46 protein-coding genes (1 of these 46 running past the window's edge) are annotated in these 57671 nt (G+C 63.8%); 22 read left to right on the top strand and 24 right to left on the bottom strand.

Annotated features, from left to right (window positions below; all coding sequences use genetic code 11):
• A protein-coding gene (locus tag CAF70_RS13300) for a CAP domain-containing protein (RefSeq protein WP_085625227.1) crosses the window boundary here: on the bottom strand, positions 1-260 show its beginning. Its footprint begins 601 nt before the window's first position; only the first 260 of its 861 coding nucleotides appear in the window; it begins with the start codon at positions 258-260; its stop codon lies off the left edge, out of view.
• Between the two features lie 143 nt (positions 261-403).
• Between CAF70_RS13300 and CAF70_RS13295 the strand changes: the two genes are divergently transcribed.
• Positions 404-700, top strand: a complete 297-nt coding sequence (locus CAF70_RS13295) for a DUF3144 domain-containing protein (protein ID WP_085625226.1) — start codon at positions 404-406, stop codon at positions 698-700.
• A 150-nt stretch (positions 701-850) separates the two neighbouring features.
• Here the strand turns inward: CAF70_RS13295 and soxR are convergent, their stop codons facing one another.
• Positions 851-1306 carry a redox-sensitive transcriptional activator SoxR gene (soxR, locus tag CAF70_RS13290; RefSeq protein ID WP_085625225.1) on the bottom strand — a complete coding sequence of 152 codons (456 nt, stop codon included), beginning with the start codon at positions 1304-1306 and terminating at the stop codon, positions 851-853.
• Positions 1307-1391: 85 nt separating this feature from the next.
• On the opposite strand from soxR, the gene CAF70_RS13285 reads away from it, so the two are divergent.
• Entirely contained in the window at positions 1392-2489 is a 1098-nt protein-coding gene (locus CAF70_RS13285) for an efflux RND transporter periplasmic adaptor subunit (protein ID WP_085625224.1), read from the top strand.
• The gene (locus CAF70_RS13280; protein ID WP_085625223.1) at positions 2486-5566 is read left to right on the top strand and encodes a MexW/MexI family multidrug efflux RND transporter permease subunit; all 3081 of its coding nucleotides are present in this window, start codon (positions 2486-2488) and stop codon (positions 5564-5566) included. The genes CAF70_RS13285 and CAF70_RS13280 overlap by 4 nt, the downstream gene beginning before the upstream one ends.
• Positions 5567-5758: 192 nt before the next feature.
• On the opposite strand, the gene CAF70_RS13275 is transcribed toward CAF70_RS13280, so the two are convergent.
• The 3 genes from CAF70_RS13275 to lysA all read right to left on the bottom strand — a co-directional run bounded on the left by CAF70_RS13275 (position 5759) and on the right by lysA (position 8471).
• Entirely contained in the window at positions 5759-6496 is a 738-nt protein-coding gene (locus CAF70_RS13275) for a GntR family transcriptional regulator (RefSeq protein ID WP_085625222.1), read from the bottom strand.
• Positions 6497-6554: 58 nt separating this feature from the next.
• A complete protein-coding gene (locus CAF70_RS13270; protein ID WP_085625221.1) occupies positions 6555-6998 on the bottom strand; it encodes an acetyltransferase in 444 nt (147 codons plus the stop codon).
• Between the two features lie 240 nt (positions 6999-7238).
• On the bottom strand, positions 7239-8471 hold the full coding sequence (gene lysA, locus CAF70_RS13265) for a diaminopimelate decarboxylase (protein ID WP_085625220.1): 1233 nt from the start codon (positions 8469-8471) through the stop codon (positions 7239-7241).
• A 125-nt stretch (positions 8472-8596) separates the two neighbouring features.
• Here lysA and CAF70_RS13260 point away from each other — a divergent pair, with 125 nt between their 5' ends.
• Positions 8597-9502, top strand: coding sequence for a LysR family transcriptional regulator (locus CAF70_RS13260; RefSeq protein ID WP_085625219.1), 906 nt, complete (start codon positions 8597-8599; stop codon positions 9500-9502).
• 185 nt (positions 9503-9687) lie between these two features.
• On the opposite strand, the gene CAF70_RS13255 is transcribed toward CAF70_RS13260, so the two are convergent.
• Complete coding sequence (locus CAF70_RS13255) at positions 9688-10041, bottom strand: hypothetical protein (protein ID WP_085625218.1); 354 nt, start codon at positions 10039-10041, stop codon at positions 9688-9690.
• A gap of 274 nt (positions 10042-10315) precedes the next feature.
• On the opposite strand from CAF70_RS13255, the gene CAF70_RS13250 reads away from it, so the two are divergent.
• Positions 10316-15181: an NAD-glutamate dehydrogenase gene (locus CAF70_RS13250; RefSeq protein ID WP_085625217.1), complete on the top strand. Its 4866-nt coding sequence runs from the start codon at positions 10316-10318 to the stop codon at positions 15179-15181.
• A gap of 166 nt (positions 15182-15347) precedes the next feature.
• Here the strand turns inward: CAF70_RS13250 and CAF70_RS13245 are convergent, their stop codons facing one another.
• Positions 15348-16166, bottom strand: a complete 819-nt coding sequence (locus CAF70_RS13245) for a pyruvate, water dikinase regulatory protein (RefSeq protein ID WP_024086557.1) — start codon at positions 16164-16166, stop codon at positions 15348-15350.
• A gap of 177 nt (positions 16167-16343) precedes the next feature.
• Here CAF70_RS13245 and ppsA point away from each other — a divergent pair, with 177 nt between their 5' ends.
• From ppsA to CAF70_RS13205, 8 genes are all read left to right on the top strand, one after another.
• The gene (ppsA, locus tag CAF70_RS13240; protein ID WP_085625216.1) at positions 16344-18719 is read left to right on the top strand and encodes a phosphoenolpyruvate synthase; all 2376 of its coding nucleotides are present in this window, start codon (positions 16344-16346) and stop codon (positions 18717-18719) included.
• Between the two features lie 102 nt (positions 18720-18821).
• Positions 18822-19814 (top strand): alpha/beta fold hydrolase, encoded by a 993-nt coding sequence (locus CAF70_RS13235; protein ID WP_256573289.1) that lies wholly within the window; start codon positions 18822-18824, stop codon positions 19812-19814.
• Positions 19815-20033: 219 nt separating this feature from the next.
• The gene (gene rraA, locus CAF70_RS13230) at positions 20034-20525 is read left to right on the top strand and encodes a ribonuclease E activity regulator RraA (protein WP_085625214.1); all 492 of its coding nucleotides are present in this window, start codon (positions 20034-20036) and stop codon (positions 20523-20525) included.
• A gap of 27 nt (positions 20526-20552) precedes the next feature.
• Complete coding sequence (locus tag CAF70_RS13225) at positions 20553-21548, top strand: zinc transporter ZntB (RefSeq protein ID WP_085625213.1); 996 nt, start codon at positions 20553-20555, stop codon at positions 21546-21548.
• 204 nt (positions 21549-21752) lie between these two features.
• Positions 21753-22025 carry a hypothetical protein gene (locus CAF70_RS13220; RefSeq protein WP_004376140.1) on the top strand — a complete coding sequence of 91 codons (273 nt, stop codon included), beginning with the start codon at positions 21753-21755 and terminating at the stop codon, positions 22023-22025.
• A gap of 2 nt (positions 22026-22027) precedes the next feature.
• Complete coding sequence (locus tag CAF70_RS13215) at positions 22028-22852, top strand: mechanosensitive ion channel domain-containing protein (RefSeq protein ID WP_085625212.1); 825 nt, start codon at positions 22028-22030, stop codon at positions 22850-22852.
• A 112-nt stretch (positions 22853-22964) separates the two neighbouring features.
• Entirely contained in the window at positions 22965-23531 is a 567-nt protein-coding gene (gene sigX / locus CAF70_RS13210; protein WP_085625211.1) for an RNA polymerase sigma factor SigX, read from the top strand.
• A 111-nt stretch (positions 23532-23642) separates the two neighbouring features.
• On the top strand, positions 23643-24680 hold the full coding sequence (locus tag CAF70_RS13205) for an OmpA family protein (protein ID WP_046616285.1): 1038 nt from the start codon (positions 23643-23645) through the stop codon (positions 24678-24680).
• Between the two features lie 182 nt (positions 24681-24862).
• Here the strand turns inward: CAF70_RS13205 and cobA are convergent, their stop codons facing one another.
• From cobA to CAF70_RS13180, 5 genes are all read right to left on the bottom strand, one after another.
• The gene (cobA, locus tag CAF70_RS13200; protein WP_085625210.1) at positions 24863-25603 is read right to left on the bottom strand and encodes a uroporphyrinogen-III C-methyltransferase; all 741 of its coding nucleotides are present in this window, start codon (positions 25601-25603) and stop codon (positions 24863-24865) included.
• A 27-nt stretch (positions 25604-25630) separates the two neighbouring features.
• The gene (locus tag CAF70_RS13195) at positions 25631-27301 is read right to left on the bottom strand and encodes a bifunctional protein-serine/threonine kinase/phosphatase (protein ID WP_085625209.1); all 1671 of its coding nucleotides are present in this window, start codon (positions 27299-27301) and stop codon (positions 25631-25633) included.
• Positions 27302-27310: 9 nt separating this feature from the next.
• Entirely contained in the window at positions 27311-28522 is a 1212-nt protein-coding gene (locus tag CAF70_RS13190) for a NarK/NasA family nitrate transporter (RefSeq protein WP_085625208.1), read from the bottom strand.
• A gap of 216 nt (positions 28523-28738) precedes the next feature.
• Entirely contained in the window at positions 28739-29314 is a 576-nt protein-coding gene (locus tag CAF70_RS13185) for an ANTAR domain-containing response regulator (RefSeq protein WP_013971673.1), read from the bottom strand.
• A 12-nt stretch (positions 29315-29326) separates the two neighbouring features.
• On the bottom strand, positions 29327-30541 hold the full coding sequence (locus tag CAF70_RS13180; RefSeq protein ID WP_085625207.1) for a CmpA/NrtA family ABC transporter substrate-binding protein: 1215 nt from the start codon (positions 30539-30541) through the stop codon (positions 29327-29329).
• 279 nt (positions 30542-30820) lie between these two features.
• Here CAF70_RS13180 and CAF70_RS13175 point away from each other — a divergent pair, with 279 nt between their 5' ends.
• Positions 30821-31843, top strand: a complete 1023-nt coding sequence (locus CAF70_RS13175; protein ID WP_085625206.1) for a quinone-dependent dihydroorotate dehydrogenase — start codon at positions 30821-30823, stop codon at positions 31841-31843.
• A 212-nt stretch (positions 31844-32055) separates the two neighbouring features.
• Here CAF70_RS13175 and rmf read toward each other — a convergent pair whose 3' ends face one another.
• Positions 32056-32271, bottom strand: coding sequence for a ribosome modulation factor (gene rmf / locus CAF70_RS13170; protein WP_003248687.1), 216 nt, complete (start codon positions 32269-32271; stop codon positions 32056-32058).
• Between the two features lie 561 nt (positions 32272-32832).
• Here rmf and rlmKL point away from each other — a divergent pair.
• Entirely contained in the window at positions 32833-35025 is a 2193-nt protein-coding gene (rlmKL, locus tag CAF70_RS13165; protein ID WP_085625205.1) for a bifunctional 23S rRNA (guanine(2069)-N(7))-methyltransferase RlmK/23S rRNA (guanine(2445)-N(2))-methyltransferase RlmL, read from the top strand.
• Positions 35026-35119: 94 nt separating this feature from the next.
• Complete coding sequence (locus CAF70_RS13160; protein ID WP_085625204.1) at positions 35120-37504, top strand: diguanylate cyclase; 2385 nt, start codon at positions 35120-35122, stop codon at positions 37502-37504.
• Between the two features lie 136 nt (positions 37505-37640).
• On the opposite strand, the gene dacB is transcribed toward CAF70_RS13160, so the two are convergent.
• The 8 genes from dacB to CAF70_RS13120 all read right to left on the bottom strand — a co-directional run bounded on the left by dacB (position 37641) and on the right by CAF70_RS13120 (position 46837).
• Positions 37641-39098, bottom strand: a complete 1458-nt coding sequence (gene dacB / locus CAF70_RS13155) for a D-alanyl-D-alanine carboxypeptidase/D-alanyl-D-alanine-endopeptidase (protein WP_085625203.1) — start codon at positions 39096-39098, stop codon at positions 37641-37643.
• Between the two features lie 184 nt (positions 39099-39282).
• A complete protein-coding gene (locus CAF70_RS13150; RefSeq protein ID WP_004376110.1) occupies positions 39283-39627 on the bottom strand; it encodes a YggL family protein in 345 nt (114 codons plus the stop codon).
• Between the two features lie 41 nt (positions 39628-39668).
• The gene (locus CAF70_RS13145; protein ID WP_085625202.1) at positions 39669-43301 is read right to left on the bottom strand and encodes an ATP-binding protein; all 3633 of its coding nucleotides are present in this window, start codon (positions 43299-43301) and stop codon (positions 39669-39671) included.
• A gap of 8 nt (positions 43302-43309) precedes the next feature.
• A complete protein-coding gene (locus CAF70_RS13140) occupies positions 43310-43927 on the bottom strand; it encodes a response regulator transcription factor (RefSeq protein ID WP_085625201.1) in 618 nt (205 codons plus the stop codon).
• Between the two features lie 283 nt (positions 43928-44210).
• Positions 44211-45542: a deoxyguanosinetriphosphate triphosphohydrolase gene (locus CAF70_RS13135; protein WP_085625200.1), complete on the bottom strand. Its 1332-nt coding sequence runs from the start codon at positions 45540-45542 to the stop codon at positions 44211-44213.
• Positions 45543-45812: 270 nt separating this feature from the next.
• Complete coding sequence (locus CAF70_RS13130) at positions 45813-46142, bottom strand: hypothetical protein (protein ID WP_085625199.1); 330 nt, start codon at positions 46140-46142, stop codon at positions 45813-45815.
• Positions 46139-46513, bottom strand: a complete 375-nt coding sequence (locus CAF70_RS13125) for a phage holin family protein (RefSeq protein WP_013971683.1) — start codon at positions 46511-46513, stop codon at positions 46139-46141. Before CAF70_RS13125 ends, CAF70_RS13130 begins: the two co-directional genes overlap by 4 nt.
• Before the next feature lie 9 nt (positions 46514-46522).
• Positions 46523-46837, bottom strand: a complete 315-nt coding sequence (locus CAF70_RS13120) for a YqjD family protein (RefSeq protein WP_085625198.1) — start codon at positions 46835-46837, stop codon at positions 46523-46525.
• Between the two features lie 313 nt (positions 46838-47150).
• Between CAF70_RS13120 and CAF70_RS13115 the strand changes: the two genes are divergently transcribed.
• From CAF70_RS13115 to CAF70_RS13095, 5 genes are all read left to right on the top strand, one after another.
• Positions 47151-48359 (top strand): ammonium transporter, encoded by a 1209-nt coding sequence (locus CAF70_RS13115; RefSeq protein ID WP_085625197.1) that lies wholly within the window; start codon positions 47151-47153, stop codon positions 48357-48359.
• Between the two features lie 71 nt (positions 48360-48430).
• Positions 48431-48670 (top strand): glutaredoxin family protein, encoded by a 240-nt coding sequence (locus tag CAF70_RS13110; protein ID WP_085625196.1) that lies wholly within the window; start codon positions 48431-48433, stop codon positions 48668-48670.
• A gap of 87 nt (positions 48671-48757) precedes the next feature.
• Positions 48758-49189 (top strand): D-Ala-D-Ala carboxypeptidase family metallohydrolase, encoded by a 432-nt coding sequence (locus tag CAF70_RS13105; RefSeq protein ID WP_085625195.1) that lies wholly within the window; start codon positions 48758-48760, stop codon positions 49187-49189.
• Positions 49190-49254: 65 nt separating this feature from the next.
• The gene (locus tag CAF70_RS13100; RefSeq protein WP_085625194.1) at positions 49255-49563 is read left to right on the top strand and encodes a transcriptional regulator; all 309 of its coding nucleotides are present in this window, start codon (positions 49255-49257) and stop codon (positions 49561-49563) included.
• A gap of 51 nt (positions 49564-49614) precedes the next feature.
• Entirely contained in the window at positions 49615-50499 is an 885-nt protein-coding gene (locus CAF70_RS13095) for a pseudouridine synthase (protein WP_085625193.1), read from the top strand.
• Positions 50500-50692: 193 nt separating this feature from the next.
• Here the strand turns inward: CAF70_RS13095 and CAF70_RS13090 are convergent, their stop codons facing one another.
• The 3 genes from CAF70_RS13090 to acnA all read right to left on the bottom strand — a co-directional run bounded on the left by CAF70_RS13090 (position 50693) and on the right by acnA (position 56133).
• Entirely contained in the window at positions 50693-52258 is a 1566-nt protein-coding gene (locus CAF70_RS13090) for a PAS domain-containing methyl-accepting chemotaxis protein (RefSeq protein WP_085625192.1), read from the bottom strand.
• A gap of 198 nt (positions 52259-52456) precedes the next feature.
• Positions 52457-53233 (bottom strand): CPBP family intramembrane glutamic endopeptidase, encoded by a 777-nt coding sequence (locus CAF70_RS13085; protein WP_085625191.1) that lies wholly within the window; start codon positions 53231-53233, stop codon positions 52457-52459.
• Positions 53234-53391: 158 nt separating this feature from the next.
• On the bottom strand, positions 53392-56133 hold the full coding sequence (gene acnA / locus CAF70_RS13080) for an aconitate hydratase AcnA (RefSeq protein WP_085625190.1): 2742 nt from the start codon (positions 56131-56133) through the stop codon (positions 53392-53394).
• Between the two features lie 216 nt (positions 56134-56349).
• Here acnA and rlmM point away from each other — a divergent pair, with 216 nt between their 5' ends.
• Positions 56350-57414 (top strand): 23S rRNA (cytidine(2498)-2'-O)-methyltransferase RlmM, encoded by a 1065-nt coding sequence (gene rlmM, locus CAF70_RS13075; protein ID WP_085625189.1) that lies wholly within the window; start codon positions 56350-56352, stop codon positions 57412-57414.
• Positions 57415-57671: the final 257 nt, after the last annotated feature.

The raw sequence follows: 57671 nt of genomic DNA, 5'->3' as shown, positions 1-57671 counted from the left end.
ACCGCCTGATAACCCGCAGCCTTCAATCCTTCCCGCAACCCCCCGCCGTAGCCGACCGGCAACGCCAGTTTCGGCTTCAGCACCAGCGGCGTCGAGCCGGGGATAATGCGCCGCTCGCAGCGCTGTGGCTGGGCGCGATAGTCGTTGATGGCTGCCACCAGTTGCCTTTCCCCGCTGGCTTGGGCGGGGTTGGCGAACAGGTGGAAAAAAGGAATGAGGCAGAGCGAGACGAAGGGGGAGCGACGGACTGCGTGGCGCATGGGGTGAATGGCTCTGGTGGATAAAGACGGCAAGGCCGATTTGAGGGCTCGCCTAAGACTGTGCGGCTCAATACAGGTTCACGTGTACGGGGTACAATTTTTCGCGGGTACTCAACTTGAATGCAGCAACAAGGTAAACCGCAATGCCCCAAACTACCGATCAGGCTTTTTATGACCGCGCGGATGCGCATATCGAACTGGCGAACCAGCAGATCGAGAAAATCGAAGACCTGGGCAAGGTCAGCGCCTCACTGACCTTCGGCGCCTCGCGCTTCAATGCCTGGATGAGCGCCCGCAGTTTCAAGTCTGGTGCGGAACTGGCTGCCGCGCGGGAGGAGCTGTTGAAGTATTTCTGCGAGCAGTACCGGATGATGCTCGAGGACAACCTGGACGAGCATATCGAGCATTTTGACCGGTATGTGCTGGGCAAAGGCGACTGACGACGGCTCGTGCGCGGTCTCTGTAGGAGCGGCCTTGTGTCGCGATGGGCTGCGAAGCAGCCCCAGCAATTTGTTCATTGTTGCTGAAATCCTGGGGCCGCTTCGCAGCCCATCGCGACACAAGGCCGCTCCTACAGGACCGTGCATGGCTTATCTGGCCTTCTTCTCCAGGATCCGCGGCCCGGTACCTTCCTTGCCCAGCACATCCTCGGGGTTGCGCAGCGGGCAGTCCTCCAGCGACAGGCAGCCGCAGCCAATGCAGTTGTCCAGGCTGTCGCGCAACGCTTCCAGGGTGCGAATGCGGGCGTTCAGGTTTTCGCGCCAGGCGGTCGACATTTCGCCCCACTGCGCTGCCGTGAGCTTGCTGTTGGGCGCATAGCGGCTGAAGGCCTGCCTGATCTCCTCAAGCGGAATACCCGTGCGCTGCGCCACTTTGATGATGGCCAGCGTGCGCAGCACCAGTGAAGGATAGCGGCGCTGGTTACCCGCCGTACGGACACTGGCGATCAGCCCCTTGGTCTCGTAGAAGTGCAGCGCAGACACCGCCACGCCGCTGCGTTTGGCCACTTCCCCTACCGTCAGCATCCGTGTGTTGTCCGCTGCCATGCCTGTTGACCTCAAGTTAAGTCGAGCTCTTATAGTCCTGTCCGGTCTTCCCCGCAACCGCTTTCCCTGATGATCGGAGCACTGCATGAACAAAAGGATGTTACTGGCCTGTGCTGGCGCTGTTGCAGGTGCGCTGGCCGCTGCCTATGCATTGGTCGGCAGCGGTTCGGCGCCGCCGGCTGCGGCGGCATGGCCGGCGACCAAGGTGGCCCTGGCCACGGCCGAGCAGGTGCAGCTGGCACGGCAGAATTTTGCCTCGGGAGAGCTGGAGGCGGTCAACCAGGTGCAGGTGGCGGCCGAGACGGCGGGGCGCATCACCCGCATCGCCTTCGAGTCGGGGCAATTGGTGAGTGCAGGGCAGTTGCTGGTTCAACTGAACGACGCCCCGGAGCAGGCCCAGCGTGTGCAGTTGCGGGCCAGGCTGCGCAATGCCGAAGTGGTGCTGCAGCGCAGCCGCAAGCTGCGCGCGGTTAACGCCGTGTCACAGGAGCTGCTCGACAATGCCGCCACCGCCGTTGATGTAGCCAGCGGCGAGCTGCAGCATGTCGAGGCGTTGATCGCGCAGAAGGCGATACGCGCACCGTTTGCCGGCAGGCTCGGCATCCGTCGGGTGCATCGGGGCCAGTACCTGAGCGCCGGTGAGACCATCGCCAGCCTGGCCGACAGCAGCCAGCTGCACGTCAATTTTTCCCTGGGCGAACAAGCGGCCCCCGAAGTGCACGTGGGGCAACTGCTGGCGCTGACGGTGGATGCGGTGCGCGGGCAGGACTTCCAGGCCCGGGTGGTCGCGGTGGACCCGGTGGTCAGCAAGGCGCGTCTGGTGCAGGTGCAGGCGGCCTTGCCGAACCCGGACGGGCAGTTGCAGCCGGGCATGTACGCCGGCGTGCGCCTGGACGCCGCCCAGCCGTCAAGCGTGCTGGCCGTGCCGGAAACCGCGATCACCTATACCGCCTACGGGCAGACGGTGTTCGTCGCTACCCGGGACCCGCAACAGGGTACCCGGGTCAGCCGGGTGCGGGTGACCACCGGTGAGCGCTGGCAGGGGCGGGTGGAAATCACTTCCGGCCTGGCGCCCGGTGACCAGGTGGTGGTTTCTGGCCAGTTGAAACTGAGCGACGGCATGCCGGTCGAGCCCGTGGCGCAGGACAGCCTGCAGGCCAGCCAGGGAGGGCGGCAATCGTGACGTTTACCGACCTCTTTGTCCGCCGCCCGGTACTGGCGCTGGTGGTCAGCAGCCTGATCATCCTGCTGGGGCTGTTTGCCCTGGGCAAGCTGCCGATCCGCCAGTACCCGCTGCTGGAAACCTCCACCATCAGCATCAGCACCGAGTACCCCGGTGCCTCCGCCGAGCTGATGCAAGGCTTCGTGACCCAGCCGATCACCCAGGCGGTGTCGTCGGTCGAGGGCATCGACTACCTGTCCTCGTCGTCGCAGCAGGGGCGCAGCCTGATCACCTTGCGCATGGTGCTCAACCGCGACTCGACCCAGGCACTTGCCGAGACCATGGCCAAGGTCAACCAGGTGCGCTATCGCCTGCCGGAAAAGGCCTACGACCCGGTAGTGGAGCTATCGGCAGGTGACTCCACCGCGGTAGCCTACGTAGGCTTTGCCAGCGAAACCTTGTCGATACCCGAGCTGAGCGATTACCTGTCGCGGGTGGTGGAGCCGCAGTTCTCCGGCATCGATGGTGTGGCCAAGGTGCAGTCGTTCGGCGGCCAGCGCCTGGCCATGCGCCTGTGGCTGGACAGCGAGCAGATGGCCGGGCGTGGGGTAACAGCCGCCGACGTGGCACAGGCGGTGCGTGCCAACAACTACCAGGCAACGCCGGGACAGGTGCGCGGGCAGTACGTGCTGGCCGACATCCAGGTGGACACTGACCTGACCCGGGTCGAGGACTTCCGCGAGCTGATCATCCGCAACGATGGCACCGACCTGGTGCGCCTGCGCGATGTCGGCACCGTCGAGCTGAGCGCGGCGGCCACCCAGACCAGCGCCACCATGGACGGCAAGCCCGCCGTGCACCTGGGGCTGTTCCCCACCCCTACCGGCAACCCGCTGGTGATCGTCGAGGGTATTCGCCAGCTGCTGCCGCAGATCCGCCAGACCCTGCCACCCGGGGTGGAGGTGGCGCTGGCCTACGAGACCGCCCGCTTCATCGACGCCTCGATCGACGAGGTGCTGCACACCCTGGTGGAGGCCATGCTGATCGTGGTGCTGGTCATCTGGCTGTGCCTGGGTTCGCTGCGCAGCGTGGTGATCGCGGTGGTGGCCATTCCGCTGTCGATGTTGGGGGCTGCGGGCCTGATGCTGCTGTTCGGCTTCAGCCTGAACCTGCTGACCTTGCTGGCGATGGTGCTGGCCATCGGCCTGGTGGTGGACGATGCCATCGTGGTGGTGGAGAACGTGCACCGCCATATCGAAGAGGGCAAGTCGCCGGTTGCCGCGGCGCTGGCCGGGGCGCGGGAAATCGCCGGGCCGGTGATCGCCATGACCCTGACCCTGGCCGCCGTGTACGCGCCGATCGGCTTGATGGGCGGGCTGACCGGCACGCTGTTCCGTGAGTTTGCCCTGACCCTGGCGGGGGCGGTGATCGTGTCCGGCATCGTCGCGCTCACCCTGTCGCCGGTAATGAGCTCGCTGTTGTTGCAACCCGGCCAGCAGCATGGTGCCATGGCCAACATGGCGGACCGCTTGTTCGGTATGCTGACCGGGACCTATGGGCGAATACTCGCCTACACCCTGTCGCATCGCTGGATCAGTGGTGGTGTGGCGCTTGTGGTGTGCCTGAGCCTGCCGTGGCTGTACCTGCTGCCGCAGCGCGAGCTGGCCCCGCCCGAGGACCAGGCGGCGGTGCTGACGGCCATCAAGTCCCCGCAGCATGCCAGCCTGGATTATGTGGAGCGCTTTGCCCTGAAGCTGGACCAGGTGATGAAGTCCCTCGCCGAAACCACCGACACCTGGATCATCAACGGCACCGACGGCCCGGCCGCCAGTTTCGGCGGCATCAACCTCAGCGCCTGGCAGGCCCGCGAGCGTTCCGCCGCGCAGGTGCAGGCGCAGTTGCAGCAGGCCGTGGCGGACATCGAGGGCAGTAGCATCTTCGCCTTCCAGGTAGCCTCGCTGCCGGGCTCCAGCGGTGGCTTGCCGGTGCAGATGGTATTGCGCAGCGCACAGGGCTACCCCGAGCTGTACCAGACCATGGAGATGATCAAGCAGCGCGCCCGCGACAGCGGCCTGTTCAGCGTGGTGGACAGCGACCTCGACTACAACAACCCGGTGGTCAAGGTGCGCATCGATCGCGCCAAGGCGGCCAGCCTGGGCATCAGCATGCAGGCCATCGGCGAGTCGCTGGGCGTGCTGGTGGGCGAGCAGTACCTCAACCGTTTCGCCCTGTTCGGGCGCTCCTACGACGTGATCCCGCAAAGCATCCAGGACCAGCGCCTGACGCCAGCGGCGCTGAACCGCCAGTACGTGCGCGCCGAAAACGGCAGCCTGGTGCCGCTGGCCACAGTGGTGCAGCTGGACATCGAAGTGGCGCCCAACCGCTTGCTGCAGTTCGACCAGCAGAACGCCAGTACTCTGCAGGCGATCCCGGCGCCCGGTGTGTCGATGGGCAATGCCGTGGCATTTCTCGAACAGCTTGCCGCTGAACTGCCACCTGGCTTCAGCCATGACTGGCTATCGGAATCGCGTCAGTACGTACAGGAGGGCTATGCCCTGATGTGGGCGTTTCTCGCCGCCCTGGTGGTGATCTACCTGGTGCTGGCCGCGCAGTACGAAAGCCTGCTGGACCCGCTGATCATCCTGGTGACCGTGCCGCTTTCGATCTGTGGTGCACTGCTGCCGCTGGCGCTGGGCTGGGCCACGCTGAATATCTATACGCAGATAGGCCTGGTGACCCTGATCGGCCTGATCAGCAAGCACGGCATCCTGATGGTGGAGTTTGCCAACGAGATCCAGGTGCGTGACAACCTTGACCGCGCCGCCGCCATTGTTCGCGCCGCGCAGATACGCCTGCGGCCGGTGCTGATGACCACCGCGGCGATGACTTTCGGCGTGCTGCCGCTGCTGTTCGCCAGTGGCGCCGGGGCCAACAGCCGCTTTGGCCTGGGCGTGGTGATCGTGTGCGGGATGCTGGTGGGGACCTTGTTTACCCTGTTTGTGCTGCCGACGATCTATGCCTGGCTGGCGCGCGACCATCGGGTTACCAAGGTGCGAGGGCAGCAGTTGGCGGAGGCTGAGCGGGTGTTGGGCGTGTGAGGGGGCGCCGGGCCATTGGGGCTGCTGCGCAGCCCATCGCCGGCAAGCCAGCTCCCACCTCGACTGCATTGACCTCAAGCCTTGTGCAGTACTTCTGGGAGCAACTGTCTTGCTCAATTTCTAAAAGCTGGCGCGATCCTTGTGGGAGCTGGCTTGCCGGCGATGGGCCGCACAGCGGCCCCGATTGCCCGATCAGGACGGCGACCGATCCCGACGTATCTGGGTAACCAGGGTAAAGCGATCATCCGGGTGCACCGTCTCGGCAACCGCCATCAGGTCGCCGTTTTCCTCGCGGTAATGGCGAGTGATCTTCAGCCCCGGCGCGCCTGCCTCGGCCTTCAGCGCCCGGGCCATTTCCGTGCTCAGCAACACTGCCCGCACCTGCTGGTCGACCACCGCGATCGACCGGCCATAGCGCTGCTCGATCAGCCCGGCAATCAGCTGGTCGGGGTGCTCGCGGGCCAACTCGATGACTTCGGCATAATCGCGCTGCGCATACACAGCGCTCCAGCACAGCGGTGCAGCGTTGTGCGCGCGGTCGACGCGGATGCTGGACACGCAGAAGTAATGCTCGCCCGGTACCAGCCCCAGCCGCGCCGCCTGGTTCAGGTCAGCGACGAAGTGGCGAACGTCCTGGATTTCCCGTTGCTGGGTTTGCGCCAGGTGCGCCAGCTCCGCCACGCTGGCCAATGACTGCGAGTAGCCACCGCGCGGGGTGCTGGCCTCGACCCGGGTGCCCACGCGCTTGCGCCGCGATACAAGCCCTTGGTCGAGCAACTGGTTGATCGCCGCGCGCACCGTGTGCCGGCTCACATCGTACAGCTCGCACAGTTCGAACTCGGTTGGCAGCAGGCTGCCCACCGGGTAGCGGCCGCTGGCGATGCCTTCCATCAGGTCCTTTGCCACGATGGAATAGCGCGTCGGGTTCATACCTTTGGTCTGTCTCGCAAATGTGTAACAGCGGCAGGGCGCAAAGCGGCCCCGGAAATCAAGCCTGTGCGGGCAAGCTCATATGCAGCAAGGGGAACGGTCGCCCCTCGCCATCCAGCGGTGAGCGGCCAGTCTGGATGAAGCCGTAATGCCGATAGAAGCCCACTGCCTGCGGGTTCTGCTCGTTGACATCGACGCTCATCGTGCTGCGCGACTGGCGGCCGAAATCCAGCAGCGCGCGGCCTATGCCGTGGCCGTGGCGCTCAGGGTCGACGAAGAGCATTTCCACGTGGTCGCCATTGAAGCCGATAAAGCCCAGCGGGCGGTCTTCGGTGTCAACTGCAACCCAGAGTTCGACGGCCTGAAAATAGACGTCGCGCAATTGCGGCAGCAGCGCGTCGATGTCGGAGGCTTGCAGAAAGTGATGTGTGGCGCGTACGGCGCGCAGCCAGATATCGAGCAGTTGCGGGTGGTCTGCAGCGATGCTTTGGCGAATGATCATGGGGTCATGCCTGAGCGGTGGATGGCCGGGAAGGCCGGGAGGAAGAAAAAGGGTACCCGGATTGTATGGGGTGGGGCAATGGACGGTGCGTAGCGCATCAGTTGATGCGTTGCCTGGGCTGGCCCTTTCGCGGGTAAACCCGCTCCCACAGGTACGGCGCCGGCCTGGAGGGCAGAGTCGTACCTGTGGGGGCGGGTTTACCCGCGAACACGGGCGAAGCCCGTGCCGGGTGGATCGTGCTTAGAGGCCAGCCTCCAGGCTCAGCAGGTCCTGCACCGTCTGCCGCCGGCGGATCATCCGCAGCGCGCCATCCTCGATCAGGAACTCCGGCAGCAATGGCCGGCTGTTGTAGTTCGACGACATCGACGCGCCATAGGCCCCGGCGTCGTGGATCACCAGCAGGTCACCCACCTGCGCCTGGGGCAGGTCATGCGGGGTCAGTTGCTGATCATCCTGGGTAAATACATCGCCCGACTCGCACAGCGGCCCGGCCACCACGGTCGGCTGCCGTGGGCGGTCCACCGGCTGGCCGTTGGCGTCGAGCAGGGTCATGCGGTGGTAGGCGCCGTACATCGCCGGGCGCATCAGGTCGTTGAAGCCGGCGTCGATCATGACGAAGGTATTGCGACCGACCTGCTTCACGGCGCGTACCTCGGCCACCAGGTAGCCCGATTCCGCCACCAGGAAGCGCCCTGGCTCTATCTCCATGCGCACAGGGTGGCCCAGCATCGCTTCGATTTCCTTGCGGGCCACGGCCCAGGTTCGGGCGTAGCGTTGCAGGTCGACCGGCGTGTCGCTGCTGCGGTACGGGGTGGAAAGCCCGCCGCCAATGGAGAACGCCTCGATGTCCACGCCCAGGCGGCCGATCAGCTCGATCATCGAGCGGGCCACTTGCTCGAGATGTTGGTAATCCACCCCGGAGCCGATGTGCATGTGCACGCCCACCAGGTGCAGGCCGTAGGTTTTCACGCAGGTCAGCGCTTCGCCCAGTTCTTCGTGCCAGATACCGTGCTTGCTGTTCTCGCCGCCGGTGTTGGTCTTGCGGCTGTGACCGTGGCCGAAGCCGGGGTTGATGCGGATCCACACGCGGTGGCCGGGCGAGCGTTCGCCCAGCTGGCGCAGCATGTCGATCGAGCCGGCGTTGACTTCGATCTTCGAGGCCACTACCCGCTCCAGGGTAGGCCGATCCAGCGCATCGCACGTCAGCACCACGCCGGCAGGGTCGCCATCCACGCTTGCGCCCGCGGCAAAAGCCCGTTCCATTTCGCCCAGCGACACCGCGTCCAGCACCAGGCCGTGGGCGCGCATCAGGCGCAGCACGTGCAGGTTGGGGTTGGCCTTCTGGGCGAAGCGCACGGTGTCGAATGCTTTCAGCTGTTCGACACGCTCGGCGATGGTGCCGGCGTCGTAGGCCCACAGCGGCGAGCCGTGCTGGCGGACAGCCTCGGCCAGAAGCGGGAAGGGTGCAGTCATGGTGGCGTTACTCATAATAAGGAAGGCCACGAGAATGAGCCAAAGCAGTAATTCAGAAAAATAGCTATTTTTCTGTAAGCCATTCATATCTGATATGAGCATCCGTCGACTTGCCAGGTATTGCCGTGAAACTGTCCGTCCGCCATATCGAAGTGTTCCGCGCCATCATGGCCGCTGGCAGCGTTACCGGTGCGGCGCGCCTGCTGTTTACCTCGCAGCCCACCGTCAGCCGTGAGCTGGCGCGGCTGGAGCAGGTAACCGGGCTGAACCTGTTCGAGCGCGAAGGTGGCCGCCTGGTGGCGACGGCCCAGGCGCTGCTGTTGATCGAGGAGGTTGAGCGGGCCTACGTAGGACTGGAGCGCATCGACCGCTTTGCCCAGGCCATTCGCAACTTCGAGCAGGGCCGGCTGGCCATTACCTGCCTGCCGCTGTTTTCCCAGACCTTGCTGCCCAAGGTTTGCCAGCGCTTTCACCAGCAGCACCGGGGGGTGAGCGTGAGTATCCTGGCGCAGGAGTCGCCGTTGCTGGAAGAATCACTGGTGGCCCAGCAGCATGACCTGGGCCTGACCGAGGTCGAGCAGATACCGCGTGGCGCCTACGGTGAATTGCTGTTCAGCGCCAACATGGTATGCGTGCTGCCTGACGGGCACCCGTTGCAGGCCAGGTCCGAGCTGGAGCTGAGCGATTTTCACCAGGTCGATTTCATCAACCTGGCCAGCCTCGACACTTACCGCCAGCGCCTGGACCAGCACTTCCGTGCGGCGGGGGTGAACCGCCGCACGGTCATCGAGACCACCAGTGCTGCCTCGGTATGTGCCATGGTCAGGCAGGGCCTGGGAGTGGCGATCATCAACCCGCTGAGCGGACTGGAGGCGGCGCAGGGCGGGTTGCCGATCCGGCGGTTGCGGGTGTCGGTGCCATACCAGGTGATGCTGATCAGGCCGGACCACCGGCCGGCGTCGGCGGCGGTGGAGCCGTTTTGTGAGGCGTTGCGGGTGCAGGCCCGGGAGATGCAGGCGGCACTGATCTGAAGCCCTCTGAGCCACCGCGTTGCCTGCTTCGCGGGTAAAGCCGGTCCCACAGGGATCGCGCAGGTTTCGGGTTCATGCGGTCCCTGTGGGAGCGGCCGTGGCCGCGAACACCGGCGTAGCCGGTGCCAGCCACCGCGTCGCCTGCTTCGCGGGCACGCCCGCTCCCACAGGGACCGCGCAAGTGTTCAGATTTCGCAGACGAAGGTACCGGTCCCGGCCAGGATGTTCTCCAGGGTTTCCTTCACCTCATCCATGTCGCTCAACTCGCTGGTCAGGTTGATCTCCAGCACGTCATCGCCCTTCAGTGCATCGCGGTCACCGGCCGCCACTTCGATCAGCAGGCGCTTGGCACTCAGGGTCACTTTCAACCCATCCAGCGTCGACGGCTCGTCATCCAGGGTCAGGTCGACGGTGTCTTCGTCCGGATAGCGGGTCAGCAGAAACATCTGGCCCTTGTCGCTGTGGCAGCACAGGGTCGCCATGTTGTCTTCCTCGTCATCGCAAGGGGTGGCGAACAGCAGGGCAGTATTGATTTGCATGGACAAGGCTCGGATCAAAGGAAACGGAAGGCAATTCTGACAGCCTTGCCGACAGGCATAAACGTAAAGTTACCGCCCCTTGACCGAAATTGTCGCAGCGCTGCAAGCCTTGATGACCGATCAGTCGTTAAGCTTCGGCGAGCCCTGGGCGTGCCTGTGCACGCTCAACGCCTGGTTTTACCGTCCGCTTTGCCACGGGTTGGCTATCGTTGATCCGTACATGGCGCACGCAGCGACGCTTCAACTATTACAAAGCCCAAGCGGAGTACCACAGATGGCGTTCTTCACCGCAGCCAGCAAAGCCGACTTCCAGCATCAACTGCAAGCGGCCCTGGCGCAGCACATCAGCGAACAGTCCCTGCCACAAGTTGCGCTGTTCGCCGAGCAGTTCTTCGGCATCATCTCTCTGGACGAACTCACCCAACGCAGGCTTTCCGACCTGGCCGGCTGCACCCTGTCAGCCTGGCGCATCATCGAGCGTTTCGACCCCGAATACCCGCAAGTACGGGTGTACAACCCCGATTACGAACGCAATGGCTGGCAATCGACCCACAGCGTGGTCGAAGTGCTGCACCACGACCTGCCGTTCCTGGTCGACTCGGTACGTACCGAGCTCAACCGCCGCGGCTACAGCATCCACACCCTGCAGACCACCGTGCTCAGCGTACGCCGCGGCGCCAAGGGCGAGCTGCTGGAGCTGCTGCCCAAGGGCACCCAGGGCGAGGGCGTACGCCATGAATCGCTGATGTACCTGGAGATCGACCGTTGCGCAAACGCCGCCGAGCTGACGGTGCTGGCCCGCGAGATCGAGCAGGTGCTGGCCGAGGTGCGGGTGGTGGTGGCCGACTTCGAACCGATGAAGGCCAAGCTGCGTGAAGTGGTGGCGGAGGTGGAACAGACCGCCTTTGGCCCGGCGCACCACGAAAAAGGCGAGGTCAAGGCGTTCCTCGAGTGGCTGCTGGACAACCACTTCACCTTCCTGGGCTATGAAGAATTCACCGTCAAGGGCGGCGCCGAAGGCGGCCAGATGGTCTACGACGAGCAGTCGTTCCTCGGCCTGCCGCGCCGCCTGCGTGTGGGCCTGACCAGCGACGAACTGCGCATCGAAGACTATGCCGTGGCCTACCTCAACGAGCCGCTGCTGCTGTCGTTCGCCAAGGCCGCGCTGCCCAGCCGCGTACACCGCCCCGCCTACCCGGACTACGTGTCGATCCGCCAGCTGGATGCCGACGGCAAGGTGATCAAGGAGCACCGCTTCATGGGCCTGTACACCTCGTCGGTGTACGGCGAAAGCGTGCATGCCATCCCTTATATCCGTGAAAAGGTCACCGAAGTAGAGCGCCGCTCGGGCTTCGATCCCAAAGCCCACCTGGGCAAGGAACTGGCGCAGGTATTGGAAGTGCTGCCGCGCGACGACCTGTTCCAGACCCCGGTCGACGAGCTGTTCAGCACGGTCATGTCGATTGTGCAAATCCAGGAGCGCAACAAGATCCGCGTGTTCCTGCGCAAGGACCCGTACGGCCGCTTCTGCTACTGCCTGGCTTATGTTCCACGGGAAATCTACTCCACCGAAGTGCGGCAGAAGATCCAGCAGGTGCTGATGGAGCGCCTGAAGGCCAGCGACTGCGAGTTCTGGACCTTCTTCTCCGAATCGGTGCTGGCCCGTGTGCAACTGATTCTGCGGGTAGACCCGAAAAACCGCATCGACATCGACCCGCAGCAGCTGGAACGCGAAGTGATCCAGGCCTGCCGCTCGTGGAATGACGACTACTCGGCGCTGGTGATCGAGAACTTCGGCGAAGCCCAGGGCACCAACATCCTCGCCGACTTCCCCAAAGGGTTCCCGGCCGGCTACCGCGAGCGCTTCGCCGCGCACTCGGCGGTAGTCGACCTGCAGCACGTGCTGAACCTGTCGGAAAGCAAGCCGCTGGCGATGAGCTTCTACCAGCCGCTGACCCAGGTCGGCGAGCGCATCCTGCACTGCAAGCTCTACCACGCCGACACGCCGCTGGCGCTGTCCGACGTGCTGCCGATCCTGGAAAACCTTGGCCTGCGCGTGCTCGGCGAGTTCCCGTACCGGCTGCGCCATGCCAGTGGCCGCGAATACTGGATCCACGACTTCGCCTTCACCTACAGCGAAGGCCTGAGCCTGGACATCCAGCAGCTCAACGATGTGCTGCAGGACGCCTTCATCCACATTGTTCGCGGCGATGCCGAGAACGATGCCTTCAACCGCCTGGTGCTGACCGCCGGCCTGCCATGGCGCGACGTGGCGCTGCTGCGTGCCTATGCCCGCTACCTGAAGCAGATCCGCCTGGGCTTCGACCTGGGCTACATCGCCAGCACCCTGAACAACCACACCGACATCGCCCGTGAGCTGACCCGGTTGTTCAAGACCCGCTTCTACCTGGCGCGCAAGCTCACCCAGGACGACCTGGATGACAAGCAGCTGCGCCTGGAGCAAGCCATCCTGAGCGCGCTGGATGACGTGCAGGTGCTGAACGAAGACCGCATCCTGCGCCGCTACCTGGACCTGATCAAGGCCACCCTGCGCACCAACTTCTACCAACCGGACGCCAACGGCCAGAACAAGTCGTACTTCAGCTTCAAGTTCAACCCCAAGCTGATCCCCGAACTGCCTAAACCGGTGCCCAAGTTCGAGATATTCGTCTACTCGCCACGGGTCGAGGGCGTGCACCTGCGCTTTGGCAACGTCGCCCGCGGCGGCCTGCGCTGGTCCGACCGTGAGGAAGACTTCCGCACCGAGGTGCTGGGCCTGGTAAAAGCCCAGCAGGTGAAGAACTCGGTCATCGTGCCGGTCGGCGCCAAGGGCGGCTTCCTGCCGCGCCGCCTGCCGCTGGGCGGCAGCCGTGACGAGATCGCTGCCGAAGGCGTGGCGTGCTACCGCATCTTCATTTCCGGCCTGCTCGACATCACCGACAACCTCAAGGACGGTGGTGTGGTGCCACCGGCCAACGTGGTGCGCCATGACGATGACGACCCGTACCTGGTGGTGGCCGCCGACAAGGGCACCGCGACCTTCTCCGACATCGCCAACGGCATTGCCATCGACTACGGCTTCTGGCTGGGCGATGCCTTCGCCTCGGGCGGCTCGGCCGGTTACGACCACAAGAAAATGGGCATTACCGCGCGCGGCGCCTGGGTGGGCGTGCAGCGCCACTTCCGCGAGCGCGGCATCAATGTGCAGGAAGACCCGATCACCGTCATTGGCGTCGGCGACATGGCCGGCGACGTGTTCGGCAACGGCCTGCTGATGTCCGACAAGCTGCAACTGGTGGCGGCGTTCAACCACCTGCACATCTTCATCGACCCGAACCCGGAGCCAGCCGCAAGCTTTGCCGAGCGCAAGCGCCTGTTCGACCTGCCACGTTCGGCCTGGAGCGACTACGACACCAGCATCATGTCCGAAGGCGGCGGGATCTTCCCGCGCAGTGCCAAGAGCATCGCCATCAGCCCGCAGATGAAAGAGCGCTTCGCCATCGACGCCGACCGCCTGACCCCGACCGAGCTGCTCAATGCACTGCTCAAGGCACCGGTAGACCTGCTGTGGAACGGTGGCATCGGTACCTACGTCAAGGCCAGCACCGAGAGCCACGCCGATGTCGGCGACAAGGCCAACGACGCGCTGCGGGTCAATGGCAACGAACTGCGCTGCAAGGTGGTGGGCGAGGGCGGCAACCTGGGCATGACCCAGCTTGGCCGGGTCGAGTTCGGCCTTCACGGCGGTGCCACCAACACCGACTTCATTGACAACGCCGGCGGCGTGGACTGCTCCGACCACGAGGTCAACATCAAGATCCTGCTCAACGAAGTGGTGCAGGGTGGCGACATGACCGAGAAGCAGCGCAACCAGTTGCTGGGCAGCATGACCGACGAAGTGGCCGGCCTGGTGCTGGGCAACAACTACAAGCAGACCCAGGCGCTGTCGCTGGCTGCCCGCCGCGCCCGCGAGCGGATTGCCGAGTACAAGCGCCTGATGGCTGACCTGGAAGCCCGTGGCAAGCTGGACCGCGCCATCGAGTTCCTGCCGTCCGAAGAGCAGTTGGCCGAGCGCCTGGCCGCCGGCCAGGGCCTGACCCGCGCCGAGCTGTCGGTGCTGATCTCGTACAGCAAGATCGACCTCAAGGAACAGCTGCTCAAGTCGCTGGTGCCGGACGACGACTACCTGACCCGCGACATGGAAACCGCCTTCCCGCCGTCGCTGGTCAGCAAGTTCGCCGAGTCCATGCGCCGTCACCGCCTGAAGCGCGAAATCGTCAGCACCCAGATCGCCAACGACCTGGTCAACAACATGGGTATCACCTTCGTCCAGCGCCTGAAGGAGTCGACCGGCATGAGCCCGGCCAACGTGGCCGGTGCCTACGTGATCGTGCGCGACATCTTCCACCTGCCGCACTGGTTCCGCCAGATCGAGGCACTGGACTACCAGGTGCCGGCGGAGATCCAGCTGACCCTGATGGACGAGCTGATGCGCCTGGGCCGCCGTGCCACCCGCTGGTTCCTGCGCAGCCGCCGCAACGAGCAGGACGCCGGGCGTGACACCGCGCATTTCGGGCCGAAGATCGCGCAACTGGGGCTCAAGCTCGACGAGTTGCTCGAAGGCCCGACCCGCGAGCGCTGGATGGTGCGTTACCAGGGCTTTGTCGAAGCCGGTGTGCCGGAGTTGCTGGCGCGCATGGTGGCTGGCACCAGCCATCTGTACACCCTGCTGCCGATCATCGAGGCGGCTGATGTCACCGGGCATGACCCGGCGCAGGTGGCCAAGGCGTTCTTCGCCGTGGGCAGCGCACTGGACCTGACCTGGTACCTTCAGGAAATCAGCAACCTGCCGGTGGAGAACAACTGGCAGGCGCTGGCCCGCGAGGCGTTCCGCGACGACATCGACCTGCAGCAGCGGGCGATCACCATCTCGGTACTGCAGATGGCCGATGCGCCGGAAGACATGGACGCCCGCGTGGCGCTGTGGGCCGAGCAGCACCGGGTGATGGTGGAGCGCTGGCGCGCCATGCTGGACGACCTGCGCAATGCCACTGGCACCGACTATGCGATGTACGCGGTGGCCAACCGCGAGCTGGTCGACCTGGCCATTAGCGGGCAGGCGGCGGTGGTGCCGTCCTGAGGGTTTGCGTGAGGTAAAAACAAAGCCCCGGCAGTGATGCCGGGGCTTTTTTATTCCTGTGTTGGCCCTTTCGCGGGTGAACCCGCTCCCACAGGGATATCACAAGACTTGAGTGTAGTGAGGTCCCTGTGGGAGCGGGTTTACCCGCGAAGAGGCCGGTGCAGGCTTACTTGAACCTGCGCTCCACCCCTTTCTCGACCAGGATCTTCGCCGAAATCTCTTCCACCGAAAAATGCGTGGAATTGATGTTGGGAATGTTCTCCCGGCGGAACAGGTTCTCCACCTCGCGCACTTCGAACTCGCACTGGGCAAAGCTGGAATAGCGGCTGTTCGGCTTGCGTTCATGGCGGATGGCGGTCAGCCGGTCGGGGTCGATGGTCAGGCCGAACAGCTTGTTGTGGTGCTTTTTCAGCACCGCCGGCAGCTGCAGGCGCTCCATGTCGTCCTCGGTCAGCGGGTAGTTGGCGGCGCGGATGCCGAATTGCATGGCCATGTACAGGCAGGTGGGGGTCTTGCCGCAGCGCGATACGCCTACCAGGATCAGGTCGGCCTTGTCGTAGTAGTGGGTGCGCGCGCCATCGTCGTTGTCCAGGGCGAAATTCACCGCCTCGATGCGTTCCATGTAGTTGGAATTGCCGCCAATGGAGTGCGACTTGCCGACGGAATACGACGAATGGGCGGTCAATTCCTGTTCAAGCGGGGATAAAAACGAAGAAAAGATGTCGATCATGAAGCCATTCGAGGTCGCCAGGATCTCACGGATGTCCTGATTGACGATGGTGTCGAAGATGATCGGGCGTACACCATCGCGCTCGGCCGCAGCGTTGATTTGCTGGACCATGGTTCGCGCCTTTTCCGGCGAATCGATGTAGGGACGGGTGAATTTATTGAAGGGAATGCTCTCGAATTGAGCGAGCAGACTCTGGCCCAGGGTTTCGGCGGTGATGCCGGTGCCGTCGGAGATGAAGAACGCGGTTCGTTTCATTTGCGATCTGGGCCTTAAGCTGATGACGTTTTCTGGATATGATAAGTTCGGTTTGCCGAATGCGGCTGTCGGCATTCTCACTTATTTTCCAGGTACAGGCCACAAGCGTCCGGCCAAGTCAATGAAGGCAGGCGGGCGCCCTTGAGCTTTTCCAATACAGTTAGTGGAGAGATCACCTTGGTAGAGTACGTAGTTTCCCTCGATAAGCTCGGCGTCCATGATGTAGAGCATGTGGGGGGCAAGAACGCATCCCTGGGCGAGATGATCAGCAACCTCGCAGGTGCTGGTGTATCGGTGCCGGGCGGCTTTGCCACTACGGCGCAGGCGTACCGCGATTTTCTCGAACAGAGTGGTCTCAACGACCGTATCCATGCCGCACTCGACGCACTCGACGTGGATGACATCAATGCCCTGACCAAGACCGGCGCGCAGATTCGCCAGTGGGTCATGGAAGCCGACTTCCCGGCACGTCTGGATTCGGAAATCCGTACGGCCTTCGCCGCGATGGCTGCCGGCAACGACAATATGGCAGTTGCCGTGCGTTCTTCTGCCACCGCCGAAGACTTGCCGGACGCCTCGTTCGCCGGCCAGCAGGAAACCTTCCTCAACATCCGCGGCGTCGACAACGTGATCCGCGCAGCCAAGGAAGTGTTCGCCTCGCTGTTCAACGACCGCGCCATCGCCTACCGCGTTCACCAGGGCTTTGACCACAAGCTGGTAGCCCTGTCCGCGGGCGTGCAGCGCATGGTCCGTTCCGAAACCGGCACTGCCGGCGTCATGTTCACCCTCGACACCGAGTCGGGCTTCCGCGACGTGGTGTTCATCACCGGCGCCTACGGCCTGGGCGAAACCGTGGTACAGGGTGCGGTCAACCCTGACGAATTCTACGTGCACAAGAACACCCTGCAGGCCGGCCGCCCGGCCATCTTGCGCCGCAACCTGGGCAGCAAGGCGATCAAGATGGTCTACGGCGAAGAAGCCAAGGCCGGCCGCTCGGTCAAGACCGTCGAAGTGGACCGCGCCGAGCGCGCACGCTTCTGCCTGACCGATGCCGAGGTCAGCGAGCTGGCCAAGCAGGCCATTATCATCGAGCAGCACTACCAGCGCCCTATGGACATCGAATGGGCCAAGGACGGTGATGACGGCAAGCTGTACATCGTCCAGGCGCGCCCTGAGACCGTGAAAAGCCGCTCCAGCGCCAATGTCATGGAACGCTACCTGCTGAAAGAGAAGGGCACCGTACTGGTCGAAGGCCGTGCCATTGGCCAGCGCATCGGCGCCGGCAAGGTCCGCGTGATCAACGACGTATCGGAAATGGACAAGGTCCAGCCGGGCGACGTGCTGGTCTCCGACATGACCGACCCGGACTGGGAACCGGTGATGAAGCGCGCCAGCGCCATCGTCACCAACCGTGGCGGGCGTACCTGCCACGCGGCGATCATCGCCCGTGAGCTGGGCATTCCGGCCGTGGTCGGCTGCGGCAACGCCACCCAGGTACTGAAAGACGGCCAGGGCGTGACCGTATCCTGTGCCGAAGGCGATACCGGCTTCATCTTCGAGGGCGAGCTGGGCTTCGACGTCAAGCAGAACTCGGTCGACGCCATGCCCGACCTGCCGTTCAAGATCATGATGAACGTCGGCAACCCGGACCGTGCCTTCGATTTCGCCCAGCTGCCCAATGCCGGTGTCGGCCTGGCGCGCCTGGAGTTCATCATCAACCGCATGATCGGTGTGCACCCCAAGGCACTGCTGAACTACGCCGGCCTGCCAGCCGACCTGAAAGACAGCGTCGACAAGCGCATCGCCGGCTACAACGACCCGGTCGGTTTCTATGTCGAGAAGCTGGTCGAGGGCATCAGCACCCTGGCGGCAGCCTTCTACCCGAAAAAGGTCATCGTGCGCCTGTCGGACTTCAAGTCCAACGAGTACGCCAACCTGATCGGCGGCAAGCTTTACGAGCCGGAAGAAGAAAACCCGATGCTGGGCTTCCGTGGCGCTTCGCGTTACATCAGCGAATCGTTCCGTGACTGCTTCGAGCTCGAGTGCCGTGCGCTGAAGCGCGTGCGCAACGAGATGGGCCTGACCAACGTCGAAATCATGGTGCCGTTCGTGCGCACCTTGGGCGAAGCCAGCCAGGTCGTCGACCTGCTCGCTGAAAACGGCCTGGCCCGTGGCGACAACGGCCTGCGCGTGATCATGATGTGCGAACTGCCGTCCAACGCCATCCTCGCCGAAGAGTTCCTGGAGTACTTCGACGGCTTCTCGATCGGCTCCAACGACCTGACCCAGCTGACCCTGGGCCTGGACCGTGACTCGGGGATCATCGCCCACCTGTTCGACGAGCGAAATCCTGCGGTGAAGAAGCTGCTGGCCAACGCCATTGCCGCGTGCAACAAGGCCGGCAAGTACATCGGCATCTGCGGCCAGGGCCCGTCGGACCACCCGGACCTGGCCAAGTGGCTGATGGAGCAGGGTATCGACAGCGTGTCGCTGAACCCGGACTCGGTACTCGAAACCTGGTTCTACCTGGCTGAAGGCCAGGGCGCGGTCTGATGCAGTAAAACGCGGGGGTGCGTCTGGCGCACCCCCGCCTGGTTTTTTCCAGGGCGAGCTCCAGCAATGGATCCCGCCCTTTTTTGTGCACCAAGCAACCTTATGCAAAGCAGCAGCACTCTATTTCCCGTGGCCCTGCTCAGTGCCGAACGCCGCGGCGACCTCAGCGAAGACGTGTACCGGATCAAGGCCGGCAACAGCCCTGACCCCAGCGTCGAGCTGGCTGTCACCCGCCTGGGGCTGGCTGATCAGGACCAGGCCCAGGGCGTGCCGGTCATTCTCCTGCACGGCAGCTTCTCCAACCGCCGATTCTGGTATTCGCCCAAAGGGGTTGGCCTGGGGGCCTATCTCGCCCGCGCCGGCTTCGATGTGTGGATCCCGGAAATGCGAGGTCACGGCCTGTCGCCGCGCAACCATGACTGGAAGCACAACAGCGTTGCCGCCTATGCCCGCGATGACCTGCCGCTGATTGCCGCGTTCGTGCGCGAGCAATCGGGCCAGACGCCGCATTGGGTGGGCCATTCCCTGGGGGGGACGACCCTGGCGGCAGCGCTTGGCGGTGGTTTTCTGGCTGCCGGGCAGGTCGCCAGCGTGGCGCTGTTCGGTACTCAGATCAGCCGGGTGTACTGGCCGTTGAAGGTACCGCCGCTGGCCTGGGGTGCGAAGCTGCTGCTCAAGCGCTGGGGGCAGATTTCCGGGCCGCGTTTCAAGCGTGGGCCGGAGGACGAGCCGATAGGCCTGGCGCTGGAGAGCATGCGCTGGCATGGCCTGTTCGGGCGTTTTGGCGACAAGCAGAACGACTGGTGGGCGGGGCTGGCCGAGGTGGATGTGCCACTGTTGGCGGTGGCCGGAGCGGGGGACTTCCAGGACCCTGTGTGGGCTTGCCGCAAGCTGTTCGAGCAGTTGGGCGGTGAGCGCAAGCAGTTTCTGCGGTTGGGGCGCGAGGAAGGCTTCGAGGCTTTCGGGCATGTCGACATGCTGGTGAGCAAGGCCGCGCAGGTGCAGGTGTGGCCGTTGGTGGAGCGTTGGCTGCGGGATCCGCTTGTGCCGGTGCATGAATCCACGGTGGTGGCGGAGCCTGTGCCCATCAGCTGAGTTTGCGCCGCCTGTGCTGGCCCTTTCGCGGGCACGCCCGCTCCCACAGGGACCTCACAGCATTCAGCCCCTGTGTGATCCCTGTGGGAGCGGGCGTGCCCGCGAAAGGGCCGGAACAGGCAAAACACAACTGACCACTCGGTCCCGGATGACTGCAATGGGCTCTACGGTGTAGCCTCTACCGATACCCGCTTTCGTTGTGACTGACAGGAGCTTCCCATGCAGCATTACGTAACGCCCGACCTGTGTGATGCATACCCGGACCTGGTGCAGGTGCTGGAACCGATGTTCAGCAATTTTGGTGGCCGTGATTCGTTTGGTGGCCAGATCGTTACCATCAAGTGCTTCGAAGACAACTCGCGGGTCAAGGAGCAGGTCGAGCTCGATGGCAAGGGCAAGGTCCTGGTCGTCGATGGCGGTGGCTCGCTGCGCCGCGCACTGCTCGGCGACATGCTAGCCGAAAAGGCTGCCAGAAACGGCTGGGAAGGCCTGGTGATCTACGGCTGCGTGCGTGACGTCGACGTGCTGATCCAGACCGATCTTGGCGTACAGGCCCTGGCCAGCCACCCGATGAAGACCGACAGGCGCGGCGTCGGCGAGCTCAACGTGGCAGTGACCTTCGCCGGGGTGACCTTCCGCCCGGGCGAGTACGTGTACGCCGACAACAATGGCGTGCTGGTTTCGCCAAGCCCGCTGAAAATGCCTGCATGATGCGCCGCCTGCGCTGATGGAGCTTTGATGTTCGAGGAAGACAACGCGCAGTGGGGGTTGGTACATGCCCTGGTGCTCGATGGCAAAGGCGGCGCGCGCTCGGTTGCCCGTACCGAGCTGAACGACCTGCAGCTGCAGCCCGAGCAGAGCCTGTGGCTGCACTGGGACCGCAGTCATCCGCAAACCCGCACCTGGCTGTTGAATGACAGCGGCTTGAGCGCGTTTGCCTGCGAGCTGCTGCTGGAGGAAAACACCCGGCCGCGCCTGCTGCCGATGGCCGATGAACAGCTGTTGCTGTTCCTGCGTGGCGTCAACCTCAACCCGGGTGCAGAGCCCGAAGACATGGTCTCGGTACGCATCTTCGCCGAGGCGCAGCGGGTTATTTCGCTGCGCCTGCGGCCGTTGCGCGCCAGTGACGAGATTCTCCAGCAGCTGGAGGAGGGCAGGGGCCCGAAATCGGCTTCCGAGCTGTTGCTGCTGATGGGTGAACTGCTGACCGAAAAGGTCCAGGGCCTGGTCAGCGACCTGTCCGAACTGGTCGATCTGGAAGAAGAAAAGGTTGAATCCGACGAACGGTACACTCCGGAAAACGGCTGCCTGCAGCAGATCCGTCGGCGTGCCGCCGGTCTGCGGCGTTTCCTCGCCCCGCAGCGGGAGATCTACGCCCAGCTTTCGCGCAGCAAATGGAGCTGGTTTGTCGATGCCGACGCCGATTACTGGAACGAGCTGAACAACAGCCTGATCCGCTACCTCGAAGAGCTCGACCTGACCCGCGAGCGGGCGGCACTGGTGCTGGAAAGCCAGGATCGCCGGCGCAGCGAGCGGATGAACCGCACCATGTACCGCTTCGGCATCATTACCTGCATCTTCCTGCCCATGAGCTTCATCACCGGGCTGCTGGGTATCAATGTCGGCGGTATCCCGGGGGCGGAAAACCCCTATGGCTTCCTGTTTGCCTGCATCGTCGTGCTGGGGCTGGCGGTGGGGCAGTGGTGGCTGTTCCGGCGGTTGCGGTGGGTCTAGATTTGTTGCGCCTGTCCTGGCCTCTTCGCGGGCTTGCCTGCTCCCACAGGTACAGCGCCGCTGCTGAAACTGGCGCGGTCCCTGTGGCAGCGGGCGTGCCCGCGAAGAATGCATCGCGCATTCATTTTGAAACATTCGTCCCAATGCGATGTGTGACCCATCGCCCGGCCATCTCGTCTCTGACTGACACTGCGCGAGGTGCCCATGCACGATCCGTTTGAAGAATCCCTGCGCGACCTGCTCAAGGCGTCACCCTCCGGCAATGACCGGGATGACCGGGACGACGCCGCCTGCCTGGGTCGCGTGCTGAAAACCGCCAACCGCCAGGTTGGCGCAGGTGATCTGTTCAGCCTGCTTGGCCGCTGGAGCCAGGCGCTGCTGATCGCCGTGAACAATGGCGCGGCGCATGTTGCGCCGGTGCGTCGACATTCTTCCCGCAACGCTGCCAACGGCAGCAAAGCAGATAAGGCCGATTGAATATGGAACTCGATCTCTGGACCCAGAGCCTGGTCACTGCCATGACTGCCCTTTGGACCAAGGTAGCGAACTTCATCCCTAACCTGTTCGGCGCGCTGGTCGTGGTGCTGCTCGGTTTCGTGGTGGCCAAGCTGCTCGACACGCTGCTGTCCAAACTGCTGGCCAAGTTCGGCCTGGACCGCCTGATGGGCGGCACCGGGCTGACCAAGATGCTCGGCCGGGTCGGCATCCAGGTGCCGATCTCGACCCTGGTCGGCAAGATCGTCTACTGGTTCGTGCTGCTCATCTTCCTGGTCTCGGCCGCTGAATCGCTGGGCCTGGAGCGCGTGTCGGCAACCCTCGACATGCTCGCCCTGTACCTGCCCAAGGTGTTCGGTGCAGCCCTGGTGCTGCTGGCCGGCGTGCTGCTGGCCCAGGTGGCCAACGGCCTGGTGCGCGGCGCTGCCGAAGGCATCGGGTTGGAATACTCGGCGGGCCTGGGGCGTATTACCCAAGGCCTGGTGATCATCATCAGCATCTCGGTGGCCATCAGCCAGCTGGAGGTGAAAACCGACCTGCTCAACCATGTGATCGTGATCGGGCTGATTACCGTTGGTCTGGCCGTTGCGCTGGCAATGGGCTTGGGTAGCCGCGAAATCGCCGGGCAGATCCTGGCCGGCATCTACGTGCGCGAGCTGTATCAGGTGGGCCAGCAGGTGCGGATTGGAGAGGTCGAAGGACATATCGAGGAAATCGGTACGGTCAAGACGACGCTGCTGACCGATGATGGCGAACTGGTGTCGCTGTCCAACCGCGAGCTGCTTGAACAGCGCGTCAATAGCCGCTAACCGCACAAAGCTGTTAATGTATGCCGCCGCGAAAATCGACCCACGGGGTCGCGCGGCGACATTGACCTGACTGTCGGCCAGATCCGTTTTGAATAAAGTTCATTCGCCGCCCATGCGTTATGACCCCCGCGAGCTCACCGACGAAGAGTTGGTGGCGCGTTCGCATGAGGAGCTATTCCACGTTACCCGCGCCTATGAAGAGCTCATGCGGCGCTACCAGCGGACCCTGTTCAACGTCTGTGCACGTTACCTGGGGAACGACCGTGACGCGGACGATGTCTGTCAGGAAGTCATGCTGAAAGTGCTGTACGGGCTGAAGAACTTCGAGGGTAAGTCCAAGTTCAAGACCTGGCTCTACAGCATCACCTACAACGAATGCATTACCCAGTACCGCAAGGAGCGCCGTAAACGCCGGTTGATGGATGCCTTGAGTCTGGACCCTGTGGAAGAGGCGTCCGAAGACAAGGCTCCCAAGCCGGAAGAAAAAGGCGGGCTGGACAAGTGGCTGGTGCATGTGAACCCGATTGACCGGGAAATCCTGGTGCTGCGATTTGTCGCAGAGCTGGAATTTCAGGAAATTGCCGACATCATGCACATGGGCCTGAGCGCAACGAAAATGCGCTACAAGCGCGCGCTAGACAAGCTTCGAGAGAAATTTGCCGGCCTTGATGAAACTTAGTGGCCTGCAAATATCTCTAACGAACCGGCGAGTTCTGCTAGACTTGCCGTCGAGTTGTCCCCCTTGTTTGTGGTGGGACTGCTTAACTATCACCAGATGGGGATTTAACGGATGAAATTGAAAAACACCTTGGGCTTGGCCATTGGCTCGCTCGTCGCTGCTACTTCCTTCGGCGTTCTGGCTCAAGGCCAAGGCGCTGTGGAAATCGAAGGCAACGTTACCAAGCAGTACTACGACAGCGAACGTAACTTCAAGAACGACGGCACCAATCCTGGTGTTCGCCTGGGCTACTTCCTGACCGACGACGTTTCCCTGGACCTCGGCTACAACGAGACCCACAACGCGCGTGGTGAAGTCTTCAACAAAGACATCAAAGGTTCCAAGGCCAAGCTCGACGCTACCTACCACTTCGGTACCGTGGGCGACGCTCTGCGTCCATACGTTTCCGCCGGTTTCGCTCACGAGAGCCTGGGCCAGGCCACTCGTAGCGGCCGCGACCACTCCACCTTCGCCAACGTTGGCGCTGGCGCCAAGTGGTACATCACCGACATGTTCTTCGCCCGTGCCGGCGTAGAAGCCATGTACAACATCGACAACGGCAACACCGAGTGGGGTCCGACCGTTGGTGTTGGTCTGAACTTCGGCGGTAGCCCGAAGCAAGCTGAAGTCGCTCCGGCTCCAGTTGCCGAAGTGTGCTCCGACTCCGACAACGACGGCGTTTGCGACAACGTCGACAAGTGCCCTGACACCCCGGCCAACGTTACCGTTGACGCTGATGGCTGCCCGGCTGTTGCCGAAGTCGTTCGCGTTGAGCTGGACGTCAAGTTCGACTTCGACAAGTCGGTCGTCAAGCCAAACAGCTACGGCGACATCAAGAACCTGGCTGACTTCATGAAGCAGTACCCACAGACCACCACCACCGTGGAAGGTCACACTGACTCCGTCGGCCCAGACGCTTACAACCAGAAGCTGTCCGAGCGTCGTGCCAACGCTGTCAAGCAGGTCCTGACCCAGCAGTACGGCGTTGAATCCAGCCGTGTTGACTCGGTTGGCTACGGCGAAACCCGTCCGGTTGCCGACAACGCCACCGAAGAAGGCCGCGCTATCAACCGTCGCGTTGAAGCTCAGGTAGAAGCCCAGGCCAAGTAATTGGTTTGAAGCTTCAGGAAAAACCCGGCCTCGGCCGGGTTTTTCTTTGCCTGGGATTTGTGTCACTTGTGACGGCCTCTTCGCGGGTAAACCCGCTCCCACAGGTACTGCACCGATTTCATTACAGGTGCAGTACCTGTGGGAGCGGGTTTACCCGCGAAGGGGCCAGATGAGGCACCCTATCATCCAGCAATTGCCACAAGGTCCCGAGCCACCTGCTCTCCAACCACCTCCCCAATCACCACTATCGCCGGGCTACGCAAGCCAAACCCGCGCGCATCCTCGACCATACCCCGCACATCGCTCCTGCACTCCCGCTGCTGCGGCAACGAGGCATTTTCGATCATCGCCACCGGCGTCGCCGCTGCCATGCCCCCTTCAAGCAACCCTTGGCGCACCTGCTCCAGCCTGGCCACGCCCATGTACACCACCAGCGTCGTGCCGCCCTGGGCCAAGGCCGCCCAGTTCAGCTCGCTGTCGTCCTGGGTATGAGCGGTGACCAGCGTCACGCCCCGGCTCACACCCCGTGAGGTCAGGGAAATCCCGCATTGCGTGGCGCCAGCCAGGCCGGCGGTGATGCCGTTGACCACTTCCACCTCGATACCATGCCCCTGCAACCACAGCGCCTCCTCACCGCCACGGCCGAAGATGCACGGGTCACCGCCCTTGAGCCGTACCACGCAGCGCCCTTGCCGCGCATGGCGCAGCATCAGGCGCTGGATGAACGCCTGCGGCGTGGAGCGGCAGCCGCCGCGCTTGCCCACGGCAATCACCCGGGCCTGCGGGCAATGCGCCAGCAGCGCCGGGTTGACCAGGTCGTCGATCATCACCACGGCAGCTTGCTGCAAGGCGCGCACAGCCTTGAGGGTGAGCAGTTCGGGGTCACCAGGGCCGGCACCAACCAGCCAGACTTTTGCATTCATCAGGGTTTCCTCATCGGCAAGGCGCGTTCAGCCCTTGAGCAGGGTGAGCAGCAGTATCAGGTTGAACAGCAAGGACAGCAGGGCCAGGGTGCGCCAGACCTTCAACGGCTCGCGCTCCAGCAACGGCCGTGGCCGGCTGGGCAGTTCCTGGCGGTCGCCCCGTTCGAGTAGCAGCAGCCAATGTTCCGCTGTTTCGAAGCGCTGCGCCGGATCGGCTGCCAGCGCCTGCTGCAGGTTATGCTGCAGCCATTCCGGCAGGTCGGGGCGGTAGCGCGCGGCGCTGACCGGCTGGCCAAAGCGCGGGCGCTGGAAGGCCTCCACCTCGCCGTACGGGTAGTGACCGGTAAGCAGGTGATAGAGCGTCACGCCCACGGCATACAGGTCCTGGCGTGGGCTGGGCGGCTGGCCGTCGAACGCTTCCGGGGCAATGTACGTCGGTGTGCCCGGCAACTCGTGCAGCGGGTCTTCGGACAGGCCCGGGCAGTAGGCCAGGCCGAAGTCCAGCAGGCGCAGCTGGCCATCGCTGCCCAGGTGCAGGTTGTCTGGCTTGATGTCGCGGTGCAGCAGGTTGCGCCGGTGCAGTACGCCGACTGCCTGCAGCAATTGCCTGGCCAGCTCCAGCCACTGCGGCATGGGCAGCGGGCCATGTTCGGCCAGAAGCGCCGCCAGGCTCTGGCCGGGGTATTCGCGCATCACATAGTACAGGTGCTGGCGCTGGCTGGCGGCGTGCAACTCGGGAAAGTGCCGACCCGCGACCCGGCGCAGGAACCATTCCTCCAGCAACAGCCCTTGCGCCGCGCCAGGCTCCCGCTCGCGTGCGGCGGGCAGGGTCTTCAGCAGCCAGGCCTGGCCCTGGCCATCGCGTACCCGGTACAGCAACGACTGGCGGCTGTGCGACAGCAGCTTTTCGGTTTGCCAGCCATCGATGACCTGGCCCTCACGCAGCGGGCCGGGCACCGGCCAATGCTGCAGCTGTGCCAGGGTGTCGCCCAGGTTGGCCGTGCCCAGATGTTCGACCTGCACCAGCAAGGCACTGGCATTGTCCTGGCTGCCGTTGAGGTGCGCGCTGGCGACCAGGGTGTCGACTGCCAGTTGCAGGTCGGGTTGCTCGCGCAGCACCGCCTGGATGTGCTGGTCGCCCAGGCTGGCCCATACGCCATCGCTCAGCAGCAGAAAGCACTCGCCCGGCTGCAGCTCGCCTTCCAGATAATCCACCAGCAGGTGCTGGTCCAGGCCCAGTGCTCGCTTGAGTACATGCTGCATGCCCGGCTGGTCCCATACATGGTCTTCGCTCAGGCATTGCAAGTGCCCAGCGTGCCAGCGGTACACGCGGCAATCGCCTACATGTGCCAGGGTGAAGCGCCGGCCACGCAGCACCAGCGCGCTGAGGGTGGTCAATAGTGGTTGGCCACTGCCTTGGGCGCGCAACCAGCGGTTCTGCGCCAGCAGCAGGCGGTCGAGTGCCTGGGCCACGCTCCAGGTCGCAGGGGTGGCGTAATAGTCCAGGGCCAGCGCCTGCAGGCTGGCACGGGCTGCCAGGCCGCCATCGGCACATTGGCTGACGCCGTCGGCGAGGGCGAACAGGTAGCCCTTGCTGGCGGCCAGCTCCGGCGCCGGGGTAACCAGGCGCAGGGCGTCCTGGTTTTCCTCGCGTGGCCCGGTGGCGCTGGCCTGGGCAAAGTTCAGTTGCAGGCTCATGGCTATGCCTCAGACGCGCGCCGCAGTAACCGCAGCCGAGCCCCAGGTGGTGCGCCAGCGCTGTTTCACGCCGTGCAGGCCGAACCAGGCCAACAAGCCCAGGCTGGCGAACAGCCACAGCCCCAGCTGGTAGTCACCGGTGTGCTGCTTGATGGTGCCAAGCCCGGCGGCCAGCAGGAAGCCGCCGATGCCGCCGGCCATGCCGATCAGCCCGGTCATCACGCCGATCTCCTGGCGGAAGCGTTGCGGCACCAGCTGGAACACTGCGCCATTGCCGGCTCCCAGGCCGAGCATGGCGCTGACGAACAGGGCCAGTGCGGCGGCGGCACCGGGCAGGTTGAAGCCGACCGCGGCGATGCAGATAGCCGCCACGCTGTACATGCCCAGCAGCGTGCGGATACCGCCGAAGCGGTCGGCCAGGGCGCCGCCGAGTGGGCGCATCAGGCTGCCGGCGAATACGCAGGCAGCGGTGTAGTAGCCGGCGGTGACCGGGCTCAGGCCATACTGGTCGCTGAAATAGCCGGGCAGGGCGCTGGCCAGGCCGATGAAGCCGCCGAAGGTGACGCTGTAGAAGAACATGAACCACCAGCTGTCACGGTCGCCCAGGGCCTTGAGGTAGTCGGCCATGGCTTTTGGCTTGGGCCGCTGCGGGGCATTGCGTGCCAGCAGGGCGAACACCACAATGGCCAGCGACAGCGGGATCAGCGCAAAGCCGAACACATTGTGCCAGCCAAAGCCCGCAGCCAGCGCCGGGGCCAGCAGGGCGGCGAACACTGTGCCGGAGTTGCCGGCACCGGCAATGCCCATGGCTTTGCCTTGATGCTGTGGTGGATACCACTGCGAGGCCAGTGGCAGTGACACGGCGAACGAAGCGCCGGCAAAACCGAGGAAAACGCCCAGCAGCAGCGCTTGTTCATAGCTGTGTACGCCCAGGTGCCAGGCAGCGGCGAGGGCGACAATGACCACTACCTGGCCGATCAGCCCGGCGGTTTTGGGCGACAGGCGGTCCACCAGCACGCCCATGGCAAAGCGCAGGACCGCCCCGGCCAGGATCGGTGTGGCCACCATCAGGCCCCGTTGTTGTGCACTCAGCTGCAGATCGGCGGCAATCTGCACCGCCAGTGGGCCAAGCAGGTACCAGACCATGAAGCTGAGGTCGAAGTACAGGAACGCGGCGAACAGCGTGGGCACATGCCCGGATTTCCAGAAGCTGGTACTCATCGAACACCTCACTCGGCAATGCAACGGAACGAAAAAGACGCCGCCACCCGCTCCACGTGGGTGGAGGGGATAGCGACGTCTTTGTCGGGATTTAAGTGGGGCAACCGCCGTTGGCTACCGGTGCACTAACCTCAGCAAGAGCCGGGCCAACTCTCCGTGATGCAGTCCCTTTGTAGGAGCGGCCTTGTGTCGCGATGGGCTGCGTGAAGCAGGCCGCTAGCCCAACATCTCATGCATGGCAATGATCTGCTCGGCCACCTGGATCAGCTTCTGCTGCCGGCTCATGGCCTGGCGGCGCATCAGGGTGTAGGCCTGTTCTTCGTTGCAGTCCTTCATCTTCATCAGCAAACCCTTGGCCTGTTCGATGCGCTTGCGCTCGGCCAGTTGCTGGTCACGCGCAAGCAGCTGCGCCTTCAGCGCCTGGTCACTTTCGAAGCGGGCCATGGCCACATCCAGGATCGGCTGCAGCCGCGCGGCATGGATGCCTTCGACGATGTAGGCACTGACCCCCGCCTGGATCGCCTGGCGCATCACTCCGGGGTCGTGCTCGTCGGTGAACAGCACGATCGGCCGCGGTTGGTCACGGCTGACCAGCACCACCTGTTCCATCACATCGCGGTCCGGTGAATCGGTATCGATCAGCACCACGTCCGGGCGCACCGTTTCCACGCACGCGGGCAGGTCGATGGTCAGGCCAGGGGCTTCTATGACCTCGAAGCCGGCCTCGCTCAAGGCCGCCTTGAGGCGGCCGAGTTTGCTCTGGGTGTCGTCGATCAGCAGTATGCGCAACATGAACGGTCCCCCTCACGCGCCGACACGGGTATCAGGCAGGTCGCCCAGAGCATGCAGGCGGAAACTGCGGGCATATCCGTAGGGGTCGCTGCCATCCCAACGGCTGCCGTCGATCAACAGGCTGCTGCGCATCGGCTGCTCGGGGCAGGCCACGCCGAGGCTTTGTGCCGCCTCGCCATACAACGCCAGCTGCTGGACCTGGCGGGCCACGCCGAGGTAGTCGGGGTCTTCGCGCAGCAGGCCCCAGCGGCGGAACTGGGTCATGAACCACATGCCGTCGGACAGGTACGGCAGGTTGGCCCGGCCGTGGTCGTGCAGGCGCAAGGCGTGCGGGTCTTGCCAGTGGTTGCCCAAGCCATCGTGATAGCTGCCGAGCAGGCGCGGTTCGATACTCGCCAGCGGGGTGTTCAGGTAGGCGCTACCGCTGAGCAGTTGCGCAGTGCTGCGGCGGTTTTCCGGGCTTTGCTCGATGAAGCGGCTGGCGGCGAGGACCGCCTTGACCAGCGCGCGGGCACTGTTGGGGTATTGTTCGGCAAAGGCGCGGGCGCAAGCCAGGACCTTTTCCGGGTGGTCCGGCCAGATCGATTGGCTGGTGGCCAAGGTGAAGCCCTGGCCGGTGGCCACAGCGTCGGCAGCCCAAGGTTCGCCCACGCAGAAACCGTCGATGCGCCCGGCCTGGATATGCGCGGCCATTTGTGCCGGGGGCACCACCACGCTGTCGACGTCGCGCAACGGGTGGATGCCCTGGCTGGCCAGCCAGTAATACAGCCACATGGCGTGGGTGCCGGTGGGGAAGGTCTGGGCGAAGGTGAGGCGTGCGCCACGCTGGTGCACCAGTTGCGCCAGTGCTTCAGGGTTGGTCACGCCTTTGCGCTGCAAGGCCGGGGACAGGTTTATGGCCTGGGCGTTCTGGTTCAGTCCCATGAGCACGGCCATGGCGCTGGCCGGTACACCGCCGATGCCCAGGTGCACGGCGTAGACCAGGCCATACAGGCAATGCGCGGCATCCAGTTCGCCGCTGACCAGCTTGTCGCGTAGCCCGGCCCAGGAGCCCTGGCGCTTGAGGTTGAGGGTAAGGCCATGCTGCTGGGCGAAGCCCTGGGTGGCGGCGACTACCACCGAGGCGCAGTCGGTCAGGGCCATGTAGCCGATGTTCAGGCTGGGCTTTTCCGGGGCATCGCTGCCGTTGACCCAGGCCAGGGGCGTTGCTCGGGGTACAGTGTTCACAAGGTTCCTCGCCCGTACTGATAAGGCAGTGGGCTTTTCCGGTGCAACCGATGTGCCAGCTGACAGCAGCACTGTGGAGCAACTGCCTTGTGCCGCCTGCACTGGCCTCATCGCCGGCAAGCCGGCTCCCACAGGTACAGCACAGGTTTCAGCCCTTGTGTTGTACCTGTGGGAGCCGGCTTGCCGGCGATGAGGCCAGTGCAGGCCCACGATTTGCTGTCATGCCGGCCCCGCGCTGGCTATAATCGCCCCCTCATTCACCCCGAGCCTTGCCCGCCCATGTATACCCTGGCCCGCCAGCTGCTGTTCAAGCTTTCCCCGGAAACCTCCCACGACCTGTCCCTGGACCTGATTGGTGCCGGTGGCCGTCTCGGCCTCAACGGCATGCTGTGCAAGCAGCCGGCGGCTTTGCCGGTTACGGTCATGGGCTTGAACTTCGCCAACCCGGTGGGCCTGGCGGCCGGCCTGGACAAGAACGGCGCGGCCATCGACGGTTTCGCCCAGCTGGGCTTCGGCTTCGTAGAAATCGGCACCGTCACCCCGCGCCCGCAGCCGGGCAACCCCAAGCCGCGGCTGTTCCGCCTGCCGCAGGCTACGGCCATCATCAACCGCATGGGCTTCAACAATCTGGGCGTTGATCACCTGCTCGGCCGGGTGCGGGCTGCGCGATACAACGGCGTGCTGGGCATCAACATCGGCAAAAATTTCGATACCCCGGTGGAGCGTGCCGTCGATGATTACCTGATCTGCCTGGACAAGGTGTACGCCGACGCCAGTTACATCACGGTCAACGTCAGTTCGCCAAATACTCCGGGCCTGCGCAGCCTGCAATTTGGCGATTCGCTCAAGCAATTGCTCGATGCCCTGGCCGAGCGCCGCGAGCAACTGGCCGGCATGCATGGCAAGCGCGTGCCATTGGCAATCAAGATCGCCCCGGACATGAGCGACGAAGAAACCGCCCTGGTGGCTGCCGCGCTGATGGAGTCGGGCATGGATGCGGTAATCGCCACCAACACCACGCTGGGGCGTGAAGGTGTCGAAGGGTTGCCGTACGGTGGCGAGGCGGGTGGCCTGTCGGGCGCGCCGGTGCTGGAGAAGAGCACCCATATCGTCAAGGTGCTGGCGGGCGAACTGGGCGGCAAGCTGCCGATCATTGCCGCTGGCGGCATTACCGAAGGCCGCCATGCCGCCGAGAAGATCGCTGCCGGGGCGAGCCTGGTGCAGATTTATTCGGGTTTCATTTATAAAGGGCCTGCGCTGATTCGCGAAGCGGTGGATGCTATCGCTGCGATGCCGAGGTAACCTGACGGGCCCATTCGCGGGCATGCCCGCTCCCACAGGGTTCAGCGCACTGCTGAAGCTGACGCTACACCTGTGGGAGCGGGCGAGCCCGCGAAGAAGCCAGCGCGGATAGGGATTCGCACCCATAAAAAAGGGCCCCGTCAAGGGGCCCCTGGGCCTTCGCCCGCCGCCCGGATAGGGCGTGCATGGTGAATCGAATTCAGTGTCCTCGTTCAGCCAACGGCGTGATTTTCGTTGAGTCTATGGATGCCAGCGGTGCCAGTCATTCCGTCCCAGTTATCACCGCGACCTTCACGCCAGCCGTTGATCCAGGCTTGGCGAACAGAAGGAAGATTGAAGGGGCAAAGTTCGCGGGATTTGCCGGTGACCCCGTATTGGTAGCCACGTGAATATGCTCTTTCCAACGGATCACGCTTAAGTCTTCTCATAGGGTGTTGCCCTCACTTGTTGACTGTAATGTCCCGTCGGCCTCTCCGAGGCCGGGCAGAGTCTTTCTGCCGGTGTGCGCTCGCTGCCGGCGTGGCGAGCTGAAAGTGCCGCCTCGTTGCGAAGCGGCCTGAGACCAGTTCTATCGAATGCGAGTCACCGTGTGAATGATCGATTTGTCATAAGCACGTAACCTTTCCAAGGGTGAGGGGATAAGTAAATAAATGCGACTCAACCTTGTTTAGCGTTGAGCCCGCTATGATCAGGGTTTGCCGATCATTGACGTCATTTCGCCAGCGTTGCTCGCGGATGACAGTAATAATTTGAAATGCGACGAAGGGTCACAACGGCCCCGGTGTCGCCAGAATTTTTAGTACTGCCTGATGATCTAAGCTGTCTTTGCCACTGGGCCAGGCACGGATCGGTCAGGCGGCCCGGCCTTTCAGTGCACGCTCGCGTGCCAGGAAAGGCCACCCGCACACCTGCTGGAAAGGTGTGCGGGCAAACATCGCGGGGCGATGCGTTGCCCCGTCAGTCAAATAGCCCAAGGCGCTGGATTACTCATGTCGGACCGTTTCGAACTTTACCTCACTTGCCCCAAAGGCCTGGAAGGCCTGCTTGCCGAAGAGGCCCGGGGCCTCGGCCTGGATGATGTGCGTGAGCACACCTCGGCCATTCGCGGCGCCGCCGACATGGAAACCGCCTACCGCCTGTGCCTGTGGTCACGCTTGGCCAACCGGGTGCTGCTGGTCCTCAAGCGCTTCTCCATGAAAAACGCCGACGACCTCTACGACGGCGTGCACGCAGTCGACTGGGCCGACCACCTGGCAGCCGACGGCACCCTGGCTGTGGAGTTCAGCGGCCATGGCTCGGGCATCGACAACACCCACTTTGGTGCACTGAAGGTCAAGGATGCGATTGTCGACAAGCTGCGCAACCGCGAAGGGCTGCGCCCGTCGGTGGAAAAGATCGACCCTGATGTGCGTGTGCACCTGCGCCTGGACCGTGGCGAAGCCATTCTTTCCCTGGACCTCTCCGGGCACAGCCTGCACCAGCGTGGCTACCGCCTGCAGCAAGGTGCCGCGCCGCTGAAGGAAAACCTGGCGGCGGCGGTGCTGATCCGCGCCGGCTGGCCGCGCATTGCCGCCGAAGGTGGCGCGCTGGCCGACCCGATGTGCGGTGTAGGTACCTTCCTGGTCGAAGCGGCGATGATCGCCGCCGATATCGCGCCCAACCTCAAGCGTGAACGCTGGGGCTTCAGTGCCTGGCTTGGCCATGTACCGGCGTTGTGGCGCAAGGTGCATGACGAGGCGCAGGCGCGGGCGCAGGCCGGCCTGGCCAAGCCGCCGCTGTGGATCCGTGGCTACGAGGCCGACCCACGGCTGATCCAGCCAGGCCGTAACAACGTCGAGCGTGCCGGCCTGGGCGACTGGGTGAAGATCTACCAGGGTGAAGTCAGCACCTTCGAGCCGCGCCCGGACCAGAACCAGAAAGGCCTGGTCATCAGCAACCCGCCCTATGGCGAGCGCCTGGGTGATGAAGCCAGCCTGCTGTACCTCTACCAGAACCTCGGCGAGCGCCTGCGCCAGGCCTGCATGGGTTGGGAGGCAGCGGTGTTCACCGGCGCGCCGCAGTTGGGCAAGCGCATGGGCATTCGCAGCCACAAGCAGTATGCGTTCTGGAACGGTGCCTTGCCGTGCAAGCTGCTGCTGTTCAAGGTGCAGCCTGACCAGTTCGTTACCGGCGAGCGCCGCGAAACGCAGCCTGAAGGCACGGAAACCCGCCCGCAGGCACCGCTGGCGAGCGAGCCGGCGCGCCTGTCGGAAGGGGCGCAGATGTTTGCCAACCGCCTGCAGAAAAACCTCAGGCAACTGGGTAAGTGGGCCCGCCGCGAACAGGTCGATTGCTACCGCCTGTACGATGCCGACATGCCCGAATATGCCCTGGCGGTCGACCTGTACCAGGACTGGGTGCACGTGCAGGAATACGCCGCGCCACGTTCGGTCGACCCGGACAAGGCCCAGGCACGCCTGCTCGACGCACTGGCAGCCATCCCGCAGGCCCTGGGCATCTCGCCGCAGCGTGTGGTGCTCAAGCGTCGCGAGCGGCAGAGCGGCACGCGCCAGTATGAGCGCCAGGCAACCGAAGGCCGCTTCCAGGAAGTGAACGAGGGCGGCGTCAAGTTGCTGGTCAACCTTACCGACTACCTCGACACCGGCCTGTTCCTCGACCATCGCCCGATGCGCATGCGCATCCAGCGCGAAGCCGCCGGCAAGCGCTTCCTCAACCTGTTCTGCTACACCGCCACAGCCACCGTGCATGCGGCCAAGGGTGGGGCGCGCAGCACCACCAGCGTCGACTTGTCGAAAACCTACCTGGACTGGGCGCGGCGCAACCTGGCGCTCAATGGCTTCTCGGATCGCAACCGCCTGGAGCAGGGCGATGTGATGGCCTGGCTGGAGGGTAACCGCGACAGCTACGACCTGATCTTCATCGACCCGCCGACCTTCTCCAACTCCAAGCGCATGGAAGGCGTATTCGACGTGCAGCGTGACCACGTGCAGCTGCTGGACCTGGCCATGGCCCGCCTGGCGCCGGGTGGCGTGCTGTATTTCTCCAACAACTTCCGTAAGTTCCAGCTGGACGAGCACCTGATGGCGCGTTACGCGGTGGAAGAAATCACCGCCCAGACGCTGGACCCGGACTTCGCCCGCAACAACCGTATCCATCGTGCCTGGCGGTTGCAGCTGCGTTGAGGCGACGAGGTACATTGCGCGGCTAATGGCCAATAGCTATAACTGAAGGCAGGGCAAGATAATCCGCAGGACGCTGACGTGACGAGATGGGTGTATGTCAAACGGTGGCGTTCGTGCGCGGTTGCTTGGCCTGTGCACAGAGGCGGTGTCCGCCTGGGCGGTGGCCCTGGTCGCCCTGGTGGTGGGCGGCCTGTTGACGGCCGTTCTGGCACTTGCCGCGCAAACCTTCTACAAGCAGCAGCTGCGCCAGCGCTTCGAGCTGCTGGCCAGCGAACGTTTCAGCCGTATCGTCGAGCGGATTGACGAGCAGCAGCAGCGGCTGGACGGGCTGCGGCGGTTTTTCAGCTTTTCCAACGAAATCACCCCACGCGAGTTCGACGGCTACACCCGGCCATTGCTGCAGCGGACCCTGGCCTACGCCTGGGCGCCGCGTGTCGAAGCCGCGCAACGCACCGAGTTCGAGCGCCACGCCAGTGCGCATGCCGGCCCGGGCTATGTGATCCGCGACCAGGATGAGCAAGGCCAGTGGCGCCCATCTCCCCAGCGCGACCATTACTTCCCGGTCCTCTATACCCAGTCGGGTGAATTACCCGGGCTGCCCTATGGGCTGGACCTCGCCGGCCAGGACGTTCCCCTGGCTGCATTGTCGCGGGCGCTGGGGCCGGGCAGCATGGCGGTGTCCGAGCCACTGCCCATGTTCGATACCAGCTCGGATGCGCGTGGCCTGCTGATGGTGGCGCCGGTGTTTGCCGATGCCAACCCCCGCGGCGCGGCAGTGGGCTATGTAATGGCCTTGCTGAGCATGCGTGAGCTGGTCAGTGACGGGCGCCCGGTGGCGGCAGATGACAACCTGGTCGTGCGCATCGTAGACCCCACCGGGCTGCATGGCCCCGAAGTGATGTTCGATTCGCAGAACCCGGCAGCTCCCCTGGCGCTGGTCAGCAACCAGCTGTTGCACCTGGCTGACCACCACTTCCAGCTGAGTATCCGGCCGAGCCTGGCTTTCTTGCAGGCCAACCGTTCTTCCGTGGTGCTGGCGGTGAGCCTGCTGGGCGGCCTGTTGAGCCTGCTGCTCAGCGTTTTGCTTTACAGCCTGCTCAGCCAGCGCCAGCGTGCCTTGGCCCTGGTCGAGCAGCGCACCGCCGAGCTGCGGGCCAGCGAGCAGTCCCTGCGTGGCACCCACAACCAGCTGCGTAGCGTACTGGATGCCGCAACCCAGGTGGCGATCATCGCCACCAACCTCAAGGGTGTGATTGGCACCTTCAACGCCGGTGCCGAGCGCATGTTCGGTTACCCGGCCAGCGAGGCGATCGGCCAGCTGCGCCTGGAGGACCTGGTACTGCCCGAGGAGTTGAGCCAGCGTGCCCATGCCTTGAGCCTGCGTTACGGCCGGCCGATTGCAGGCGACCAGGCCATGTTCGCCGAAACGGTGCAGGCGCATGGCGCCGAGCCGGGAGAGTGGACCTTGTTACGCGCTGATGGCAGCCAACTGGTGGCCAATATGCTGGTTACCGCCATGCTCGATGAACAGGGATTGTGGATGGGTTACCTGGCGATCTGCATCGATGTCACTGAACGGCGTCGGGTGCATGAGGCACTGGCGGCGCGCGACAGCCTGCTGGAAAAGCTCAGTGCCGAGGTGCCGGGTGGCATCTACCAGTACCGCCTGGATGGCAACGGCCATTCTTGCTTTCCGTACGCCAGCAAAGGCCTGTACGACATCTACGAAGTCGACCTGCAACAGCTGCGCGAGGACGCCACGGCGGTGTTCGAGCGCATCCACCCGGATGACCTGGAGCGCGTGCGCCGTTCGGTGCGTTACTCGGCCGAACACCTGTCGCCCTGGCGCGAGGAGTACCGGGTTTGCCTGCCGCGTGCCGGGCTGCGTTGGGTGCGTGGCGAGGCGACACCGGAAGTGGGCGAGCAGGGCTGCACCTTGTGGCACGGCTACCTGACCGACATCTCCGACCTCAAGGGCGTGGAAGAAGAGTTGCGTGCGTTGTCGGTGACCGACTCGCTGACCGGTATCCATAACCGCCGCTTTTTCCAGGAGCGGCTCAGGTTCGAGCTGGAACGGGCCCAGCGCGATGGCCTGGCGCTGGCGGTGATCATGCTCGATATCGATCACTTCAAATGCATCAACGACCGCTTCGGCCATGCCGCCGGCGATTATGTGTTACGCAGCCTGTGCCTGCGCATTGGCCAGCGCTTGCGGCGTACCGATGTGTTCTGTCGGTTGGGTGGCGAGGAATTCATGGTGCTGTGCCCGGGCAGCGATGCCAGGCAGGCGCGGCTGCTGGCGCTGGAGCTGTGGCAAGGAGTGCGCGATGTGCCGGTGGAAGGCGTGGGCAAGGTGACCGCGAGTTTTGGTGTAGCGGGTTGGCGACCGGGGGAAGGGGCCGATGCCTTGCTGTTGCGGGCTGATGCAGGGGTGTACGCGGCCAAGCAGGCCGGGCGGGATCGGGTGGAGGGGGAGTAGGCCTGACAGCTGTCAGTTGTCAGTGCCGGCCCTTTCGCGGGCTTGCCCGCTCCCACAGCTACTGCACCAGGTTCAATAACGGTGCAGTAGCTGTGGGAGCGGGCAAGCCCGCGAAGAGGCCGGTACTGGCTACCTGTCAGTTGGCCGCTGTGCTGCCGGCCAGCTTCGGCTGGCGGTACAGGTCCAGCAGCACCTGGTCGAGCACCTGCGAGGCGCCCCATGGTTTCGGGTCGTTGAGGATTGCCGCCACCGCCCAGGTATGGCCGTTGCTGTCACGGCTGAAGCCGGCAATTGCCCGCACGGTGTTCAGCGTACCGGTCTTGATGTGCCCTTCACCAGTCATGGCGGTGCGCTTCAGGCGTTTGCGCATGGTGCCGTCCATGCCCACCAGCGGCATCGAGCTCATGAACTCGGCTGCATAGGGGCTCTTCCAGGCGGCCTGCAGCATTGCAGCCATTTCCCGGGTGCTGACCCGTTCGGCGCGGGACAGGCCGGAGCCGTTTTCCATCACCAGGTGCGGCGCGGTAATGCCCTTCTTCGCCAGCCACTGGCGCACCACGCGCTGGGCAGCGCGAGCGTCGTCACCATCGGCATCGGTGCGGAACTGCGCGCCAAGGCTCAGGAACAGCTGCTGGGCCATGGTGTTGTTGCTGTACTTGTTGATGTCGCGGATCACTTCCACCAGGTCTGGCGAGAAGGCGCGGGCCAGCAGGCGAGCGCCCTTGGGCACGTTCTCGAAGCGGTCGCCACCCTGGATGCTGCCACCCAGTTCGTTCCAGATCGCGCGCACGGCGCCGGCGGCGTAGGTGGGGTGGTCGAGCAGCGACAGGTAGGTCTGCGAGTTGCAACCGTCACCCAGCTGGCCGCTGACCGTTACGCTGATGCCATCGGCCTGCTGCACCGGGTTGTAGCGCACATCACCCGAACACTGCTTGGAGGCTACCGCCTTGACCTGGTTGTCGATGCGGATGCTGGCAATCGGCGGTTCGACCGCGATGGTGACCTTGCCGCCATCGTTGCGGGCCACGAAACGCAGGGCCTTGAGGTTGACCAGCAGCGAGTCGGGCTTGACCAGGAACGGCTTGTTCTCATCGCCGCCGTCGTCGTTGAACTGCGGCAGGTTGGGCTGCACGAAATGGCTGCGGTCGAGCACCAGGTCGCCGGTGATGGTGCGCACGCCATTGGCGCGCAGGTCACGCATCAGCAGCCACAGCTTTTCCATGTTCAGCTTCGGGTCGCCGCCACCTTTGAGGTACAGGTTACCGTTGAGTACACCGTTGCTCAGGGTGCCGTCGGTGTAGAACTCGGTTTTCCACTGGAAGGTCGGGCCGAGCAGTTCGAGGGCGGCGTAGGTGGTGACCAGTTTCATGGTCGAAGCCGGGTTCACCGAGACATCGGCATTGAACACGGTCGGTGTGCCGGGGCCGTCCAGCGGCAGCATCACCAGCGACAGGGCAGAATCCTGCAGTTTGTTGGCCTTGAGGGCCTGCTGCACTTTGGCAGGCAGTGTGGTGTTGACTGCGGCGGCCTGGCTGGGCAGGGCGAGTGGCAACAGCAGGCCGGCAAGAACGAGGGGACGAAGCGTTTTGATCATGATCGATAAATACCCTACGGCGAGGGAAAAGGGCATTGGGGCTGTAAGGAATGATTGCCCCAGAATGAAAGAATACGCATTATGCCCCAAGCGTAGCGACGATGCGCCACGTTCGACCGAAAAGCACCCCATAAAAAAGGCCACCCGTAGGGGTGGCCTTTTCAGCGATCGAGCCAGGCCGGAATTACTCGGCCTTGTTGATCGGCTTTTCCGGGTACCAGGCGTCCAGCAGCGGGCTGACTTCGATCTTGGTCAGTTCGCTGCGGCCCTTGAGCCAGGCCTCAACGGCTGCACGCTGTTCTTCGCTGACCGAGCCGCGTTTGACCGAGCACACCAGGCCGAAATCGTCACCGCCTACATAGTCCAGGCCATTGGCGTCCATGGCTTCTGCCAGGAACGCGTCGAGGAAAGCATCGATTGCCTGGTCATCCAGATCTTCCTTGAATTCCAGGTTCAGCTCGAAGCCCAATTCCTGAAACTCGTCGACACACAGCTTCTTGCGCAGACGACGGGAGCGGTTTGTGGCCATGAAACAATCCTCTTAGGTAATAACGTCGCGCAGTCTACCAGTTAACACGCCTGGCTGCCTGCCTGTGTGCAGGTACCTGTGGCCAGTTCCTTGGTCAAGGCGCGTTCTATCCGGCACATGTGCCGCGCCAGTGCCTGGCGCCGCAGGCGTAACTGGGCGGTGGGCAAGCCGCTGGCCTCCAGGGCTTCGCAGGCCGTCATCAGCTCGGGGGCCTCCAGCATCCGCGCGGCGCTGAGCACTTTGTGCGCCTGTTCGGCAATGGCGCCGTTGTCGTGCTGCGGATCCAGTGCCATCAAGGCTGCCATGTCAACCTGCAGGCTCTTTTGCAAGGCCTGCAGGAAACGCTGGCGGTCGTTCGGGTCATGCCCGACCACTGCGGCAAGGCCGTCCAGGTGGTAAAGCTTGCGCCGCCGTTTTTGCTGACGGCGAGGGTGGATGCCGGCCAGACGCTGGCTGAGAGTGCCCAGGCTGATGGGCTTGAGCAGGCAGTCGTCCATGCCGGCGCTCAGGCACTTGCGCCGTACTTCCGGCTGCGCGTTGGCGGTGTAGCCGAGTATGGTACAGCGCGTCCGATTGCCGTGACGTTCTTCAGTGCGTACGGCAGTGGCCACCTGGTAGCCGTTCATGTGCGGCATGTTGCAGTCGAGCACCAGTACATCGAAATCGCCCGCCCGCCAGGTAGCCAGGCCTTCGCGACCGTCGCGGGCACTGGTGTGTTCCAGGCCCAGGTAGCCAAGCTGCTGTGCCATCAGTTGCAGGTTGGCCGGGTGGTCGTCGATCACCAGCACGTTCAGCCGTGGGTCGGGCACGTCGAGGTTCTCGATCAGCGGGACCGGCTGCGCAGCGGCATCAACCCGCTGTAGCGGCATCTTCAGGCGCACCTGGGTGCCGACATCCTCCAGGCTCTTGATGGTCAGGCTGCCGCCCATCATCTCGCACAGGTTGCGGCAGATGGCCAGGCCCAGCCCGGTACCCGCGCGGGCGCCCTGGCTATGGGGGTTGGCCTGGATGAACGGGTTGAACAGGCGTTGCAGGTCGTCGGCGTGGATGCCAATGCCACTGTCGCGCACTTCCAGCTCCAGCACGGCGGGGGTACCGATGCCGTCCTCCATCAGGTTGACGCAGATGCGCACCTGGCCATGTTCGGTGAACTTGATGGCGTTGCTCACCAGGTTGGACAGGACCTGCTTGAAACGCAGGGGGTCGAGCAGGGCATGGCAGCGTGCGCTCGGCGCGATCATCACCTCCAGGGCCAAGCCTTTCTGCCGCGCCTGGCCCTCGAAGATGCGCCCCACCGATTCGACCAGGGACGCCAGGTCGACGGCCTCCGGGGCGAGGGTCAAGTGCCCGGACTCGATGCGCACGATGTCAAGGATATCGCCAATCAGGCCCAGCAGGTCCTTGGCCGAATGGTGGGCCAGCTCCAGTGCGTTGCGGTCTACCCGGCCTTGGTCGGCACGCTTGACTGCCAGCTCGAGCATGCCGATGACCGCATTCATCGGGGTGCGGATTTCGTGGCTGATGGTCGCCAGGAACGTGCTTTTGGCGCGGTTGGCATCGTCCGCCTGCTGCTTGGCCTGGCGCAGCTCCATGACCAGATGGCGGCGATCACTGATGTCGATCCAGCCGCCGATGATGCCCTGCACCTCTCCCAGGGAGTCGCGATACGGCAAAATCCAGTGGTAGATGGTCATCTCCCTGCCCTTGATACGTAGCGGCCGATCCATGATCAGCGGCGACCCCTCGGCCATCACCTTCAGGTAATCGGCCTGAATCTGCCGGGTCTGCTCGTGATCGGCGAACAGGCTTTTCTCCAGGCGTTTGCCGATAACCTCGTCGGAGCGGGCCTGCACGGCTTCCAGATAGCTGTAGTTGCAACTTTGCAGGCAGCCTTCGCGGTCACGCACGTACATGGGGTGGGGCGTGCCGTTGAGCAGGGCGCGCATGAATGCCAACTGGTCATTCAGTGCCCGTTCGGCGCGTTGCCGTTGGCGAATCTGCAGGCGCAGGCGAGCGTTCCACAGCAAGGCCAGCAGCAACAGTACCGCGGTTCCCAGTACCAGCTGTATCGCCAGCCTTCGGTAACCCTTGTCGTTGCCATCCTCGTGCAGGCTGAAACCGCGCCAGCGGTTGTTGATGACCCCCAGTTCTTCCGGCGAGATGCTCAGTAGTGCCTTGTCGAGGATGGACACCAGCGCCTGGGACGAGGCACTGGTGGTCATGGCGAAATGGGCGGGTTCGCTGCCGACGGTGGCGCGGATGACCAGTTCGGGGTTACCGGCCAGGGCATGGTTGGCGTCGATCAAGGGGGTGATCACCGCATCGACGGCCCCGCTGTTGAGCAACGCCATGGAATAGAACGCGCTTTCGGTCTCGACCCAGCCGATTTGCGGGTAGTGCCGCGACAGCATGGCGTCCATGGCACTGTAACGGGTGATGGCGATGCGATGCCCCTGCAGTTGCTCCAGCGAGGTGAAAGGCTTTTTGCCCTTGAGGCTGACCAGCACATAGGCGCTTTCCAGGTAGGGCCGGCTGATTCGCAGGTCGTCTTCGCTCACCCCGGTGGTGGCCAGTGCAGCGATGACATCGGCGCGACCATCCTTGAGGCGGGCAATCATGTCGGCCAGGCCGCTGGCGCGCTGCACTTCGAAACGCAGGCCGGTGCGCAGGCGAATGAGCTCGAGCAGGTCGGCGGTGATACCGCGAAAATGCCCCGAGCCATCGAAATAGGAGACCGGTGCAGCGGTGTCGTCGATTGCCACGCGCATCACCGGGTGGTCCTGCAGCCATTGTTCCTCGGCCTCGGTCAGTTGCAGCCTGCGGTCAGTCAGCAGCGAGTCGCTACCGGCGCTCCAGCGCTTGAAGATACTGGCGCGTATGGCCGGGGTCTGGCTGTCCAGGGTCGCGTTTACCAATTCCATCAGCGGCTTGTCCTGCTGGCGCAGGGCAAATCCGAAGCCGATGGCTTCGTGCTTGCCAAAACTGGCCATGCGCAGGCGCGGCAGATGGCTGCGATTGAGCTGGTAGTGGGTGGAAATGGTATCGCCGATGAATACGTCGGCCTGGCCGAACGCCACGGCATTCAGGGCCTGGCTGGAGGAGCCGAAGGCCAGCAGTTCGGCCTTGGGGTAGGCCCTGCTCACTTCTTGTCGGGGCAGGTAGTGGTAGAGCATGCCCAGGCGCATGCCCTCCAGGCCCATGTCCAGGGCCCGGCTTTCGTCCTCCCGCGTTACCAGCACCGGTTGGTCGATTGCATAGGGGTGCGATAACGCCAGGCCGTCGTTGGCTGCTTCGTAGCCGTTGGCGCTGCCGAGCAGGTCGATATCGCCGTGCAGCAGCGCCTCCACCGCCGCCTGCCGGCTGGAAAAGCGCAGCACCCGCACGGGCAACTGCAGGGCATTGCCGATCAGGCTCGCGTACTCGGCGGTAAGGCCCTGGTAGTCGCGGCCGCCACTGGTGATGTCGAACGGCGGGTAGTCCGGTGCCGAGGTACCCAGCACCAGTTCCTGGCGGCTTTCCAGCCATTGCCGTTGTTCGTCCGTGAGCGCAGGCGGTGCCGGCCTGGCCGATGACCGTGCCAGCAAGGCGTAGGACGAGGCCTCATGATGGGTAGCCTGCGCCACCCCGGCGAACAGGAGCAGGGTGAGCAGCAGGCAAATGATAGGGCGCGCCATGACGCCCCTCAGACCAGCGCGTTGCGTTTGGCCATTTCGATCAGGTCGACCAGTGTATTGACCTGAAGTTTGTGCATGAGGCGCTTCTTGTAGGTACTGACTGTCTTGCTGCTGAGGAACATGCCCTTGGCAATTTCCTTGTTGCTGCGGCCTTGGGCGAAGAGTTGCAGCACCATCAGTTCGCGGTCATTCACCTGGCGGAAAAGTTGCAAGTCTGCATCCACCGCCTGGTCATGTTTAATTGCCTGGCTGGGGAAATAGTTGTAACCGGCCAGCACGGCCTTGATGGCACTGAGCAGCTCGCTCAGGTCTTCCTGCTTGCACACGTACCCGGCTGCACCCGAGTGCATGCAGCGTACGGCAAACAAGGCGGGAGACTGTGCGGTCAGTACCAGTACCTTCAGGGGAAGGGCCATGGCCTGGAAGCGGGCAAGTACCTCCAGCCCGTCTAGCTTGGGGATGCTGATGTCGAGGATGACCAGGTCTGGGGCGGCTTCGCGAATCATCTGCATGGCGTCCACGCCGTTGTCCGACTCGCCGACAACCTTGTAATTCTGGTTTTCCAGCAACATACGGACGGCCAGGCGGATGACGGGATGATCGTCGACGATAAATATGGAGTGCATGTTCAACTTCCCTGCGGGCGACTGAGGGTGACAAGCGGCACCTTATCGCAGTTGGAAGTCATCGGGTGCATGAGGAAGGGCTGTTAGCCCTATATGGGAAATGGCTTACAAGATAAAACAAATCGGGCTACGAAACAGGCGCAATTAACACAATGTCAAAACGGGATTGGTAACTATTCATTTATTTTTATTCGTGGTGTTTAACTTGCCAACCGTATGTGTAGGAAGTTTCCCACAATGCACGGTGCAGCTCCGGGCTATGCCCAGGCTGCACCGGCAGGGCTCAGGTCGGGCTGGAGCGCCCGGTCATTTCCCGGGCCATTTCGCTGGCATAGCTGTCGGTCATCCCGGCGATGAAGTCGATCATGCGCAGGAAGGCGTTGTGTAGCGAGCCGTGCGGGTCGGGGGCGTTGTTGCCGATCAGGTCCAGTACCCGGCGGCTCTTGAACGACGGCGTGCGCCCTCCGTGCTGTTCGAGCGCAGCACCACAGAAGGTGTTCAGCAGAATCTCCAGGGTGGTGTAGGCGCCGATCTCGTGAAGGGTCTTGCGTTTGTCCTGGAAGATCTTGTTGCGTGCCATGTCCTTGGCCTGCAGCACGCAGCGTTTGGCCGGGCCATGCATGTGTTCGACCAGGTCGCCTGCCAACTGCCCGGCCAGCAATGCCTGCTGCTGCTCGACGAAGGCGCGGGCAGCGGCGTTGGTCAGGTGCTCGATGGCTTTGCCGCGCAGGATTGCCAGCTTGCGCCGGCGGGATTCGCCAGGGCCGAGCTGGCGATAGGTTTCCGGCAGGTCATCGCCGACCAGGTCGAGCAGCAGTGCTTCGACTTCGGCGTATTGCAGCAGCTCCATTTCCAGACCGTCTTCCAGGTCGATCAGCGCGTAGCAGATATCGTCGGCGGCCTCCATCAGGTAAACCAGCGGGTGGCGTGCCCAGCGCTGGTGTTCAAGTTGTGGCAGGCCTAGCTTGCGTGCGATCTGCTCGAGAAGCGGCAGCTCGCTCTGGTAACTGCCGAACTTGTGCTTCTTGTAGCCCAGGGCGTCGGCGTGGCGTGCGCTCCACGGGTACTTCAGGTAGGTGCCGAGGGTGGCATAGGTCAGGCGGGTTCCGCCGTCAAACTGGTGGTACTCCAGCTGGGTGAGTACACGAAAGCCCTGGGCGTTGCCTTCGAAATTGAGGAAGTCGGCGCGCTCGTCGTCGCTCATGGCGTCCAGCCAGCCACGCCCGGCGGCCTGCTGGAACCAGTGGCGGATGGCATCTTCGCCAGAGTGGCCAAACGGTGGGTTGCCGATGTCGTGGGCCAGGCAGGCCGACTGCACGATCATCCCCAGGTCGCTGGGGGCGCACCAGTCCGGCAGGCTGTCGCGCAGTGTTTCGCCGACGCGCATGCCCAGCGAGCGGCCGACGCAGCTGACTTCCAAGGAGTGTGTCAGGCGGGTGTGGATATGGTCGTTGCTGGAAACCGGGTGCACCTGGGTCTTGCGCCCGAGGCGGCGGAAGGCACCGGAGAAGATGATGCGGTCGTGGTCCTTGTGGAAGGGGCTGCGCCCGAGTTCGTCGGCGCTGTACAGGGCTTTGCCCAGGCGTTCGCGGGTGAGCAGGGTATGCCAGTCCAAGGCGCGGTCTCCTGTGGATCGAGGGATATAGCTTCCAGTGTCCGGAAGGACAGCGCAAGGGGTAGGCCCACAGGGACAACACAAGCCCGAAGGTTTGTGCGTTCCTTGTGGGAGCGGGCGTGCCCGCGAACACCGGCGCAGCCGGTGCCAGCCACCGTGTTGGATTCTTCGCGGGCACGCCCGCTCCCACAGAAGCTGCATCGCGCTTGCGGATTGAGGTCTCTGCGCGACAGCGCAGCCCAAAGGGCTGGCGCCGTCGACAGAAAACGCTCAGGGGCGGCGGCTGCCTTGCAGGTACAGACGAACTAGCGGCAGCAGGCTGGTGCCCAGGCGCAACAGCCGCGCCAGGTTGCCGCTGCGCACGCCCTTGCCGGTGAGGAAACCCAGCGCCACCACGGCGCCAATTCCCCACAGCGGCGCATGCTTGATGCCCAGGCCGTCGTGCAGCGAGCTGCCCATTCCGCGTACGCGGCGCAGTGGCTCCAGCAACTGCGCGGACTCGTGGCGGATTTCCTGGCGGTGCATTTCCATGCGCAGGCGCAGCAGCGCCTTGCGCAGTTCGCGCGGGTTACGGCTGTTTGGCAGTTCTGGCAGGCTCATGGCAACAGGCGCTCCCGGTCCTTGGCGAGTTCTTCGAGGGTGGCGCCAAAGGGCGACGATTCGTCGAACACCGCTGCTTTCAGGCGCAAGCCGCAGTACAGCGCGGCGATGCCATAGAACACGCACAGGCCGATGATGCCGGCCAGGCGGTAGCTGTCCCACAGCAGCACCAGCAGTAACCCGGACAGCGCGGTGAGCAGCAGCAGTGCGAATACCAGGGCCAGGCCGGCGAACAGCAGCAGGCTCAAGGTGCGGCCCTTCTGCTCCTGCAACTCGATGCCGAACAGTTCGATATGGCTGTGCAGCAGCCCCAGCGCAGCCGCGCCCAGGCGCTTGCCCGAGGCGCTGGCGCCGTTGGCGTCGTTCTCCATGGGAACCCCTTAGCGCCGGTTGGCCAGCAGGCCGATCAACAGGCCGACACCAGCGGCAATGCCGATTGCCTGCCACGGTTTTTCCTGTACGTACTGCTCGGCGCTGCCCAGTGCTGCCTGGCCGCGTTCACGCACCGAGTCCTGGGTCAGTTGCAGGGTTTCACGGGCCTGGGTCAGGCGGTCGTGGATCTGTTCACGCAACTCGTCCGCCTGGTCACCGGCCAGGTTGGCGGTGTCGGCCAGCAGTTTCTCGGTGTCGCGGACCAGTGCCTGGAAGTCAGCCATCAATATCTCTTGTGCAGTCTTTGCCGATTTGCTGGCCATGGGTGTCTCCCTGTCGATGAGTGTTGGTAGTTCGAGTAATAGCACGCGCGGAAGGTTCAAGTGCCGGCGCTGGTATGGGCCTTGCTAAGGCTTTGCCACGTTGCGGGGCGCCCCGGTCGGGTTTTGCGCCGATTCAGGGCGCCAGCGCAGCGGATACCGATAAACCTTAACCCAATCCACGACAAACCCAAGAAAAAACCACGCAGGCTCCGCCCGGCTCACCGAAACAGGGCAGGGGGCTGGCACCGATTCGGTGCAGGGATGCAGGTTCTTGAACTGTCCTGGTGCCTTTTTCAGCAGGTCTGCCTATTTCATGGAAAACATGCACAGCGCGATGGACTCCCTGGTCCACGGTTCCAACACCCTGTTCATTCTCATGGGCGCCATTCTGGTGCTGGCCATGCATGCCGGCTTCGCATTTCTCGAAGTGGGCACGGTGCGCTACAAGAACCAGGTCAACGCCTTGTCGAAGATCCTCAGCGACTTCGCCATCTCGGCATTAGTGTACTTCTTCATCGGTTACTGGATCGCCTATGGGGTCAGCTTCTTCCAGCCCGCGGCGGCGCTGGCGGCAGACCATGGCTATGCGCTGGTCAAGTGCTTCTTCCTGCTGACTTTCGCCGCGGCCATCCCTGCGATCATCTCCGGGGGCATCGCCGAGCGGGCGCGTTTCGTGCCGCAACTGTGTGCCACGGCGTTGATCGTGGCGTTCATCTACCCGTTCTTCGAGGGTGTGGTCTGGAACGGCAACCTTGGCGTACAGGCCTGGTTGCAGGCACGCTTCGGCGCGCCGTTCCATGACTTTGCCGGTTCGGTGGTGGTGCATGCCATGGGTGGCTGGCTGGCGCTGGCGGCAGTGCTGCTGCTGGGTGCGCGCCGTGGGCGCTACCGCGATGGCCGGCTGGTGGCGTTTGCGCCGTCGAGCATTCCCTTCCTGGCACTGGGGTCGTGGATCCTGATCATCGGCTGGTTCGGCTTCAACGTCATGAGTGCCCAGACCCTGCAGGGCGTCAGTGGCCTGGTGGCGATCAATTCGCTGATGGCCATGGTCGGTGGCACCCTGTCGGCGTTGCTGGCCGGGCGTAACGACCCGGGCTTCCTGCATAACGGGCCGCTGGCCGGGCTGGTGGCAGTGTGTGCCGGCTCTGACCTGATGCACCCGATCGGTGCGCTGGCAACCGGCCTGGTGGCCGGTGCGCTGTTTGTCTGGACGTTCACCGCGGCACAGAACCGCTGGAAGATCGATGATGTGCTGGGTGTCTGGCCGTTGCATGGTCTGTGCGGTGTATGGGGTGGCATTGCTTGCGGCGTGTTTGGCCAGGCGGCCCTGGGCGGCATGGGAGGTGTCAGCCTGCTCAGCCAGTTGCTCGGCAGCCTGCTGGGCGTGCTGGTGGCGTTGGCCGGTGGTTTCGCCGTCTACGGCACGATCCGCGCGTTGCATGGCCTGCGCTTGAGCCATGAGCAGGAGTTCCAGGGGGCGGACCTGTCACTGCACCGGATCGGCGCCACCAGCCAGGATTGAGCCAGGTCAGGTGCACGCTGGGCAGGACGGACCTAGAATAGGCTTTCCCCCTGCCAAACCGGACTTGCCCCATGCTGCCTGAATGCCAACTGTTCGGCACCCTCGGCTGCCACCTGTGCGAAGTGGCCGAGGCCGTGCTGATGCCCTTCGTCGATCATGGCCTGCTGGTGGAACTGGTCGACGTTGCCGAGCACGACGCCCTGTTCGAACGCTATGGCCTGATCATTCCCGTGCTGCGCCGCTGCGACAATGGCGCCGAACTGCACTGGCCGTTCGATGCCGATCAGGTTGCGGCGTTTCTCGCGCAGTAATGGCTACAGAGGAGCTGCAACCCTGCTCCAGGGTGATGAATGCGAGCGGATGATCCGCTGCCACATTCACTCATCAGGAGCCTCGCCATGTTGATCAGCCCGCATTTCACGCTTGATGAAATGATCGTTTCGCAATTCGCTGCCAGGGACGGACTCGATAACACACCACCGCCTGAAGCCAGGGCCAACCTGCAACTGCTGTGTTGTGCGCTGGAACAGGTGCGCGCACTGTTCGATGCGCCAATCATCGTCAGCAGCGGATACCGCAGTGAGCAGGTCAACCGGGTGATTGGCGGTGCCTCGAACAGCCAGCATATCCAAGGGTTGGCTGCAGACTTCACGGTGATCGAAGTCAGCCCGCGGGAAACCGTGCGGCGGATCAGCGAAAGTGCCGTGCCCTTCGATCAACTCATCCTGGAATTCGACAGGTGGGTGCACCTGTCGGTAACACGCGGCACTCCGCGGCGACAGGTGTTGAGCATTCGCAAAGGCAGCGGCTACCTGCCGGGGCTCCAGTGAAGCGCATTGACGGCAGCAAGGGGATGTTCGTATGCTGTATATAAATACAGTATCAGGGTGAAGCCATGCTCAATGTCGAGCAACTCAAGTACAGCGTCAACCGCATGCCCGTCGAGCGGGTGGCCGACGCGGTCCTGGAACTGCGCCTCGAAGGCCTGGTGACCGACGAGCGCACGCCGTTTGGCAAGGTCCACTTCAATACCTGTTTCGCCGAGATCGAGGCTTTGTTCCAGCGTGCCGGCTACCATCGCGGGCTGGATGTGGTGGGTTACCAAGGGTTGCTGTATGCGCTCTACGACCCGGGCCGCTGGGAGCCCGTGCAGGTTCTGCGCTGGCTCAAGGAGCGCAGCGAGGCGATGGCCCAGGCTGGTTGAGGGCGCGGGCTTGGGGGATAATGCGCGGCCGTGAATGTTTCGAGCCCTGCCATGACCACGCCTTTCGACCCCGCCCGCCAGCAAGCCAGCACGGTGTGCCTGCCCCCCGGTAACTGGGCGACGGTGCTCGACTGCCTGTGTGACCATTTCAAGGCCATTGATCGGGCCCAATGGCTCGACCGCTTTGCCCGTGGCCGGGTGCTGGATGCCGAGGGGCGGGCGGTGTCGGCCGAACTGCCCTACAAGCGCGGCATGCGTTTGCACTATTTCCGCGAAGTGCCGAACGAGCGGCCGATCCCGGTGCAGGAGGTGGTGCTGCATGTGGATGAGCACCTGGTGGTGGCCGACAAACCGCATTTCCTGCCAGTGACGCCGACCGGTGAATACGTCGAGCAGACCTTGCTTCGCCGCCTGATCCGCCGCCTGGGCAACCCGCACCTGGTGCCGTTGCACCGTATCGACCGACATACCGCCGGGCTTGTGCTGTTTTCCGCCAACCCGCAGAGCCGCAGTGCCTATCAGCGGCTGTTCCCCGAGCGACGCATAGACAAGCGCTACCAGGCCATTGCCGCGGCCATGCCGCAGCATGCATTTCCGCTGGTGCACAAAAGCCGCCTGGTGCATGGCGAGCCGTTTTTCCGTATGCATGAGGTAGAGGGCGAGGCCAACAGCGAAACCTTGGCCGAAGTGCTGGAAAAGCACGGCGAGCTGTGGCGTTACGGGCTGTCGCCGGTGACTGGCAAGACCCACCAGTTGCGCGTGCACATGGCGGCGTTAGGGGCGGGGATCTGCAACGACCCGTTCTATCCGCAGTTGGTCAATGAAGAGGATGACTACCAGCGGCCGCTGAAGTTGCTGGCGCAGAGCCTGCGCTTTGCAGACCCGCTGAGCGGGGAAGAGCGCTATTTCGAGAGCGGCTTGCAGCTGGATTGGTAATGCAAGCTCAAGCCTGCGCTGCCTTGCTCAACCCCTGACAAACCTGCGCAATCCTTGTGGGAGCGGGCGTGCCCGCGAAGCCGGCGACTCGGGGCATGGCACCGGCTTCGCCGGTGTTCGCGGGCACGCCCGCTCCCATAGGGATAGCGTGTGCCTTGAGCATGCGCTATCCCTTTAGGTGGCAAGCTGGATTTTAACGGTTGAACCGCTCCACCAGCGAGTACTGGGTCCCCGCCGTGCTGGTCAGCTCTTCGCTGAGCAGTGCCGAGTGCTGTGCCTGTTCGGCAGTCTGGTCGGCCAGTTCGGCAATGGTACTGATGTTACGGCTGATTTCGTCAGCCACTGCAGTCTGCTCCTCGGTTGCCGCGGCAATCTGGGTGGCCATGTCGGTAATGTTGGCCACCGCTTCGCTGATGCCCACCAGCGCCTCGTCGGCCTGCATCACGCGGTCGACGCCTTCCTGCGCCTGTCGATGGCCGGCTTCCATGGTCAGCACGGCATTGCTGGCAGTTTGTTGCAGCTTGGCGATCAGCCCGTGGATCTGCCCGGTGGATTCGGCAGTGCGCTGGGCCAGCTGGCGCACTTCGTCGGCCACCACGGCAAAGCCGCGGCCCATTTCACCGGCACGTGCCGCTTCGATGGCCGCGTTAAGCGCCAAAAGGTTGGTCTGGTCGGCGATGCCCTTGATCACATCGACCACGCCACCAATCTCGTCGCTGTCCTTGGCCAGTTGCGTCACTGTCTGACCGGTCTCGCCCACCGCCGCCGACAGGCGTTCGATGGCGTCGCGGGTTTCACCGGCAATCTGCCGGCCCTGGCTGGTCAGGCGGTTGGCTTCCTGGGTGGCATCGGCGGTGCGCTGCACGTGGTTGGCCACTTCCTGGGTGGTGGCGGCCATCTGGTTGACCGCAGCGGCGACCTGCTCGGTCTCTACTCGCTGGCGTTCCAGGCCCGAAGAGCTCTTGTGCGCCAGGGCGTCGGACTGACGCGCCTGTTCGCTCAGATGTTCGGCGCTGTCCTGCAGGCGGGTCAGGCAGGTTTTCATGCGCGCGTCCTGGCTGAGCATGGCCATTTCCAGGCGCGCCTGCACGCCACGGCTGTCGGTGTACATTTGCGCGATCAGCGGGTCGGAGGTAGTCTGTTCGGCCAGGCGCAGCAGGCGCTTGAGACCGCGCTGCTGCCAGCCCAGGCCCAGCAGGCCCAGCGGTACGGAAAGCCCGGCGGCCAGGGCGAAGCCCCAGGAATGGCCCAGCCAGTTGCCGATCAGGAAGCCTACCTGGCTGATCAGGATGAACGGCAGCCAGTCCTGCAATACCGGCAGCCACTTGTCCCGACGGGGTACCGGCGGCTTGCCCTGGTTGATGCGCTGGTACAGCGCCTCGGCGCGGCGGACCTGCTCGGCGGTAGGCTTGACCCGCACCGATTCGAAACCGACTACCTGATTGTTGTCGAAGATCGGCGTGACATAGGCGTTGACCCAGTAGTGGTCGCCGGACTTGCAGCGGTTCTTGACGATGCCCATCCACGGCTGGCCCTGCTTGAGCGTTTGCCACATGTGGGCAAACACCGCTGGCGGCACGTCGGGGTGGCGCACCAGGTTGTGCGGCGCGCCGGTCAGCTCCTCGCGGGTGAAACCACTGATCTCGATGAAGGCATCGTTGCAGTAAGTGATCACACCTTTGGCATTGGTGGTGGAGATCAACCGCTGCTGTGCAGGGAAAGTCCGTTCTCTCTGGGTAATCGGCTGGTTGTTACGCATGGGTTGATAGTCCGCAGGGCTTTCGACTGGTATCGGCAAGCCGCTGGTTTTATTGAATGAATAATTAATGTGCTTGATCTGTGGCAATAAGCCACCATCTTGTCTGGGGTAACCAGCGAGCACGTTCAAGCAAGTTAGCGTCATTATTGCGTTTTTACTGCTGTTTCATGACGGATAAGTCGAATGATGACCGATTGGCTAGCCAAGAGCCAGCATCGGATAGCTGAACAGGGTGAAGTGCACCAAGTTCAGGGCGAAATGGCAGAGTACCGCTGCCGCCACGCCGCCCCAGCGGTACGCCAGGCCGTAGCCGATACCGGCAAGGGTGGCCAGGTACACCCATTGCCAGCCGGCCCCCAGGTGGGCCAGGCCGAACAGCAGGGCGGCGGCAAACAATGCCAACCCTTGGTGGCGCAACAGCTGTTGCAGGCCGGCCTGGATGTAACCGCGGAACAACAGTTCTTCGGTCAGGCTTACCAGCAGCAGGTTGTTCAGCAGCCAGAGCCAGGCCTGGTCGGGCCATTTCGGGGCCAAAGCCAACATGTCCAGTGCCCAGGCACCGCCCAGGCAGGCAAGCAGGGTCAGGGGCAGGGCGTACAGCAGGCTGGTCGCCAGGCCCTGGCTGCGCCACAGGATCAGCCAAGGGCAGGCCAGCAGCAGCCAGGCGCCGATCAGCGGTTTATCCAGGTTCAGGTACATCGTGAAGGGCAGGGCGCCGGGGCTGAGGACGATGCCGTCGATGACTTTGGCGGCGTTGAAGCCGGGCAGCCGGTGCATTGCCAGGGCGATGGCCAAAAGGATGAACAGCGTGTGGCCGAGGGCTTGTTGCCAGCGCTGGGGGCGGCGAGCAAGCAGGGCGCTGGCAAGCAGGGCGAGAAAGGTGGGCAGGGTGGTGATGCCGAGGTGGCCGTGGCTCAGGGCGAGGGTGTAGCCGAGCGCCAGGAGGAAAAGTGCGATCAGGTGGAAGCGAGGCACAAGTGGACCTTCTGATTGAACGATGTTGGGTCCGCTGCGCGGCCCATCGCCGGCAAGCCAGCTCCCACAGGTAAAGTACAGACCTCAGGCTTGTGTTATCCCTGTGGGGAGCTGGCTTGCCGGCGATGGGCTGCACAGCAGCCCCAAGCATACCCGGCTCAGCCCGTAATCAGTTGGCGCAACACATAATGCAATATCCCCCCTGCCTTGAAATATTCCACTTCATTCAGGGTATCGATCCGGCACAACACTTCGATCTGCTCCTGCTGCCCATCTTCGCGGGTGATGCGCAAGGGCAGGCTCATGCCCGGGCGAATCTGTGCACCGTTCAAGCCCAGCACATCGATCCGTTCCTTGCCGGTCAGCCCCAGTTGCTTGCGGTTGTGCCCGGCCTTGAACTGCAGCGGCAGCACGCCCATGCCCACCAGGTTGGAGCGGTGAATGCGCTCGAAGCTTTCTGCCAGCACCGCCTTGACCCCTAGTAGGTTGGTGCCCTTGGCCGCCCAGTCACGGCTCGAACCGGTGCCGTATTCCTGGCCTGCAATCACCACCAGTGGAGTGCCTTGCTGCTGGTAGCGCATGGCCGCGTCATAGATCGACAGCTTTTCGCCACTGGGCACGTGCAGGGTATTGCCGCCTTCTTCGCCCGCCAGCATTTCGTTGCGGATGCGGATGTTGGCGAAGGTGCCGCGCATCATCACTTCATGGTTGCCACGCCGCGATCCGTAGGAGTTGAAGTCGCGGGGCTCCACGCCCTGCTCACGCAGGTAGCGCCCGGCCGGGCTGTCGGCCTTGATGTTGCCGGCCGGGGAAATGTGGTCGGTGGTCACCGAGTCACCCAACAGCGCCAGGATCCGCGCACCCTGGATGTCGGTGATTTGCGGGGGTGGTCCGCCGATGTCGTCGAAGAAGGGTGGATGCTGGATATAGGTGGAGTCGGCCTGCCACACATAGGTGGCCGCCTGCGGTACCTCGATGGCCTGCCACTGTGCATCGCCGGCGAACACTTCGGCGTATTCCTTGTGGAACATCGCCGTGTCGACCTTGGCGACGGCAGCGGCAATTTCCTGCTGGCTGGGCCAGATGTCGCGCAGGTAGACCGGCTGGCCGTCCTTGCCGGTACCCAGCGGGTCGCGGGTCAGGTCCAGGCGTACGCTGCCGGCCAGGGCATAGGCCACCACCAACGGCGGCGAGGCCAGCCAGTTGGTCTTGACCAGCGGGTGCACGCGGCCTTCGAAGTTGCGGTTGCCCGACAGCACCGAGGCCACGGTAAGGTCGGCGCTGGTAATGGCTTTCTCGATCGCTTCATCCAGCGGGCCCGAGTTGCCGATGCAGGTTGTGCAGCCATAGCCGACCAGATCGAACCCCAATTGGTCCAGATAGGTGGTGAGCCCGGCGGCCTTGAAGTAGTCGGTGACCACCTTGGAGCCCGGTGCCAGCGAACTCTTGACCCAGGGTTTGCGTTGCAGACCTTTTTCCAGGGCCTTTTTCGCCACCAGCCCGGCGGCCATCATCACGCTGGGGTTGGAGGTGTTGGTGCACGAGGTGATCGCGGCAATCACCACGGCGCCATCGCGCAGGGTGTGGGTCTGGCCTTGATGGCTGTAGTCGGTCTCCCCGGCCTGGTCGGCGTTGCCCACCGCTACACCGCCGCCACCTTCGCTTTCCAGGCGGCCGACCTCCTTGGCCAGCGGTTTGGGCTGCAGTTCGATGAAGTGGTCAAAGGCCTGGCTGACCTGGCCCAGGGCCACGCGGTCCTGCGGTCGCTTGGGCCCGGCCAGGCTGGCCTCGACCTCTTGCATGTCCAGCGCCAGGCTGTCGCTGAACAGTGGTTCCTGGCCCGGTAAGCGCCACAGGCCCTGGGCTTTGCAGTACTGCTCGACCAGTTGCACGGTCGCTTCGGGGCGGCCTGACAGGCGCAGGTAGTCCAGGGTCACCTGGTCGACCGGGAAAAATCCGCAGGTGGCGCCGTATTCCGGGGCCATGTTGGCGATGGTCGCACGGTCGGCCAAGGGCAGCTCGGCCAGGCCATCACCATAGAACTCGACGAACTTGCCCACCACGCCCTTCTTGCGCAGCATCTGCGTCACCGTCAGCACCAGGTCGGTGGCGGTGATGCCTTCACGCAGCTTGCCGGTCAGCTTGAAACCGATCACTTCGGGAATCAGCATGGACACCGGCTGGCCGAGCATGGCCGCCTCCGCTTCGATGCCACCGACACCCCAGCCGAGTACGCCCAGGCCGTTGATCATGGTGGTGTGCGAGTCGGTACCGACCAAGGTGTCGGGGAAGGCGTAGGTGCGACCATCGGCCTCACGCGTCCAGACGGTGCGGCCCAGGTATTCCAGGTTGACCTGGTGGCAGATGCCGGTGCCCGGCGGTACCACGCGGAAGTTGTCGAAGGCGTTCTGGCCCCAGCGCAGGAAGGCATAGCGCTCGCCGTTACGCTGCATTTCGATGTCGACGTTTTCGCTGAAAGCCTGCGGTGTGCCATAGCGGTCGACCATCACCGAATGGTCTATCACCAGGTCCACCGGGGACAGCGGGTTGATCCGCTGCGGGTCGCCGCCGGCCTTGGCCATGGCTGCGCGCATGGCGGCCAGGTCGACCACGGCCGGCACACCGGTGAAGTCCTGCATCAGTACCCGCGCCGGGCGGTACTGGATCTCGCGGTCGGAGCGCCGCTCGCCCAGCCAATGGGCGAGGGCACGCAGGTCGTCGCCGGTGACAGTCTTGCCGTCCTCCCAGCGCAGCAGGTTTTCCAGCAGCACCTTCAGCGACATGGGCAGGCGCTGCAGGTCGCCCAGATGGCGGGCGGCCTCGGTGAGGCTGAAGTAGTGGTAGGTCTGGTCGCCGACCTTGAGTGATCTGAGGGTGTTCAGGCTATCGAGCGAGGGCATTGCCAACTCCTTCTGCGCCGGTGCCTGGCAAGCTTTGCCCGGGGCACCGCTCTGTATCGATCCGCACGGCACGGACCTGGCTGAAAGGTCAGGTTAGACCGCTTTGCGCCACCTGACCCTTTTCTGGACCGGCGGGACGTGTCGCAGGTTCCGATCTTCCTTTATCATCGCCGCCCTGCCGGCGCCTGTGGCGCGCCAGCCGTAGTGGAGTGAGAGATGAATACCCTGTTCATGCATTGCCGGCCCGGTTTCGAGGGTGAGGTGTGCGCCGAAATCAGCGAACATGCCGCCCGCCTGGGTGTTGCCGGCTATGCCAAAGGCAAGCCGCAAAGTGCCAGTGCCGAGTTTGTCTGTAGCGAGGAGGGCGGTGCCGAGCGCTTGATGGGGGAACTGCGTTTCAACCAGCTGATTTTCCCGCGGCAGTGGGCCCGTGGCGGTTATGTCGAACTGCCGGAAAGCGACCGAATCAGTGTGCTGCTGGCGCACCTGGCCGACTTCCCGCTGTTCGGCAGCCTGTGGCTGGAAGTGCTGGACAGCAACGAAGGCAAGGAACTGTCCACGTTCTGCCGCAAGTTCGAGGTGCCGCTGCGCAAGGCTTTGGAAAAGGCCGGCCGCCTGGTTGACGACGCCAGCCGCCCACGCTTGCTGCTCACCTTCATCAGCGGCCGTCGGGTATTTGCCGGCGTTGCCCCGGCCAACAACAGTGCGCTGTGGCCCATGGGCATCCCGCGCCTGAAATTCCCCCGCGAGGCACCCAGCCGCTCGACCCTCAAACTGGAAGAGGCCTGGCACCAGTTCATCCCGCGAGAACAGTGGGAGCAGCGCCTGGGTGATGACATGACTGGCGTCGACCTGGGGGCTTCGCCGGGTGGCTGGACCTACCAGCTGGTGCGCCGGGGTATGCTGGTGACTGCCATCGACAACGGGCCGATGGCCGAAAGCCTGATGGACACCGGGTTGGTCCAGCACCTGATGGCCGATGGTTTCACCTGGCAACCGAAACAGCCTGTGGACTGGATGGTGTGCGACATCGTCGAGAAACCGGCGCGTACCACTTCGCTGATCGAGACCTGGCTGGGCGAGGGGTTGTGCCGTGAGGCGGTGGTCAACCTGAAACTGCCGATGAAACAGCGCTATGCCGAAGTACGCCGACTGCTCGACCGAATGGAGGCGACCTTCAAGGCGCGTAAGATCAAGGTGTCGATTGCCTGCAAGCAGCTGTATCACGACCGTGAGGAAGTGACCTGCCATCTGCGTCGGATGGACTTGAAGCCGCGCTGAGCACAGCGCGAATCGCCTTGCTCTTGCTCTTGCTTCGGCTTTTGCTTCTGAGCGCGCGATAGTTCAGGCGCCGCCGACTGCGACTTCAGGAGGCCGGATGATGGGAGCGGACGGTTTTTGTGGGCCTGCCCCGTGACAACGGACGCCAAGAAGCGATACTTACATCGCTATCTTGGAGGTTGCCATGTACCCAACCACTCGCCGCAACTACACCGATGAGTTCAAGATTCAGGCCGTTGCGCTCGCCGAAACGCTCG

Origin of the sequence: Pseudomonas sp. B19(2017) (genome assembly GCF_002113165.1) — a bacterium.
GTDB lineage: Bacteria > Pseudomonadota > Gammaproteobacteria > Pseudomonadales > Pseudomonadaceae > Aquipseudomonas.
Note: the sequence above shows the minus strand (reverse complement) of the source record. Positions and strands in the feature narration are given on the sequence as shown.

What these genes read in the sequence shown, in the direction of transcription:
- CAF70_RS13285 (WP_085625224.1), top strand. Translation starts at nt 1,392, where the DNA reads ATGAACAAAAGGATGTTACTGGCCTGTGCTGGCGCTGTTGCAGGTGCG.
- cobA (WP_085625210.1), bottom strand. Translation starts at nt 25,603, where the DNA reads ATGAATGCAAAAGTCTGGCTGGTTGGTGCCGGCCCTGGTGACCCCGAA.
- CAF70_RS13140 (WP_085625201.1), bottom strand. Translation starts at nt 43,927, where the DNA reads ATGCACTCCATATTTATCGTCGACGATCATCCCGTCATCCGCCTGGCC.
- dacB (WP_085625203.1), bottom strand. Translation starts at nt 39,098, where the DNA reads ATGATCAAAACGCTTCGTCCCCTCGTTCTTGCCGGCCTGCTGTTGCCA.
- CAF70_RS13095 (WP_085625193.1), top strand. Translation starts at nt 49,615, where the DNA reads ATGACCACGCCTTTCGACCCCGCCCGCCAGCAAGCCAGCACGGTGTGC.
- CAF70_RS13205 (WP_046616285.1), top strand. Translation starts at nt 23,643, where the DNA reads ATGAAATTGAAAAACACCTTGGGCTTGGCCATTGGCTCGCTCGTCGCT.
- sigX (WP_085625211.1), top strand. Translation starts at nt 22,965, where the DNA reads ATGCGTTATGACCCCCGCGAGCTCACCGACGAAGAGTTGGTGGCGCGT.
- CAF70_RS13185 (WP_013971673.1), bottom strand. Translation starts at nt 29,314, where the DNA reads ATGTTGCGCATACTGCTGATCGACGACACCCAGAGCAAACTCGGCCGC.
- CAF70_RS13160 (WP_085625204.1), top strand. Translation starts at nt 35,120, where the DNA reads ATGTCAAACGGTGGCGTTCGTGCGCGGTTGCTTGGCCTGTGCACAGAG.
- CAF70_RS13110 (WP_085625196.1), top strand. Translation starts at nt 48,431, where the DNA reads ATGCTGCCTGAATGCCAACTGTTCGGCACCCTCGGCTGCCACCTGTGC.
- CAF70_RS13090 (WP_085625192.1), bottom strand. Translation starts at nt 52,258, where the DNA reads ATGCGTAACAACCAGCCGATTACCCAGAGAGAACGGACTTTCCCTGCA.
- soxR (WP_085625225.1), bottom strand. Translation starts at nt 1,306, where the DNA reads ATGGCAGCGGACAACACACGGATGCTGACGGTAGGGGAAGTGGCCAAA.
- CAF70_RS13245 (WP_024086557.1), bottom strand. Translation starts at nt 16,166, where the DNA reads ATGAAACGAACCGCGTTCTTCATCTCCGACGGCACCGGCATCACCGCC.
- rlmM (WP_085625189.1), top strand. Translation starts at nt 56,350, where the DNA reads ATGAATACCCTGTTCATGCATTGCCGGCCCGGTTTCGAGGGTGAGGTG.
- CAF70_RS13270 (WP_085625221.1), bottom strand. Translation starts at nt 6,998, where the DNA reads ATGATCATTCGCCAAAGCATCGCTGCAGACCACCCGCAACTGCTCGAT.
- CAF70_RS13195 (WP_085625209.1), bottom strand. Translation starts at nt 27,301, where the DNA reads ATGAGCCTGCAACTGAACTTTGCCCAGGCCAGCGCCACCGGGCCACGC.
- CAF70_RS13150 (WP_004376110.1), bottom strand. Translation starts at nt 39,627, where the DNA reads ATGGCCACAAACCGCTCCCGTCGTCTGCGCAAGAAGCTGTGTGTCGAC.
- CAF70_RS13115 (WP_085625197.1), top strand. Translation starts at nt 47,151, where the DNA reads ATGGAAAACATGCACAGCGCGATGGACTCCCTGGTCCACGGTTCCAAC.
- acnA (WP_085625190.1), bottom strand. Translation starts at nt 56,133, where the DNA reads ATGCCCTCGCTCGATAGCCTGAACACCCTCAGATCACTCAAGGTCGGC.
- CAF70_RS13255 (WP_085625218.1), bottom strand. Translation starts at nt 10,041, where the DNA reads ATGCAAATCAATACTGCCCTGCTGTTCGCCACCCCTTGCGATGACGAG.
- rlmKL (WP_085625205.1), top strand. Translation starts at nt 32,833, where the DNA reads ATGTCGGACCGTTTCGAACTTTACCTCACTTGCCCCAAAGGCCTGGAA.
- CAF70_RS13175 (WP_085625206.1), top strand. Translation starts at nt 30,821, where the DNA reads ATGTATACCCTGGCCCGCCAGCTGCTGTTCAAGCTTTCCCCGGAAACC.
- CAF70_RS13120 (WP_085625198.1), bottom strand. Translation starts at nt 46,837, where the DNA reads ATGGCCAGCAAATCGGCAAAGACTGCACAAGAGATATTGATGGCTGAC.
- rmf (WP_003248687.1), bottom strand. Translation starts at nt 32,271, where the DNA reads ATGAGAAGACTTAAGCGTGATCCGTTGGAAAGAGCATATTCACGTGGC.
- CAF70_RS13190 (WP_085625208.1), bottom strand. Translation starts at nt 28,522, where the DNA reads ATGAGTACCAGCTTCTGGAAATCCGGGCATGTGCCCACGCTGTTCGCC.
- CAF70_RS13215 (WP_085625212.1), top strand. Translation starts at nt 22,028, where the DNA reads ATGGAACTCGATCTCTGGACCCAGAGCCTGGTCACTGCCATGACTGCC.
- CAF70_RS13100 (WP_085625194.1), top strand. Translation starts at nt 49,255, where the DNA reads ATGCTCAATGTCGAGCAACTCAAGTACAGCGTCAACCGCATGCCCGTC.
- CAF70_RS13275 (WP_085625222.1), bottom strand. Translation starts at nt 6,496, where the DNA reads ATGAACCCGACGCGCTATTCCATCGTGGCAAAGGACCTGATGGAAGGC.
- lysA (WP_085625220.1), bottom strand. Translation starts at nt 8,471, where the DNA reads ATGACTGCACCCTTCCCGCTTCTGGCCGAGGCTGTCCGCCAGCACGGC.
- CAF70_RS13295 (WP_085625226.1), top strand. Translation starts at nt 404, where the DNA reads ATGCCCCAAACTACCGATCAGGCTTTTTATGACCGCGCGGATGCGCAT.
- CAF70_RS13130 (WP_085625199.1), bottom strand. Translation starts at nt 46,142, where the DNA reads ATGAGCCTGCCAGAACTGCCAAACAGCCGTAACCCGCGCGAACTGCGC.
- CAF70_RS13125 (WP_013971683.1), bottom strand. Translation starts at nt 46,513, where the DNA reads ATGGAGAACGACGCCAACGGCGCCAGCGCCTCGGGCAAGCGCCTGGGC.
- CAF70_RS13250 (WP_085625217.1), top strand. Translation starts at nt 10,316, where the DNA reads ATGGCGTTCTTCACCGCAGCCAGCAAAGCCGACTTCCAGCATCAACTG.
- CAF70_RS13145 (WP_085625202.1), bottom strand. Translation starts at nt 43,301, where the DNA reads ATGGCGCGCCCTATCATTTGCCTGCTGCTCACCCTGCTCCTGTTCGCC.
- CAF70_RS13225 (WP_085625213.1), top strand. Translation starts at nt 20,553, where the DNA reads ATGTTCGAGGAAGACAACGCGCAGTGGGGGTTGGTACATGCCCTGGTG.
- rraA (WP_085625214.1), top strand. Translation starts at nt 20,034, where the DNA reads ATGCAGCATTACGTAACGCCCGACCTGTGTGATGCATACCCGGACCTG.
- CAF70_RS13220 (WP_004376140.1), top strand. Translation starts at nt 21,753, where the DNA reads ATGCACGATCCGTTTGAAGAATCCCTGCGCGACCTGCTCAAGGCGTCA.
- CAF70_RS13235 (WP_256573289.1), top strand. Translation starts at nt 18,822, where the DNA reads ATGCAAAGCAGCAGCACTCTATTTCCCGTGGCCCTGCTCAGTGCCGAA.
- CAF70_RS13105 (WP_085625195.1), top strand. Translation starts at nt 48,758, where the DNA reads ATGTTGATCAGCCCGCATTTCACGCTTGATGAAATGATCGTTTCGCAA.